We start from the raw sequence: 46829 nt of genomic DNA, 5'->3' as shown, positions 1-46829 counted from the left end.
CCCCCGCCACAGACTGGCCACCGGCTCGGCCATGATCATCGGCTCGGCGTCCGGCACCGCGGTGTTGATGAGGGCGACGCGGCCCTCGAAGGCGACCCACGCGACACCGTCCGGCAGGCGCCACCTCTGCTCGCCGTCGGGGACCGTCATGCCCCGCAGCATAGTGAGAGCCATATGCTCAGCGGCATGAGCGTCAGCAACGACCACACCACGGCCTCCGACCTCGCGACCCGAGCGGGGGAACTCCTCCTGCGCACGCGGGCCGAACACGCCGATCTGGATCCCAAGGAGCTGAAGGACCTGGGCGACAAGACCTCCCACGACTTCCTCATGGCCGAGCTGGCGAAGCTCTGCCCCGAGGACGCCGTCCTCTCCGAGGAGGGTGCTGACGACCGCGCGCGGCTGAGCGCCGAGCGGGTGTGGATCGTGGACCCGCTGGACGGGACCCGCGAGTTCAGCGAGATCGGCCGGGACGACTGGGCCGTGCACGTGGCCCTCTGGGAGCACGGCGAGCTGACCGCAGGAGCCGTGGCCCGCCCGGCGAAGGGGGTCACCTACACCAGCGCGGAGTCCGCCCCCGCCCACGGGCAGGCCGGGTCCCCCCTTCGCCTGGCCGTTAGCCGCAGCCGGCCGCCCGCCTTCGTCACGTCCCTGGCCGATCACCTCGGCGCCGACCTGGCCGAGATGGGCTCAGCCGGGGTGAAGGCGATGTCCGTCCTCGACGGGGTCGCCGACGCCTACGTGCACGCCGGCGGCCAGTACGAGTGGGACTCCGCCGCACCGGTCGCCGTCGCCCGCGCCCACGGCCTGCACACCAGCCGCATCGACGGCTCCCCGCTCGTCTACAACAACGAGAACCCCTACCTGCCCGACCTGCTCGTCTGCCGCCCCGAGGTCGCCGAGACGGTGCTGCAGGCCATCAGCGAGGTGGGGAAGGACTGACGTCCGGCGCCCCGGGGGAGCTGCTGTCGCATGCTCACCCGGGGCGCTCTGGACCGCTGTGCCGCGGAGGGCGCGCCCTCCGCCGCCGATTGACCTCGGCCACCACCGGGTAGTCGGTGCGTAGCTGTCGACGAAGTTCCAGTCAGGAGTCACACATGAAGTACGACGAGTTCCTCACCGCTGTTGCGGACAACGGCGGGCCCACCGACCGCGAGCACGCCGACGAAGCCACCCGCACGGTCCTGGCGGACCTCGGCAAGCGGTTGGCCAGCAACGAGCCGCACGACCTGGCCAGCCAGCTCCCCCCAGAGCTGCAGCAGGCCCTGCTGGAGCACGACGGGGAGCAGGAGACGGACGATGACCTGGACGCGTTCCTGCGCCGAGTCGCCGAGCACGAGGGTCGAGGCTGCGACCCGGAGGAGGCCCTGGAGCACGCACGTGCAGTGCTGTCCACGATCGCCGGCTTCATCTCGGAAGGAGAGGTCACCGACCTGCGTTCGCAGCTGCCGGCCGGATTCGCGCCGCTGTTCGTGTGAGCCGTGTCCGACGTGCCATGGAACGACCCTGGTCCCGTCTGGTGGACGCGCTGCGCTCGCCGGAGGCCGTGACCGACGGCATCCAGATCACCAAGACCGTGGTCGCCGCGACCGCCGCGTGGTACGTGTCGACGGCCGTGCTGGGCTCACCGATGCCCTTCCTGGCGCCGTGGACCGCGCTCCTGACGGTCCACGCCACGGCGTACCGATCCCTCTCCCGGGGGGCTCAGACGACCGTGGCCTCCACGGCCGGGGTGGCCCTGTCGTTCGTCATCGGCTACTTCCTCGGCGTCGACGTCTGGACGTTCGCACTGGCGATACTCGTCGGTCTGGTCGTCTCGCGGATCAGCTGGCTGCGGGACGAGGGCGTCGCGATCGCGACGACCGCCATCTTCATCCTTGCTGGTGGGTTCGAGGAGCAGGCGCCATTCCTCGACGACCGGCTGCTGGAGGTGGGCCTCGGCGTGGCGTTCGGGATCATCGTGAACCTCGCCTTCCTGCCGCCGCTGCGTGACCGTCAGGCAGCCCGGTACGTCGACAGCATGAACCGCCGCATGGGCGAGGTCATGATCAGCATGGCCGACGAGCTGGGCCGTTCGTGGGACACGGACAGTGCCGACACGTGGGTGGACGAGACCGTTGCGATGGATGACGAGCTCGACTCGGCGTGGCAGACGGTGCGTTTCGCCCGCGAGAGCCGACGGCTGAACCCGCGTCACCACGTACCGGTCCCGGGGCACCCTCGTCACTGGAGGAACCAGTACGACGGGGCGGGCAAGCAGGCCGGCTACGAGGACATCCTCACGCGCCTCGGCGAAGGCGTCTCCCACTTGCGGCACCTGGCGCGGACGCTGCGCGAATCCTCCTACTCGGACAGCGCGTGGGACGAGGAGTTCCGCAGCCAGTGGGTCGCGCTCGTGCACGATGCCGGGAGCTCGATCAAGGACCCTGACGCCGAGGTCGAGTCGATCTACGACCGCCTGGACGGCCTCTCGCGGCAATTCTCGGACGGGACCCTCGCCGCGGGTGCGCTCTGGCCCGTGTACGGATCGCTGATCACCAGCGTGCGGCACATCACCATCATCGTCGACGACGTGTCCTCGGCCCGGGAGGCGCGAGAAGCCGACAAGAGCAACCCCGTCGTCTAGGACTCAGCGAGCCAGGCGCAGCAGCGCCGCCCCCAGCAGGTCCGCGCCCCGCGCCAGGTCGCCGAAGTCGGTGTCCTCGTGCGGCGAATGACTCACTCCCCCAGCGCGACTCGGCACGAAGAGCATCCCCACCGGGCACACCTGCTTGATCATCTGGGTGTCATGGCTGGCACCGCTCGGCAGGACCAGCGGCTCGGTGCCCACCTCGCGAGCGACGTCGATCAGGGTGCGGCGCACCGACGGCGTCAGCTCCTCGGGGCTCGCCTCGGCCAGGTGGCGACTCGTCAGGGTGACCCCGCGCCGCTCGGCGATGGCCGCCGCGCGCTCCAGCACGTCCTCGGCGGTCGCGCACTGTCGCTCCAGGTCGATGTCACGGATGTCGACCGTGAGGACGCACCGACCCGGGATGGTCGTGATCGACCCCGGTAGCGCCTCCAGCCGGCCCACCGTGATCCGCCGCCCGTCGTCCGCGGTGCCTGCGAGCGCCTCGAGCTCGAGGACCACCTCCGCGGCCGCGGTGAGGGCGTCCCGGCGCAGGTGCATCGGCATGCCGCCGGAGTGCGCCGCGACACCGTCCACGGTCAGCTCCAGGCGGGTGCTGCCCGAGATCACGTCGACGACTCCGACCGCGGCGCCGGCGTCGGCGAGCACCGACCCCTGCTCGATGTGCAGCTCGACGAAGCCGGCCCACTCCCGCGGGGACCACCGGGCGTCGGCCACGGCATCCGGGTCGAGACCGACGCCGGCCATCGCCTCGGCGAGGCCCACCCCCTTCGCGTCCTGCAGCTGGTGCAGGTCGGCGGTGGTGGTGAGCCCGGCGACGATCCGGCTCCCGATGCAGGCCCGGCCGAAGCGGGCCCCCTCCTCACCCGCGAAGGCGACAAAGCGAAGGGGGCGTCGGTGCCCCACACCATCGGTCACGACCCGCTCGGCGAGGAGCATCGCGGCGACCACCCCGGCGATCCCGTCGAACCTCCCGGCGGACGGCACGGAGTCCAGGTGCGACCCGGTGCCGACCGCGGCGGTCTCCTCGGTGCCGGGCTTCTCGGCGATGGTGTTGCCGGCTGCGTCGGTCCACACCGTCAGGCCGAGGCCGGCCATGAAGTCGGTGAAGACCTCGTGGGCACGGCGCTCCAGCGCGGTGTGCGCGAGGCGGGTGACGCCCGGCCCGGAGTCCGGCTCGCTGATCGCCGCGAAGCGCTCGATCCACTCCGCGACCCGCTCCGGCGCGACCGGCGTGGGCCGCTCACCGGCGAGTGGCATCCCTCAGACCGCGTGGGCGGCGACCGCGGCCGCGACCGCCTCGGCGACGCCGTCCTGGAAGACGGGCGGCACGATCTGCTCGGCCGTCGGCTCCGCGACCATGTCGGCGATGGCCCGCGCGGCGGCGAGCTTCATCTCATCGCTGATCTGCACGCCGCCGGCGTCGAGCGCGCCGCGGAAGATCCCCGGGAAGGCGAGCACGTTGTTGATCTGGTTCGGGTAGTCGCTGCGCCCCGTGGCGACCACGGAGGCGTACTTGTGCGCCAGGTCCGGGTGCACCTCGGGGGTCGGGTTGGCGAGGGCGAAGATCATCGGGCCCTCGGCCATGGCCGCGACCTGCTCCTCCGGCACGCTGCCCCCGGAGACGCCGATGTAGACGTCCGCGTCGACGAGCGCATCGCCCAGGCCACCGGTCCGGCCGCTGGCGTTGGTCGTCGCGGCGAGCATCTCCTTGTGCGCGACGAGGTCGTTGCGGTGGGAGCCGATGATCCCGCGGGAGTCGCACACGAGGACGTCGGTCGCGCCGGCCAGCTGGAGCAGCTGGGTCACGGCCACACCGGCGGCGCCGGCGCCGCCGACGACGATCTTCAGCGAGGAGATCTGCCGGTCGGTCACCCGGCAGGCATTGATCAGGCCGGCGAGTACGACGATGGCGGTGCCGTGCTGGTCGTCGTGGAAGACCGGGATGTCCAGCCGTTCGCGCAGCCGACGCTCCAGGTCGAAGCAGCGCGGGGCGGAGATGTCCTCGAGGTTGATCCCCCCGAAGCTCGGCGCGATGCGCACGATCGAGTCCACGAGCTCGTCGACGGACCCGGACTCGAGGCACATCGGGATCGCGTCGACGCCGGCGAAGGTCTTGAAGAGGACCGCCTTGCCCTCCATCACCGGCATCGCCGCAGCCGGCCCGATGTCGCCCAGACCGAGCACCGCGGTGCCGTCGGTGACGATCGCGACGGTGTTGTTGCGGGCGGTGAAGCGCCGGGAGAGGTCCGGGTCCTCCTGGATCGCCAGGCACACGTCGGCGACGCCGGGCGTGTAGAGGAGGGAGAGATCGTGCTGATCGCGCAGTGCCTTGGTGGCTCGTACCTCGAGCTTGCCACCCTCGTGCGCGACGAACTGCGGGGCAGTCAGGTCGTGGGTGGTGGTGGGCTCGGTAACGGACACGTCAATCCTCATCTGGCAGCAGTGGTTCGGTGAACGCCCTGGTGCGATCGGGTCGGGTCGCGGCGGGCGGCGGGGTGAGCCACAAGCATTCTTCCACAACCCCCGGGGTGCGACGATGAGCCCATGCCTCATCCCGGCCTGGCCCGTGTCGTCGGGCGATCGATGGAGCCGACGCTCCGCGACGGTGCCCTGCTGCTCGTGCTGTGGGGAGCTCGTCCGAGGCTCGGCTCCCTCGCCGTGGTCCGCCTCCCCCGCGACCAGCACGGCGCCGAGCGACCGATCGCCGTCAAGCGGCTCTCGGGAAGGGATCCGATGGACTCCTCCCGGTGGTGGATCGAGCGGGACAACCCCCGGGTCGGGGTCGACTCCTGGCTCGTCGGATCGATCGCCCCGGAGGACGTCCTGGCACGCGTGATAATGCGACTACCTTGCAAGAGAAGGGGTTTGCGTGACGGGGCCGACCCCGCGGGGTAGGTTTGGCAGTGAAGCCGCCGGGTACTTCGACGGCTGAAACGCCACCTACGAGAGGAAGGCACACATGCGACTTCGCGACATCTTCCGCCCCACCGAGGTCAGCGCCCACTGCGACCTGCCCTGCGGCGTCTACGACCCCGCCCAGGCCCGCATCGAGGCCGAGTCGGTCAAGATGATCATCAAGAAGGCCAACGACAGCGACGACCCGGACTTCCGCACCCGCGCCGTGGTCATCAAGGAGCAGCGCTCCCAGCTGGTCAAGGAGCACCTGTGGGTGCTGTGGACGGACTACTTCAAGCCGCCGCACTTCGAGAAGTACCCGCAGCTGCACACCCTCGTCAACGAGGCCACCAAGCTGGCCGGCGCCTCCGGCACGAAGGGTGAGTTCGACGAGGCCAAGGCCGACGAGCTGCTCGAGAAGATCGCCGAGATCGACAAGATCTTCTGGGAGACCAAGCAGGGCTGACCTGCTCGTCCCCATGACGAAGGGGGGCCCCGCCGCGTGATCTGCCGCGGCGGGGCCCCCTTCGTCGTGCTCACCCCAGCGTCCGCTCGAGGGCGGTCACGACCTCCGGGTCGTAGTCGTACCCGAGCCCCAGGTGCAGCCGCTCGAGCGCGACCTGGTGGGCACGCTGGGTCCGCGTGCCCTCCGTGATGTCGTCCCAGGCATTGGCCACGCGCACGATCCGCGCCGCGACGGGGATGAACTCACCGAACTCCCGCGACATACGGAAGGGCGTGCGGACCTGGTCCAGCATCGCCGCGATGGGGCGCAGCTGAGGGCTCGAGGAGACGATGCGGGTGCCCGCCTCCGCGGCGCGGTCCTGGACCTGCGTCGAGGCGTTGATCGTCGCGCCGCCGGGGATCGGCTCCTCGATCCCCATGAGGCCGACGTCGTGCAGCAGCGCGGTGCGCTCCACCTTGCGCAGCTCGTGTGCGTCCAGACCCATGGCCCGGCCGATCCGCACGGACAGGTCCGCGACCCGGGCGCCGTGCCCCTCGTGGCTCCGGCCGGCGGCCTCGGTGAGGCGGGAGAGGGCATGGACGGATTCGTCCAGGGTGAGGCGGATCGCCACCGCCCGCTGGACGGCCAGGTGGGTGAGGAGCACCGGCAGCAGCAGGAGCGGGTAGGCGACCCAGTCCAGGACCGGCTGGGCCACGGCGATGAGGGACCCGGCGGAGGCGGTGACCCCGACGATGCCGTAGAGGGAGCTCGGCTCGCGCGCGGCAAAGGACCCGATGGTGATCCCCTCGCGCAGCCACACGACGAGTGCCTCGAGGAGGCGTTCGACGAGACCTCCGACCAGGGCCGCACCGAAGAGGGCGAGCACGGCCAGGGCCCGCCGCGTCCCGTCGGCGAAGGCCCACTGCACGAGCGTGCTGTCACCGAGGCCGCGGACGAGCAGTGCCGTCGTGGCGATGCCGAGGAAGCGCGCCCCCAGCGCACTCTCGAAGAGGGGCCTGCCGCGCACGCGGGCGATGAGGACACCCGCGAGCATCGCCAGCCAGATGACGCCCACCGCGGCAGGTCGGGCCAGGCCCTCCCCCGGGGGCGCCATGACCAGTCCGGTCGCGGCGGCGGTGGTCACGGGCGCGATGACGCGCCCCGCCATCGCGGTGGGCATCTGCTCACCGATGATGATCGCGATGACAGCGGTGATCACGCACGGCGTCACGCCGTCTGCGGTGATCTCGCCGGCGATGGTGGTCCAGCCCCCCACGAGCAGCGCCACGAGGAAGAGGACCAGTCCGGCGTGGCTCCCGCGCACCGCCGTCATGACGGCCTCCTCGTGCCTCCGGCCGCCGGCAGCCGGTCGCGCTCGTGGGCGCGGCGAAGGGCGGCCACGCACCGCCCGTCCAGACCGGTGCCCACGAGGGTCTCGCAACGGACCACCGCCGCCTCGGCGTCGTCGGTCTCGAGGAGGCGGTCGGCCCAGGTCTCGGCCACGGCGAGGATCCGGGAGCCCAGCGGGATGGAGCCGCCCGCACGACCCTCCGGCCAGCCCTGGCCGTCGACCCGTTCGTGGTGGCTGACCACGATGTCCAGCGGAGGGGCCAGGAAGGAGATGTCGGACAGGACCCGTCGGGTCGCCCCTGCGTGGTCCCGGCGCTGGATGGCCTCGGGCTCCTGGTCCAGCGCGAGCTTGCCGACGTCGCGGATCTGGGCAGCGATCGCCACATGGTCGACGTCACCGGGCTTGATCCCGAGGGTGTTGGCGATCGCCGTGGCGGCACCTGCGACGAGCTCGCTCTCCCGCTGCGCGCCCGGGTACCGCTCGTCGAGCGCCACGACGAAGGGGTTGAGGATCTCGTGCCGAGCCGACCAGACCGCTGCGTGCTGCGCCAACGCCCACTGGATGACGTACAGCGACGGGAAGAAGAAGACCGCGGACACCCAGCCCAGACCGGCGGGCGCCCAGAGGACGGCGAGGGCGTATCCGGCAACCCAGTACATGGCGTACGCCGGGATTGCCTGCTTGACGAGGTCGACGGCGAAAGCGCGGAAGGACCCTGCAGAACTAACGGTCAGGACCCCGGCCACAAGCGCTGCGTTCGCCAGCGCCGCCACCAGAGTCGCAAGGCCAAGGCGCCACGCGAGATCGAGTACATCACTCTGGGCGGCTTGCCCGTAACCGAGTGGACCGCCTCCCAACATCCGATACGCGACCCCTCCCGCAAGGACAAGGAGAACGCGCTGGGCCGCGTTGAAAATGCGCTTGATGGGCTCACGGGGAGCAGCTAGCTCAGGGACGGCTCCAACAATCGCGGCCCCCATGGGCCCGACCAGTGGAATGGCCGTCAACTGGACGATGCCCGAGGCAGAGATGCTGATCGACCCGATCGCCTGCGGGCGCCCCAAAGCCCCCATGACGCTGAGTGCCAGCAGCGCCAAGAACCAACTCAGCCGCTGTGTGAAGCCCTCCCAGACACCGACGACGACGATGGCCGCCAGTGCGCACGCAACAACCGCGACCACATAGGGCAAGGTCGAGGAGTGCGACTCCCTTGCCCGTTGCGCAGTGGAGACCAGTCGTTATGCCCAGTCGATGTTGTCAGTCGTGAGCGCCCAGTCGATGTTCTGGGTCGTGAGCGCCCAGTCGATGTTGTCAGTGACCTGGGCCCAGTCGATGTTGTCAGTGACCTGGGCCCAGTCGATGTTGTCAGTCGTCATGGCCCAATCGATGTTGGCCTGGCTACCGATCGAGAAGACCGAGAACAGGGAGAGTGTGGCGGCGGCGATGAGGGGAGCAATCGTCTTCTTCATGGTTCCATGATGCCAGCCAGACCCCTCGCATAACGAGGGTCGCCGACTCTCTGACCAAACCGTGACCTTGCCCGTGTGTTTGAATTGGGGCATCTGGATCCCCGCTCACCGGGGGGAAGTCCACAGTGAGGAGACACCAATGAGCAAGCGTTCCCGGAAGCGTCGCGCACGCAAGAAGAATGCCGCCAACCACGGCAAGAAGCCGAACAGCTGACGCCCTCCGCCCGTGAGGGCGGACAAGAGGGGCCCGTGTCCGAGTCGGACACGGGCCCTTTTTCTGCCCACTCCCCCTTCGCCGGCCACCGCGCGGGGTGGGAATGCGCGGGGGTCCCCCTTCGTTGCACGGGGGTGAACGCAGACCTCGCACGGACAGGAGCCAGGCTTGCTCGTACTGCATGCCGGTGAGCGCGAAGCCACCCCGCTAGGGTGGAGCGCGATGACTGATCCCACGACCGACCAACGCGACGCCCAGGCAGAAGCGGACGCGGCCGTCGACGTGAAGCAGGAGAGCACCGAGGAGCGCCGCGCCCGGTTCGAGCGCGAGGCGATGCCGCTGCTCGACCAGCTCTACTCGGCAGCGCTGCGGACCACCCGGAACCCCACGGATGCCGAGGACCTCGTCCAGGAGACGTACGCGAAGGCCTTCGCCGCCTTCCACCAGTACCGTCCCGGGACCAACCTCAAGGCCTGGATGTACCGCATCCTGACCAACACCTACATCAACAGCTACCGCAAGAAGCAGCGCGAGCCGAAGCAGTCCGACTCCCCCGAGGTCGCGGACTACCAGCTGCACAAGGCCGAGCAGCACACCTCCAAGGGGCTGCGCTCCGCCGAGGTCGAGGCGCTGGACCGGATGCCCGACACCCAGGTCAAGCGGGCGCTGCAGGATCTGCCGGAGGACTTCCGGATGGCGGTCTACCTCGCCGACGTCGAGGGCTTCGCCTACAAGGAGATCGCCCAGATCATGGACACCCCGATCGGCACGGTGATGTCACGGCTGCACCGGGGACGACGGCAGCTGCGCGAGAAGCTCACCGACTACGCCGTCGATCGTGGCCTCCCCGCGGCGAAGGGGAGTGCCAAGTGAACGACGACAAAGGGCACATCGACTGCTCCGAGGCGATCTACCGGATGATGGAGTACCTCGACGGTGAGATGACCGCGGCCGACGCCGACCACCTGCGCGAGCACCTCCTCACCTGCGGCCCGTGCCTCGAGGAGCACGACGTCGACCGGGTGCTGAAGGAACTCGTCCAGCGCTCCTGCCCGTGCGAGGAGGCACCGCCGACCCTGCGCACGACGATCATGCAGCGGATCACGACGATCTGCGACGACGGGGCCTGGACCTCGGTGACACAGGTGCGCCACATCTCCGAGGGCTGAGCACAAGAGGTAGTACTTCGGCCCGATATCCGGGGTCGAACGACGCGAGATGCACCAGTACTACTGGTTGTGCACGCCGCGCGTTTAGGGTGGCCCCATGCGCGTCCTCGTCACCGGCGGAGCCGGGTACATCGGGTCCCACACCGTCGTCCGACTCGTCGAGGACGGGCACGAGCCCGTTGTCCTCGACAGCTTCGTCAACTCCCGGCCGAGCGTGATCGCCCGCCTCGAGGAGCTGACCGGACGCACGATCGAGACCCACTCCTTCGATCTGCGCGACGTCGACAAGACGAACGCGCTCCTGGACGACGGACGATTTGACGCGGTCATCCACTTCGCCGGTCTGAAGGCCGTCGGTGAGTCCTCCCAGATCCCCCTCGAGTACTACGACAACAACGTCGGCTCAACCCTGGTTCTGGCTCGGGCGATGGATCGCGCCGGCGTGCCGGTCCTCGTCTTCTCATCCTCGGCCACCGTCTACGGCGAGCTCGCACCTGTTCCCTACGTCGAGACGCACGAGCCACTGGCCTCCAACAACCCCTACGGCCGCACCAAGCTCGTGCAGGAGATGCTCCTGAGCGACGTCGCCACGGCCGGCGGCCCGCGGGTGGCGTTGCTGCGCTACTTCAATCCCGTGGGGGCCCACCCCTCGGGTCGCATCGGGGAGGACCCGCACGGCGTCCCCAACAACCTCATGCCCTTCATCGCCCAGGTCGCGGTCGGGCGCCGTGAGCAGCTCCAGGTCTTCGGTAACGACTATCCGACGCCCGACGGCACACCTCAGCGCGACTACCTGCACGTCGTCGACCTCGCGGAGGGTCACGTCGCAGCCCTGGAGTACCTGAGCGACCACCCGGACGTCGTCGAGCGGGCGTGGAACCTCGGCGGTGGGCACGGCACGTCGGTGCTTGAGATGATCGCGGCCTTCGAGTCCGCGAGCGGACGACCGATCCCCCACGAGGTGGCACCGCGCCGGACCGGCGACCTGGCGGCGTTCTGGGCCGACGCGTCCCGCGCCGAGACCGAGCTCGGCTGGCGCGCGGAGCGCTCCATCGAGCAGATGTGCGCCGACACCTGGCGCTGGCAGTCGGGGAACCCGCAGGGTTACCCCGGCTGAGGGGACGGACCTCCGGCCCTTCGAGGCTCGCTTGCTGCGCAAGCTCACACCTCAGGGGCCGGGGTCAGCGCGCGTAGACGTTGCGCGTGGCGCGGGCGCGGGCCTTCAGGCCCTTCACGCCCTTCGTGCGCAGGATCTTGATCGTCTGCCACAACGAGGTGTCGTTCGGCAGGGACAGCCGCACGATCTCGCTCCACGCCGACGCGACCTGCTTGGGCAGCGGGCCGGTGACGTAGTCGAGGCCGTACTTGTCGAAGAGGGCCTCGATCTTCGGGGCGATCTCCTGGTAGCGGCGGCTGGGCATGTCCGGGAAGAGGTGGTGCTCGATCTGGTAGCTGAGGTTGCCGGTCGCGACGTGCATCGCCTTCGACCCGGAGATGTTCGCCGAGCCGAGCATCTGGCGCAGGTACCACTCACCGCGGGTCTCCCCGTCGATCGAGTTCTTCGTGAAGGTCTTCACGCCGGCCGGGAAGTGACCGCACATGATCACCGAGTGCGTCCAGTAGTTGCGCACGAGGTTGGCGACCCCGTTCGCGGCGAGGGTCGAGAGGAAGTTCGGTCCCGACAGCAGCGGGAAGAGCAGGTAGTCCTTGCCAGCCTGCTTCTTGATCTTGTTCACGACCTGCTTCGCCTCGGCCATCCACTCCGGGTTGTCGTGGCGGGTCGCCCAGTTCTTGCCGAGCTCGAGGTCGTACGCGGCGATGCCGTACTGGAAGAAGGTGGCGTTGATGAACTGCGTCACCGGCTGGACGAGGTAGCCGGGGTACCACTTCTGGGCGTCGTCGACACGCATGATGCCGTAGCCGAGGTCGTTGTCGTGGCCGACGACGTTGGTGTACGTGTGGTGGACCTTGTTGTGGCTGTTCTTCCAGTGCGCCGCCGGGGTGACGTTGTCCCACTCCCACGTCGAGGAGTGGATCTTCGGGTCACGCATCCAGTCCCACTGGCCGTGGATGATGTTGTGCCCGATCTCCATGTTGTCGAGGATCTTCGCGACGCTCAGCCCCGCGGTGCCCGCGACCCAGGCGATCGGGTTGCCGGAGAAGAGCAGCACCGCACGCGACCCCATCTCGAGGTAGCGCTGCACCGTGATCACGCGGCGGATGTAGCGGGCGTCGTCCTCCCCCAAGGAGTCCATGACGTCGGTGCGGATCTCGTCGAGCTCGCGGCCGAGGTCCTCGATCTGCTGCGGGCTCAGGTGCGCGATGGGACTGGGGTCCATCGTCACCGTCGTGTGGACGACGTCCGACTTCCCGCCGGTGATCCGGGCGTCGGTCGTGGGTCGGGTCAGGGTGGCGGTCATCAGCTCTCCTGGGTCTGGATCGTGCAGTTGCCGGCGACGGCCGAGATGCAGGTCTGCACCTTCACCGGCGGGTCGTCGAGGGTCGTGGTCGTCAAGTCGCCGTTGCGCAGGTCGCGCACGGCTCCGTCGCTCATGGGCAGGACACAGCCGAAGCAGATGCCCATCCGGCACCCGCTCGGCATGAGCAGGCCCGCGTCCTCCGCGGCATCGAGGATCGTGGTGCCGCCGTCGAGCTCCAGCTCCGTGGTCTCGCGACCGACGCGAAGGGAGGCGGTGCCCCCTTCGCCCGCCTCCACCACGGTGGGGCGGAAGCGCTCCACGTGGAGCATCTCGGTGCGGCCACCCGCCTCGTAGAGCTCCTCGAAGGCGTCCAGCATCGGCGTCGGCCCGCAGATCCACGTCTCGCGCTCGCGCCAGTCGGGCACGACCTGCTCGAGCTGGTCCGGTGTGAGCATGCCCTCCTCGTCGGTGTGGCGCACGATGGCGCGCACCCCGGGGGGAGCATCGGCCAGCTCACGGGCGAAGATCACGTCCTCGGCCCGGGGCGCGGAGTGGACGTGGACGACGTCGAGGCCGTCGAAGTCGTGGTTGCGCATCATCCCCATGACCGGGGTGATGCCGGAGCCGCCGGTGAGGAAGAGCACCTTCGGCGGGACCGACTGCGGCAGCATGAAGTCGCCGGTCGCCTGGTCCAGCTGGATGATCGTGCCGGGCCGGGCGTGGTGGACGAGGTGCTGGGAGACGTGGCCGTCGGGCATGGCCTTGACGGTGATCGAGATCAGGCCGTCGCGGGCGCTCGTGTCCGAGGTCAGCGAGTAGGCGCGCCAGTTGCGCACGCCGTCGACGTCCACCCCGATGCGGATGTACTGCCCCGGCGAGTGCCCCTGCCAGTCCCGGCCGGGCCGGATCGTGATCGTCGCCGCGTCCTCGGTCTCCGGCGTGATCGCGACGATCCGCCCCCGCAGGTCCGCCCCGGAGCGAAGGGGGGCGAAGAGGTCGAGGTACTCCTCCGGGACGACCGGGGTGGCCAGGCCGCGCGCGAAGCGGGCCACGGTGTCCTTGGCGCGGGCAATGGGTGGACTCGAGGTCATGGCTCCATCATTTCGCAACAACACTGCCCAAACGCTGTCCTCGGCGGGTAGCGTTCGGTGCAGTTATTTGTGCGCGGGAGACAAAAGGGCGTGGTCGGTGTGGGCGCTACAGGTGCCGACGGTGCGGGTGGTGCCGCTGGGGCGAAGGGGGCGCAGTCCGCGCTGCCGCCCGGGGCCGTGGCGGCGCTGCGCGGTGAGCTGCCCCGCGTGGCCTCGATCGTCGTCAGCGAGATCATGCGCGAGGTGCCCGCCTACAACGTGCCCTTCAAGGGGCGGATGGGGCGGATCATCGAGCGGGCGGTGGTGGTCTCGCTCGAGGGTTTCGTGCGGGTCGCAGGGGGCGCCCGGGCGAGCGGACCGGACGGGATCGGCGTCGGGATCACCGCGGCGCGGGAGCTGGGGCAGGCCGAGGCACGCCGCGGTCGCCCGGTCGAGGCGCTGCTCGCCGCCTACCGCGTCGGGGCGCGGGTCTCCTGGCGGGAGATGTCCGGCGTGGCCGTGGACAACGGGGTCGACGCGCGGACGCTGTCGGGCTTCGCCGGGTTGGTCTTCGACTACATCGACGAGCTGTCGGCCGCCTCGGTCGCCGGGCACAGCAACGAGGTCGCCAGCGTCGAGCGCGCCCGCCTCGTGCAGCTGGACCGACTCACCCGGGCGCTGCTCACCGGCGCCGCCGAGGGGGAGCTCGAGCGCGGGGCGGCGGCCGCCGGCTGGAGCCCGCCACGGACCCTGACGGCGGTACTCGTCCCGCACCACCGGCTGACCAACACCGCGGCGGTCCTCGACCCGCGCACCCTCACCCTCGAGGAGGACCTGCCACCGCACGGCGAGGTGCCGGGGCCCACCGGCCAGGCGGTGCTGCTCGTCCCCGACGCCGGGGGCCGCTCGCGCCGGCACCTGCTCGAGCTGCTCGACCGGCATGCCGCCGTCGTCGGGCCGGTGCGGCCCTGGCAGCGAGCGGTGGAGTCCTACCGGCGAGCCCTGCGAGCGGTGGAGCTCGCCGGTTCGGGCGGGCCGCTGGACACCGATCTCGTGCTGCCGGAACTCGTGCTGCGCGCGGACCCCGAGGCGCTCGCCGACCTGCGGGAGGGGGCGCTGGCCCCCTTCGCTCAGGTGTCGGAGTCGACGGCCCAGCGGCTGGCGGACACGCTGCGTGCCTGGCTGCTGCTGCAGGGGCGCCGCGAGCTCGTGGCCGAGGAGCTGCACGTGCACCCGCAGACGGTGCGCTACCGGATGAACCAGGTGCGCGACCTGCTCGGCGAGGACCTCACCGACCCCGACCGGGTGCTCGCGCTCGTCCTGGCGCTCGGTCGGCGGACCCCGGCGGACTGACGGGCCTCCGCAAGGGGGGTGCGGCGCCTACGTCCCTGGACAGGGGTGTCAGCCGGCCTCCACGAGCCGCGCCCGGACCGCGGCCACGACCTCACCGATCCCGGCCTTCGTGAAGGAGTGCGTTCCCGGCGCCTCGTCGACGGTGACCCCGTCCGCGCCGGCTCCCGCGAGCGCCTCGCGCACCGCATCCGGCCGACCGAAGGGGTCCTTCTCCCCCTGCACGACGTGCACCGGCAGGCCGTGCTCGACGGGGGTGACGAGCTCGCCGATGCGGGACTTCTCCGGCCCCTTGCCCGGCGGTACGAGCGGAAAGGACAGGCACAGCACCGCATCCGCGCCCAGCTCCCCCGCGAGACGGCAGGCCACCCGCGCGCCGGCACTGCGCCCGCCCATGACGAGCCGCCCCGGCAGCACACCCGCCGACCGGAGGGCCGGGACGATCTCCCGCCAGGACTGGTCCAACCGCGCGGGCGGGGGCGCGACCTTCTTGCCCGCGACCCGCCACGGCATCTCCACGAGCACCACCTGCCAGCCGAGGGCGGGCAGCTGCGCCGCGACCGTGGCGAGATCGAGGGCCTCGATCCCGCCGCCGGCGCCGTGGGTGAGCAGCAGGGAGCCCGCGGGCTCCCCCTTCGCCCCGGGAGTCGAGGCACTTGCCTCGTGGACGTGCGCCCGCGCGGGGCCCCGTGCGGTCGGGACCTCCCGTTCCTCAGCCACCGCCCACCACCTCGCCGGTCTCGGGGTCGACGACCCCGACCAGCTCCTCACGGGGCAGCGGGTCCAGCAGTCCCGGGCCGTTGTTGCGGGTCGCCCCGACGGCCGTGGAGATCGGGTACGCCTCGAAGCGCCCCGACTGCGCGAAAGCGAGCATCTCCCCCACCTCACCGGTGTCGGTCAGGTCCGGGTCCAACCAGCGGGCCCAGTCGCCGCGCTCGAGGACCAGCGGCTGCCGGTCGTGGACCCGGTCCATCCCGGGGTCCGCCGCCGTCGTGATGATCGTGAAGGTCGTCAACCACGCGCGGGTGTCCTCCGGATCGGCCACCTCGGGATCCCGCCAGAACTCGTACAGCCCCGCGAACCCGATGACGTCCCCGTCACCGCGGTGGATGAAGAAGGGCTGCTTGCGCGGCTTGCCCTTCGCGTCCTTCGCCACCGGCGAGGCCTGCCACTCGTACCACCCGGTCGCCGGCACCAGGCACCGCCGCGCGGCCGCGGCACGGGCGAAGGAGTTCTTCTCCAGCACCGTCTCCGCGCGGGCATTGGTCATCCGCAGCCCCACCCCGGGGTCCTTGGCCCAGGACGGCACCAGCCCCCAGGTCAGCAGCCGCAGCTGCCGAAGGGGGTCGGCGCCCTCCTCCCCCTTCGGCACCCGGCTGAGCACGATGGGCGCCTGCTTCGTCGGCGCCATGTTGTGGTCCGGGGTGCCCGGGGGCGGGTCCTGCGGGGACTTCAGGACGGTGCGCGAGGGCTCGGCGGTGCGATCGGCGTCGACCTCGAACTCCTCGACGAGCTCCCCGGGGTTGGCGGTTGCGGCATAGCGTCCACACACGGGACCCACCCTAGTGAGCCGCCCCCTCGGGGATCAGCCGGTACCGCCGCTCGCCTCCTCCGGCTGCGGCTCCTGACCGGTGCCGTTGCCCGGGTTCGTGTCGGGGGCGACCAGGAAGGGCGCGCTCGAGGGCACGACCGTCCGCTGGGAGCGGACCGGCCCGACACGACGCTGACGCAAGGGGTCCTTGCGCAGGTCGATGTACAGCGAGAGGCACAAGCCGATGAGCACGAACACGAAGGGCGTGGCCGTGAGGATCGTGAAGGTCTGCAGCGCGGTCAGCCCGCCGACGAGGAGCAGCATCGCCGCGACCACACCGGTCATGACCGCCCACACGATGACCAGCGGCTCCCACGGCTCGGTGCGTCCCCTCGAGGAGAGCGTGCTCAGCACGAGCGCCCCCGCGTCCGCGCCCGAGACGAAGAAGATCGAGGTCAGGAAGACGACGCACCCGGCCGTCACCGAGACCAGCGGGTACTCCTGCAGCAGCATGAAGAACCCGGCCGCCTCGTTGCCGGCACCGGCGATGTCGACCCCGCCGAGCTGCAGGTGCAGTCCCGCACCGCCGAAGACGACGAACCAGACGGCACTGATCAGCGTCGGGACGAGCAGCACGCCGAGCACGTACTCACGGATCGTGCGGCCCTTGGAGATGCGGCCGATGAAGGTGCCGACGAAGGGCGTCCAGGAGATCCACCAGGCCCAGTAGAAGATCGTCCACGAGGCCAGCCAGTCCGACCCCCCGAAGGCCGCCGTGGTGAAGCTCATCGGCACCAGCTGGGTCAGGTAGGCGCCGATGGACGCCGGAAGCATGTTGAGGATGAAGACCGTCGGCCCGAGGACGAAGACGAAGACGACGAGCAGGAAGGCGACGACCATGTTGGTGTTGGACAGCCACTTGATGCCCTTGGAGACCCCGCTCGCGGCGGAGAGGACGATGCCGACCGTCAGGACCATGATGACGATGATCGCCAGGGAGGTGCTGCCCTTGTCCGGGAACTCACCCGTGCGCAGCAGCGCCACACCCGCGGCGACCTGGAGCGCGCCGAAGCCGAGCGAGGTCGCCGAGCCGAACTTCGTGCAGATGATGGCGAGGATGTCGATGGGCTTGCCCCAGCCCTTCTCCTTGATCGCCTTCTCGCCGAAGAGGGCCTCGAAGGGGGCGCTGAGCAGGTTGCCGCGCCCCATCCGGAAGGTCGAGTAGGCCAGCGCGAGCCCCACGACCGAGTACATGGCCCACGGGTGCAGACCCCAGTGGAAGAAGGTGTAGGCCATCGCCTCCTGGGCGGCCTCCTGGCTGCCCGCCTGCACGTCGGCGAAGGGGGGCGGCGAGGCCAGGTGGGTGACCGGCTCGTAGACGCCGAAGAACATCAGGCCGATCCCCATGCCGGCGCTGAACATCATCGCGATCCAGGAGATCGTGGAGAACTCCGGCTCCTCGCCGTTCTGCGACAACGGGATGCGTCCGTAACGACCGAATGCCAGGACGAGGGAGAAGACGACGAAGCCGGTCGCCGAGAGGATGAAGAACCAGCCGAGGGAGTCGGTGACCCACGTCAGTGCCGACCCGGTGACGTCGTTGACCTTGTCGGGGAAGGCCATGCCGACCACGGTGACCACGGCGATGACGCCGAAGGCCCAGCCGAACACGGTCCAGTCCATGCTGGCCAAGCCGGCACGCACGTCGCGGTTGGGGATCTTGTCCGGCACCTCCGTCGGTGCCTGTTCTGACTCTGAACGCATCGCAACCTTCCCGGACAACCGGACTGATCCGCGTGGTGCCAAGCGCCCAGCAGCCCAATGACACGCGTTAGCGTAGACTTCATGACAGCCACACAGGACGGTTCGGCCACACCGACTCTTGGGCGCACCCGGTTCGGTGACGTGGGTGAGGTGACCAAGCACGACATCCGGCTGACCGCCTTCGGCGCGTGCGAGGAGGCCAACGGTGCCGTCGGCACCGCGCTGGCCTTCGGCGATCTCGACAACGAGGTGGCGGCCACGCTCACGAGCGTGCAGAACGACCTCTTCGACGCGATGGCCGACCTGAGCGCGCCCATGGACGAGGTGGCTGCCGACTCCACCCCCGTGCGGATCACCGAGGAGCACATCGCCTGGGTGGACCGCGCCGTGGAGCACTACTCCGCCGGCCTGGAGCCGATCGAGGGCTACGTCATCCCCGGTGGGACCATCCCCGCGACCCTGCTCTTCACCGCCAGGACCTCGGTCCGGCGGGCCGAGCGGGCCAACCTCGCCGCGGTGGCCGAGCACCCGAGGTCGATGAGCCCGCTCGTCCCGAGGTACCTCAACAGCGTCTCCTCGCTGCTCTTCGTCCTCGCCCGGCTGCACAACACCGAGCTCGGCGACACGGTCTGGCAGCCGCTGGCCTCGATCGCCACGTCGCGCTCCGAGTGAACGAACTACGGTGGGGGTACCTACGACGGTGACCCCGGCCCCGCCGGGCGCTCCGCACACCTGAGGACAGGAGTAACGCACATGATCGTTCGTCGCATCGCCCGCCCGCTGCTCGCGGGGATCTTCGTCTGGGGTGGCTACAACGCGCTGCGTCACCCGGCCGCGCACGCCCCCGCCGCGGAGCCGGTGACCAAGCCGGTCGCCCAGACCACCGGTCTGCCCGACGACACCGAGCTGCTCGTGCGCGCCAACGCCGCCGCCATGGTCGGCGGTGGCCTGCTGCTCGCGACCGGCAAGTTCCCGCGTCTCGCCTCGATGGTGCTCATGGGCACCCTCGCCCCGACCGCGGCGACCCACAACTTCTGGGACGAGAGCGACCCGCAGGCCAAGGCCGGCAAGCTGACCCAGTTCATCAAGGACCTCAGCCTCTTCGGTGGCCTCATGCTCGCTGCCGCCGACACCGAGGGCCGCCCCGGTCTCGCCTACCGAGCCAGGATGGCAGGCGACAACGTCGAGCGCGCCGCGCACAACGCACGCCAGGAGGCCAAGATCGCCGCTCTGCAGGCGCGGAACTCGGTGTCCTGACCACCGATGCCCTCACCTGATTGGCATGGCCCGGCAGCGTCCGGTCGCCTCGACGGCACCGTGACGCTGCCGGGCAGCAAGTCCCTCACCAACCGCTTCCTCGTCATCGCGGCGCTGGCCTCCGGCACCTCGCGGTTGCGCCGCCCCCTTCGCTCCCGGGACACCGAGCTCATGGCCCAGGCGCTGCGCCAGCTCGGCACCGGCATCGAGGACGCCACCTCGACACCCGGGTCCGACACCGACTGGCTCGTCACCCCGGCTGCCCTCCGCGGCGGCCGGCCCGTCGACTGCGGTCTCGCGGGGACGGTCATGCGCTTCCTGCCGCCGATGGCCGCCCTCTGCAGCGAACCGGTCGCCTTCGACGGCGATCCGCAGGCCCGGGTACGCCCCATGTCCGCCTCGCTCGACGCCCTCCGGGGCCTCGACGTCCGCGTCGAGGACGAAGGGCGCGGCACGCTCCCCTTCGTCGTCCACGGGAGGGGGTCGGTGACCGGCGGGCGCGTCGTGCTCGACGCCTCCGCCACCTCGCAGTACGTCTCGGCCCTGCTGCTGGCCGGGTCCCGCTTCGAGGAGGGCATCACGATCGTCCACGAGGGCGACTCGGTCCCCTCCACCCCGCACATCGAGATGACCGTCGAGGCGCTGCGCGACGCCGGCGCCGAGGTCGACGACTCCGTCCCGGACACCTGGCGCGTCGAGCCCGGTGAGCTGCTGCCGCTGGACGTGACGGTGGAGCCGGACCTGTCCAACGCCGCCCCCTTCCTCGCCGCCGCGCTCGTGGCCGGGGGCACCGTCCGGGTGCCCGACTGGCCCCGGCACACCACCCAGGCCGGCGACCGGATGCGGGAGGTCCTCGCGCTCATGGGCGGAGAGGTCGAGCTCGGCCCCGACGCGCTGACCGTCACCGGCAACGGCCACCCCGTGGGCCTGGACATCGACCTGCACGACGCCGCCGAGCTCACCCCGGTCGTCGCGGCCCTCTGCGCGTGCGCCACCAGCCCCTCCATCATCCGGGGGGTCGGCCACATCCGCGGGCACGAGACCGACCGGATCGCCGCGCTGAGCACCGAGCTGACCGCCGCGGGCGCCCACGTCGAGGAGCTCGAGGACGGGCTGCGCATCACGCCCGGCACGCCACGGGCCGCGACCATCCACACCTACGCCGACCACCGGATGGTCATGGCGGCGGCCGTCCTCGCGCTCGCCGCGCCCGGCACCGTCATCGAGGACCCGGGCACGGTCGCGAAGACCGTCCCCGACTTCGTCGGCCTGTGGGAGGGCATGCTCTCCCCGGTGGCGGCCGCGGAGGGCTGATGGGGCGTTCGGCGCGCGACTGGGACGAGTCGGACGTGCGTGTGCGCCCCGGCCGGCGCGGTTCCCGCCCGCGGACGAAGACCCGGCCCAAGCACGAGGACGCGGTGTTCGGGATGGTCACCGCCGTCGACCGGGGCCGCTGGACCGTCCTGGTCCCCGCCGGTGGGGACGAGCCAGAACGGGTCGTGACCGCGATGCGGGCCCGCGAGCTCGGCCGCACCTCGATCGTCGTCGGCGACCGGGTCGGCATGGTCGGGGACACCTCCGGCCGCCGCGACACCCTCGCCCGGATCGTGCGCGTGCAGGACCGGGCGACCGTGCTGCGCCGCACCGCCGACGACACCGATCCCGTCGAACGCGTCATCGTCGCCGGCGCCGACCAGCTCGTCGTCGTCAGCGCCCTCGCCGACCCCGAACCCCGCCCCCGGCTCATCGACCGCTGCCTCGTGGCCGCCTACGACGCCGGCATGGACCCGCTGCTCGTGCTCACCAAGGCCGACCTGGCCCCGGCCGAGGACTTCCTCGCCACCTACGCACCGCTCGACGTGCCGTACCTGGCGACCTCCGTCCTCGACGAAGGGGACGACGGCCTGACCGAGCTGCGCCGCCGGCTCGCCGGCCGGATCTCGGTGCTCGTCGGGCACTCGGGGGTGGGCAAGTCCACGCTCGTCAACGCGCTCGTGCCCGAGGCGGACCGGGCGACCGGTGACGTCAACGACGTCACCGGTCGCGGCCGCCACACCTCGACCAGTGTCCTGGCGCTGCGCCTGCCCCCGCTCGACGGGGACGCCGAGGGCGGCTGGATCATCGACACGCCGGGCATCCGCTCCTTCGGGCTGGCGCACGTCGAACCGGACCAGATCGTCGGGTACTTCGCCGAGCTGGCCGATGGCGTCGCCGACTGTCCCCGCGGCTGCAGCCACGACGAGCCGGACTGCGCCCTCGACGCCTGGGTCGCGCAGGGGAAGGCCGGGCCGCGTGGTGAGGGGCGGCTGGACTCCCTTCGCCGGCTGCTGCGGGCCCGCTCCGGCGAGGACGGCTGACCTCGGTCGACGAGGTGCGGGCGCGGGCCTCGAAGCGACGCACACCTGCCTCGGGTACGTTGACGAAATGTCCGAGAGCTCTCCCTATGCCGATGACCTGCGCCTCGCCCACGTACTGGCCGACCAGGTCGAGCGGATCACCCTCTCCCGCTTCCAGGCCGATGACCTCGTCGTGGAGACGAAGCCGGACCTGACCCCGGTCAGCGACGCCGACCGCGCCTGCGAGGAGGTGATCCGCTCCCAGCTGGGCCGCTCCCGCGGCCGGGATGCCATCGTCGGCGAGGAGTACGGCACCACGGGGTCCTCGACCCGCCGCTGGATCATCGACCCGATCGACGGGACCAAGAACTACGTGCGCGGGGTCCCCGTGTGGGCCACCCTCATCGGCCTCGTCGACGGCGAGGACTGCGTCGTCGGCCTCGTCGCCGCCCCCGCGCTGGGCCGCCGCTGGTGGGCCGCGAAGGGCGCCGGCGCCTGGACCGGCCGCTCACTCGCCCAGGCGAGGCAGATCTCGGTCTCGGGGGTCTCCCGGCTCTCGGACGCATCGCTGTCCTACAGCTCGCTGGACGGCTGGCGCGAGACCGGCCGGGGCATGTCCTTCCTCAACCTCACCTCGGACCTGTGGCGCACGCGGGCCTACGGGGACTTCTGGTCCTACATGCTCGTCGCCGAGGGCGCGGTCGACCTCGCCGCCGAGCCGGAGCTGGAGCTCTACGACATGGCCGCGCTCGTCGCCGTGGTGCAGGAGGCCGGGGGCCGCTTCACCTCCCTCGACGGACAGCCCGGGCCGTGGGGCGGCAACGCCGTGGCCAGCAACGGGCTGCTGCACGACGACGTGCTTCGGCGCCTCGCCCCCGACGCCTGAGGGCGTGTGCACGAAGGGTCGTCCTGGTGCATCTCATGCCGTTCGACCCGCGATTTCGGGCCGAATCACTACCTCCTGTGCTCGCGCCTCACCCGGCGGGTGCGGCGCCACTGCTCCGGAGGCACGAGGTGCTCCCCCGTGGCCAGCATCCGGGTCAACCACTCTGTCGTCTCGTCCCACTCGGCGAAGCACATCTCATAGGTGAGCCGGCTCGACCGGTACCCAAGCGCGTCGGAGTTGAAGTCGCGCCTGCGATCCTTGCCGTAGGCCTCCTCGCCCCTGTGGTACTCCTTGCTGTCGCACTCGAGGATCCAGCGCTCGCCCACGAGCAGGTCGACCTGGCCGACCCCGTCGATCATGGCCTGGGCACGGACGGGCACCCGCCGCAGCGCGAGGTGGAGGCGCACCTTGGACTCGGTCCCGGACTCGGCCAGCTTCGAGGCGTGGGCGAGGACCCGCTGCACCCGCCGCGGGGAGGCTCGGCGGATCGCCTCGACATCGGCCTCGTGGAGCAGCTCCAGGTGCAGAGCCGAGTCGGCGAGGATCCCCACATCGATGGGGTCGAGGCACCGAGCAGCGTGCTCGATCAACAACGCGGGTGAAGCCACGGGGTCGGCCTCGGGCCACGCATGGTGGTACCCGTGCCCGATCCATCCCGGAGGAACCCGCTTCCCCCGTCTGCCGTACACATGCCGGCCGGGCCCCGGGGGCGTCCAGAGCCCGTGGTGGCGGGCCGCCGTCAGGCAGGTGCTGCGCAGCCCCTTGCGCAGGGCCGCAACGATCGCGTCATCGGTGTCGGGGGTCACCAGGTACGGGCCCGCCCGCCCCAACGTCCCCTCGGACACGAAGCGGTCGATCTCCCGGCGGGTGTACTGCTCCTGTAGCTGGCCATATGTGTGGATCATCCGGCCACTTCACCGTGACGAGTCGCTGACCTCCAGAGCCCGGACTGAGCTGGGGACAACCGGCCCATCGACCCTCACTCTGTGCACGAAGGGTCGTCCTGGTGCATCTCATGCCGTTCGCCCGGCGGTTTCCCGCGCAAGCACTACCGTCCGTGCACGCGCCTCGCGACTCGGGGGCCCGGCTCAGTTCGGAACGACGGTGACCGGGCCCAGGCCGAGCTGCTCGACCCCGTCCCGGTAGAGACCGGCATCCCCGACGACGACGATCGTCCACTCGGGGGTGACCTCGCGCCAGGCGGTGTCCAGGTCCGCCGGGGTCAGCCGCCGCGTCGCCGCGAGCGTGTCCCCGGTGAAGGTCAGCGGCAGCTCGTCGCCTGCGAGACTCACCGTCTCGTCGGCGATCGCGTCCGCGGTGTCGAAGCGACCCGGCGCGGTGAGCGTCGTGAAGTCGATTCCGGCCCGGGTCTCCTCCTCGCTGATGCCCTCCGGGACCCGATCGAGGATGTCGACGAGCAGGCGCAGCGAGTCCACGGTCGAGTCCGCCCGCACGGATCCCGCGACGACGAAGTTGCCGCCGACCTGCCGGGTGCGGAAGCCGGAGCGGATGCCGTAGGTGTAGCCCTTCTCCTCGCGCAGCACCTGGTCGATCCGCGCATTCGGCGCGCCGCCGATGATCCAGGCGAGCACGGGGAAGGCAGGCCAGTGCTCGTTGCGCCGGTCCGGCCCCGGGGCGCCGATGACGATCTCGGACTGCACCGACCCGGGGCGGTCGACGAGCACGACGCGGGCGGCGTCCTGCGCGCGGGGGGCCGGCTCGCGGGTGACCTCCTGGGCCCGTCCGTCGGTCGTCCAGGCGCCGATGGTGCGGGTCAGCAGCCCGTCGACGTCGACCCCGGTCAGGTCGCCGGCGACGACGACCGTGGCACCCTGCGGGTGCACGTGCTCCCGGTGGCAGGCCACGACGTCCTCGCGGGTGATCGCGGAGACGGTCTCGGGCGAGCCGGCGGCCGGACGGCTGGCCCGGCCCCGCGGGTCGTGGTAGGTCGCGGCGAACTCCAGGAAGGCCCGGCGACCCGCCGAGGCCCGCTCCTGCTCGATCTCCGCCAGCCGGGTGCGGGCCACCCGCGCCACCTCACCCGCCTCGAAGGAGGGCTCACGGACGCACTCGGTGAGCAGCTCCAGCGCCTCACCGAGGAAGCGCTGCGGGACGTCGAGGTCCACCCCGAGGGCCGCCTCGCTCATCCCGGCGTCGATGGCGATGCCGCGGCGCTCGAGCAGCTCGGAGAGCTCCCGCTGCCCGTGGCTGGCGGTCCCCTCGTCGAGCAGCCGGGCCATGATCCAGGCGACGCCCTCCCGGTCCCGCGGCTCCTGCCGCAGCGCGAAGGGCACCGAGAGCCGCACCGAGACGACGTACTGCCCGGGCACGTGGTGCACGAGCCCGGTGATGCCGTTGGGCAGCTGCAGCGATCGTGGCTCGGGTAGGGTCCACGCCCCAGGCGGGGCGACCTCGGGACGGGGCGGGACGGTGCTCACGCGACCTCCTCCTGGGTCTCGGCGCTGCGGTAGACGACGCTGGCCCGGCATTGCGGCCGCAGCCACGTGTCGGCGGCCGCGGCGACCTCCTCGGGCGTGATCCGCGCCAGGCGGTCCAGGAAGGTGTTGATGTACCCGGGGTCGTCGTGCAGCAGCGTGTAGTGGGCGATGACGTCCGCGCGCTCGTCCTGCGCGGCGAGCGCGGAGAGCCACCCCCGCTCGGCCTGCGCACGCACCGCCTCCATCTGCTCGGGCGTCGGGCCCTCGTCGGCGAACCGCGTCAGCTCCGCGCAGATCGCCCCCTCGAGGTCGTCGGTGTCCACGCCGTCGGCGACGTCGGCGACGACCAAGCCGAGCGAGACCCCGTCGATGAAGCCCATCGCGCCCACCTCGACGCTGTTGGCACTCTGCTCCTCACGGACGAACCGCTGCTCCAGCGGCGAGAAGCTCAGCCCCCCGAGGCAGTCCAGGGCCATCGACGCGGCGAGGAACTCCGCGGAGTCCCCCGTCGACTCCGCCGGCAGGCGGAAACCGAGGTGGATGCGGTCGTTGGGCACCTCCTCGACCAGCTCCCGGCGGGCCGGCTCCGCCAGCGGACGAAGGGGGTCCACCGGCCCCCTTCGTGGCTCGGCGTGGTGCTCCAGGTGGCCGAAGTAGCGCTCCGCGAGCTCGATCCCGCGTTCGGCGGTGACGTCCCCGACGATCGCCAGGACGGTGTTGTCGGGGGCGTAGTGGCGCCGGAAGAAGTCGTGCACGTCCTCGACGGAGGCGGCGTCGAGGTCGGCCATCGACCCGATCGTCGGGTGGTGGTACGGGTGCCCCTCGGGGAAGAGCGTCTCGTAGACGGTGGTCAGCGCCTGGCCGTAGGGCTGGTTGTCGTAGCGCTGGCGCTTCTCCTCCTTGACCACGTCGCGCTGGTTGTCCAGGTTCTCCTGGTTCACCGCCGCGAGCAGGTGGGCGTGCCGGTCGGCCTCGAGCCAGAGCGCCAGCTCGAGTGCGCCGGAGGGCACCGTCTCGAAGTAGGTCGTGCGGTCGAACCACGTCGTCGCGTTGAGCCGGCCACCGACGCCCATCAGGGCCTGGAAGTGCTCCCCGTTGGCGACGTGCTCGCTCCCCTGGAACATCAGGTGCTCGAAGAGGTGCGCGAAGCCGGTGCGGCCCGCCTCCTCGTGGCGCGAGCCGACACCGACCCACAGGTTGACGGTGACCGTCGGCGTCGTGTCGTCGGGCTGGACGATCACCCGCAGGCCGTTGGCCAGGGTGTGGTCCTCGTAGGCGAAGTCGAGCGGCATGCCCTCGAGCCTACGACGCGGCCTTCCCTTCGTCCTCGTCCCCGTCGCGTGCCGGGTCACTGAGGTTCGGGAAGGCCGACGGGCCGAGGTCCTCCATCGCCGTGCGGGCGAAGACCTGCTGGAAGGTCGAGACCCGCTCGTTGCGGTTGTCACCGACGAAGGTGATGACCCAGTTCAGCAGCGTGGAGACGCGGTTCTTGAAGCCGACCATCGCCATGAGGTGCACGGCCAGCCAGGCCACCCAGGCGAAGAACCCGGTGAAGTTGATCTTGCCGATGCTGGCCACGGCCGAGTACTTCGAGATCGTGGCCATGCTGCCCTTGTCCCGGTACTTGAAGGCACCCTGCGGCGTGGTGCCCGCGAGCCGGGCCTTGATCTGCCGGGCGGCGTAGCGACCGGACTGGATCGCCAGCTGGGCCACGCCGGGGTAGCCCTTGAGGTTGATCATGTCGCCCACGAAGAAGATCTCCGGGTGGCCGGAGACGGTCAGGTCATCCTCGACGTGCACCCGGCCGGCGCGGTCGACCTCGGTACCGGTCTGCTCCGCGACCATCCGTCCCAGCGGCGAGGCGGCCACACCGGCGGCCCAGACCTTGGTCATGGTCTCGATGCTCCGGTGGCTGCCGTCGCTGTCCTTGACGTCGATCTTGTACTGGTCGAGGTCGGTGACCATCGCGTTCAGCTGGACCTCGACACCCTGGTCCTGCAGGCTCTTGCGGGCCCGGTCGCTGAGCCGGTCACCGAAGCTCGGCAGCACCTTCGGGGCCGCGTCGAGCAGGATGACCCGGGCCTCGCTGGGGTCGATCTGGCGGAACTCGTCGGCGAGGGTGCGCTGGGCCAGCTCGGCGATCTGACCGGCCATCTCCACGCCGGTGGGGCCGGCGCCGACGACGACGAAGGTGAGCAGCCGGCGGCGCTGTTCCGGGTCGAGGGAGGTCTCGGCCAGCTCGAAGGAGCCGAAGATGCGACCGCGCAGCTCGAGGGCGTCGTCGATGCTCTTCATGCCGGGGGCGTAGCGCGCGAAGTGGTTGTTCCCGAAGTAGGACTGCCCCGCGCCGGCGGCGACGATCAGGCTGTCGTAGTGGGTGATCGTGTGCTGGTTCAGCGACTCCGAGCGCACCGTCTTCGCCTCGACGTCGACCTCCTGGACGTCCCCGAGGATCACCCGCACGTTCGACTGGTTGCCGAGGATGTCGCGGGTCGTCGGGGCGATGTCGCCCTCGGAGAGGATCCCCGTGGCCACCTGGTACAGCAGCGGCTGGAAGAGGTGGTGGCTCGTCTTGGAGATCAGGGTGATCTCCACGTCCTCGTCGGCGAGCTCCTTGGCGGCGAAGAGTCCGCCGAAGCCGGATCCGATGATGACGACCTGGTGCTTGTTCGAGTTGGCGCTCACGTCTTGCCATTCTGCCCCGCAGGACCGTTGAAGGGCTAATCAGGCCGACGTGATATCGGCGACCGGCGGTGAGCGGCCCCTAGCCTGTGGCCATGGGGAGATGGCTGACCGCGGACCTTGCCGACCTGACGGACCGAAGGGGGCTGCCCGCAGCCCTGATCCTCGTCGTCGTCCACCTGGCGGCACCGCTGCTGGCGCTCCTCCCGTGGGCCCTTGGCCTGCTGCCCGTCTTCGACGGCCTGCGCTGGATCCCGGTGACGCTGGAGACCCTCGTCGTGATCGCGCTGCTGCTGGGCGTCTTCGTGCGGTTCGGTGCCTGGGCGACGGCGCGGACCCAGGGCCTCAGCTTCGGTGAGGACTACACCGAGACCTTCTCCCCCGGGACGGGCTTCGCGCTCGGATGGCTGCGGTGGCTCATGCAGCTGGTCATGGCGGGCCTGATCATCTTCCCGCTGTTCATGGCCTGGTCGAACACCCGGGTGTGGCACATCACCGGGACCGAGGCGCTGGACGCACTGCCCGCGCAGGCCAGGGAGATCCCGGTGCCCGATGACTGGCAGCTCGAACGGACCACGGCCTCCGAGACCGGGATCCCCGAGTTCGTCACCTCCACCGAGTTCGGGGAGAGCGAGCCACGGGGCTACGTCGAGCAGCTCTTCACCGCCCCGAGGGAGTACACGGCGAAGGACCTGGAGCAGTGGCTGGAGGGCTCGACGTGGCAGGGCTTCCCCGAAGGCGATCCGTACGGCGAGCTGCGGATCGAGACCTGCGATGCGGAGCAGGCCCGGTGCACCGCACAGTTCACGCCGCCCTCGGGGGGCGAAGCCGAGCACTTCCTCACGGTCGTGGCCGATGAGCACGGGCCCGGCGAGACCCGGGTCCAGGTCCGGCTGACCTACCGGGCCTACTCACCCCCGGACTGGGGCGTCTCGCAGGAGACGATCGAGCAGGCACGCTCGATCCCCATCCCCTCCGACTGGTTCCGGATCGACGCCTACGGCAAGAACACGCGGGACGGGGAGGGCGTGACCCAGTGGTACCGCGTGCCTGACTCCTTCGACCGCAAGGACCTCGAGGCCTGGCTCGACGGGGATGCGTGGACCGACGCCGAGTCGGGCACCCCCTTCGGGAAGATCCGTGTGAAGGACTGCAGCGAGGCCGGGGTCGACAAGGACTACCTCTGCTCGGCCGTCGTGCCCGGCACCGAGAACACGCTCGAGAACTCCGACTACAGCGGACCCGTCGTCTCCCTGGGCGTGTCCCTGCAGGAGGACCACACGGTGCGGGTCAGCTTGACGCGCAACGGCTGAGGCCACGCCGGCACCGGTGTCCACGACCGGCGCGGGAGCACATGAGGACTCATTCATCCTCGTCTCATCGTCACATCACATTGGCGACGCACACTCGCTGGGAACACAGCACAGGAGAGGGAGAACAATCATGACTGTCGCACTGCCACTCGTGGTGGACCTGCTCGCCCTGGCCGTCGTGGTGTCGGCCTACTTCCGCCGCCACCAGCGCCGGGATCTGGTGCTCGCCTACGTCGCACTCAACGTCGGGGTTCTCGCCGTGACGATGATGCTCTCCTCCGGTTCGGTGGGCGCCGGCCTCGGCCTGGGCCTCTTCGGCGTGCTCTCGATCATCCGGCTGCGCTCGGACCAGATCACCCAGGAGGAGATCGCGTACTACTTCGTCGCGCTGGCACTCGGTCTGCTGGCCGGGCTGCACCCCGGGCCGGTCTGGGTCGCCCCTGCCCTGTCGGCACTCATCGTGATCGCGATGCTCGTCGTCGACCACCCGATGGTGCTCCCCCGGGCCCGCCGCCAGATGCTGACCATGGACCGCGCCGTGCCGGTCGAGTCCGAGCTGCAGGCACTGATCGAGGAGCGCCTCGAGGTCGACGTCAAGCACCTCATCGTCCAGGAGATCGACTTCGTCCGGGACATGACGGTCGTCGACGTCCGCTTCCGTACCCGCCCGGCGCCGCAGGTCGAGGCGGCGCCGGCCCCGGCGGCACACTCCGCGCTGGACGAGGCCGGACTGGTGGTGCAGCGATGAACCCGCTCACCGCGCGGCAGGCGGTGGACCGCGCCGTCGACGTGATGCCGCCCCTGGGCCTGGATGAGGTCCAGGCCGCCGCCGACCTGCAGACCCGCACCGACCGGAAGTACCTCGTGCCCGCCGCCGACTTCCTCGCCATGACGCGCGAGCTGGACGGTGCTCTCGCGGTGCTGGAGATCGACGGGCTGCGGCGCTTCGACTACGAGTCGGTGTACTTCGACACCCCGGAGCTGGAGGCGCACCACGCCCACGCCCATGACCGGCGGCGCCGGTGGAAGGTGCGCACCCGCACCTACCTCGACTCCGGTCTGTGCACGCTGGAGATCAAGAGCGAAGGGGGCCGGGGCGAGACGATCAAGGACCGCCACCCGTGGGCGCTCCAGGACCGGTACACCCTGGACACCGGCGCCCGGGAGCTCATCGACTCGACGCTGGGGAGCCCGTCCCCGGCCGAGAAGTTGGAGCTCTCCTTGGTCACGCGGTACGACCGCACGACCGTGGTCGACCTGCAGACCCGCAGCCGGATGACCTGCGACGTGGACCTGTCCTTCGACCGCCACGGAATCCGCCGCCACGGGCCCCGGGACCTCGTCCTCGTCGAGTCAAAGACCGTCGGCGCGGCCGGACAGGTGGATGCCGTCCTCTGGCGCCGCGGCCACCGACCACTCTCGCTGAGCAAGTACTGCGCCGGGCTCGCGCTGCTCGACCCCTCGCTCCCGGCCAACCGCTGGAACCGGACGCTGCGCCGTCACTTCGACTGGGAGCCCGCCGCCGCCTGAGCCACTCCCTGGTTCGAGGGGATGAGCTGCCGCACGACATGCGCCCCGGGCACCGGGGCCTGGCGACCAAAAAAGTCTGGGCCGCGACACCGAGTGAACGATGTCGCGGCCCAGGACGCTGGTAGCGGGGGCAGGATTTGAACCTGCGACCTCCGGGTTATGAGCCCGGCGAGCTACCGAACTGCTCCACCCCGCGGCGTTGTGGTGACAACTCTACGTGACCGCCGGGGACACACCAAATCAGTTGCCCCCGAGGTCGGCCGACCCACCACCGGGCTGCAGCCGCGCCGCCTCCTCGAGGTGCTCGCGCAGCTCCTTCTGTGCCTCGTCGTAGGCGGCGAAGTCGCCCTTCTTCAGTGCCTTCTGGCCCTCCGCGTAGGCCTCCTCCATGCCCTCGATCTCGGTGCGCAGGTCCTGCTGGCGCTGCGAGAGGCCCTCGGTGCTCCCTTCGTCCTCGGAGTCACCCTTGTCGCCGCCCGCGCCACCGCCGGAGTCCTCCGCGCTCACCCCGGCGTCGCCGCCGAAGAGCTGGTCGAGGGCGGCGTCGAGGTTCTGCGCCCAGGCGACCTTGCCACCGAAGGTGACGATGACGATCCGCAGCTGCGGGTAGGAGGTGCCCGAGGAGGAGGAGAGGTAGATCGGCTCGACGTGCAGGAAGCCCTCCCCCACCGGCAGCGCCATCTGGTTGCCGAAGTGCACCCGGGAACCGCCGCGGTTGGCGTTGTTCAGGTAGTCCTGCAGCGTCTGGCTGCTGTCACCGGAGGTGGCATTGGATGAGACGATGTCGTTCTGCACCTGGCCGACACCGGGCACGGTCGTGTCACGGGGCACCTGCAGCAGGCGCAGCTGGCCGTAGTCCGAGGCCGGTTTGCCCTCGACGGTGCCGGCATTGGAGTCGACCGCGAGGTAGCCCGCCATGACGTTACGGCTGCCGCGCGGGATGTAGGTCGAGGTCAGCGACCACTGCGGTTCCTTCTGGTCCGGCATCGCCAGGGAGAGGTAGTAGGGCGGCTGGGCCACGCCGTCGTCGCCGCGCGTGGGGTCGTCCGGCACCCGCCACCGGTCCTGGCCGGTGCGGAAGTCGCTGGCGGAGGTCACGTGGTAGTCCGCGAGGACCGCCCGCTGCATCCGGAACATGTCGTCCGGGTAGCGCAGGTGGGACATCAGCTCACCGTCGATGGCGTCCTTGGACTTCAGCAGCCCGGGGAAGGCCTTGTCCCAGGCGTTGACGATCGGGTCCGAGTCGTCCCACTTGTAGAGGGTCACGGTGCCGTCGTAGGCGTCGACGGTCGCCTTGACCGAGTTGCGCATGTAGTTGACCCGGTCCCCGACGAGGGAGCTGGCCTGCTGGGTCTGGACCGAGGAGACCTGCCCGGACTGCACACCGGACATCGAGAAGGCAGTGCTGTAGGGGTACTTGTCGGAGGTCGTGTAGCCGTCGACCACCCACTTGATCCGTCCGTCGACGATCGCCGGGTAGACGTCCTCGTCGATGTCCAGCCACGGCGCGACGCGCTGCACCCGCTCGGTCGGGGTCCGGTGCTCCAGGAGCCGCGAGGACTTGGCCACCGCGTCGGAGAGGATGAACTTCAGGTCGCGATGGGTCGTGGCATAGGCCAACTGGCGAAGGGGGGACCCCAGGGAGACACCCCCCTTGCCCTGGTACTTGTACCGGGACTCCTCGCCACCGGCGGGGGTGTCCACCTCACGCGCCGCGCCCTCGCCGCCGACGATCGAGAAGTGGTCCATCTCCTCGCCGAAGTAGATCCGCGGCTCGTAGTCGCCGAGCTTCTTCTGCGGGATCCACTGCGGGTTGCCGGCCCGCACCTGGGTGCCCCGGGCCATGACCAGCCCGTAGCCGTGGGTGTAGACAGTGTGGTCGTTGACCCAGTCGCGCCGGTCGTCCGGCACCTTGGACAGGTCGAGCTCACGCGCGCCGACGACGACGTCGGTCGTCTTGCCGTCCAACTTGTACCGGTCGACGTCCAGGGTGTTGGGGAAGGTGTAGTACGGCTGCTGCGCCTGCAGCTCCTGGAAGGTCGGCGAGACCACCGAGGGGTCGAGCAGCCGGATGCCCGGGATCGAGGAGGCGTCCTGGCGCAGCTGGCCGGAGGAGGCGTCCGAGACCGCGTCGTAGGTGGAGGTCTTCACCCCGCCCACGCCGTAGGCCGACCTCGTCGCGTCGATGTTGCGCTGCAGGTAGGGCTCTTCGAGGGAGTTGCGCGAGGGCGAGACCTTGTAGCTCTCCACGAGGGCGGGGTAGATCGAGCCGACGACGACGGAGAGGACGACGAGGGTCCCCACGGCGATCGTCGGCAGCCGCCAGGTGCGCAGCCGCACCGACACGAGCAGCAGCGCGGCGCAGAGCACGGCGGCGACCGCGAGGATGTACTTCGCCGGCACGATCGCGTGCACCCCGGTGTACCCGACACCGGTGAGGACCTCGCCCTCGCGGGTGGTGAGGGCGTGCGTGTCGAGGATGTACCCCCACGCGCGCAGCAGGAGCAGCACCGTGGCGATCACGGCCAGGTGCAGGAAGGCGGCCCGGGTCGAGCGCCCGCGCGAGGGCGGCACGATCCCGCCGTAGACGTAGTGCGCGAAGGCCGCGGCGAGCAGGGCCGCCACCAGCGAGACGGTGAGGAAGCCGACGAGGAAGTTCCACCACGGCATCGCGAAGAGGTAGTAGCTGACGTCCCGGCCGAACTCCGGGTCGGTCACTCCCGTGGGTTCGCCGTTGCGCCACAGCAGCCAGGTCTGCCACTGACCCGCCGCGGCGAGGCCACCGAGGATGCCGAGCACGCCCGGCACCGCCCACGCGGTGATCTTGCGGAAGGGCTCGACCGCCCTGCGGTACTGGGCCAGCGCCTGCTCCCCCGGGCTCATCGGCACCGTGAGCGGCCGGGCCCGGAAGGCGATGTAGAGGCTGACGCCGATCGGCAGCGCCGTCGCGAGGCCGCCGAGGACGAAGAGCAGGATCTGGGTCCGCATCCGGGACCACCACATGTCCGAGTACCCGAGCGCGGAGAACCACAGCGACTCGGTCCACAAACTCGCCGCGAGGCTGAGCAGCACGACCACCACCGCGAGGCCGGCCACCCACTTGGCCAGGCGTGGGGGCCGGTGGGCAGGGGGCGGTCCCTGGGGCGGTTCGCCCCCTTCGTCATGTGGCCGGCTCGCGCTCGTCATGGTGGGGACACCGTATCCGTCCCGCCTGCCCGTGGGGCAGCATGGTGCCCGTGTCCGACTCCACGCCTGATGCCACGACCACGACCGAACCGCTGACCGTCGCCGCGCTGGAGACCGAGCGCCACGTCGCCGGGAGCGGCTGGGACCAGAACCCGCGGGTCTTCGCGCTCGTGCACACCGCCGCGCTGCTCGAGGCCGAGCCCCAGCTCGCGGCCGACCTCGGGGCCGCCGACCAGGCCCCCGGAGCGCTCACCGCCATCGAGCAGGAGGACCTGCCGAAGACCGCCTCGCTCGAGGAGCTGCTCGGTCAGATGGCCTGGCCGGAGACCGTCGACGGCGCCGCCCTCGCGGTGGAGCGGATCGTGCTGCCGCCCGAGGCCGAGCAGGAGCTCCCCGAGGACCCCGACGCCGCCATGAGCGCTCTCGCCGAGCACCCGCGGCGGCAGGACGTGCGCCTGCTGGTCGCCGTGCACCGCGACGGGCGCTCGGTGTGCCTGCTGCGCCAGCGCGCCCACGACCGCGACGACCGCGTCGCCACCGGTGAGGACATCGCCCCCGGGCTCGTGCACGCGCTGCGGACGACGCTGGAGGACTGAGCCGGGCGTGCACGGTAGGTAGTGGAAACCGGGGTTACCCGCCAGTCAACGCCACCAGATGCACCAGGACGACCCCTTGTGCACACGTCTGGCGCGGACCGGTGGGTGCGCCCGACTCACGGAGCGTCGCAGGTGGGGAGGCCCTTCGCGTGGCCGTCGGCGATGGCATCCACGGCGTCGGTGGCGTCACCGAAGTCCGACACGGAGACGACCTTCAGGCCGTCGGGGACGTGGCCGGCCACCTCGTCGCAGTTGGACTCGGGGGCGAGGAACCACCTCGCACCCCCGTCATGGGCGCCGATCATCTTCTGCTGGATGCCACCGATCGGGCCGACCGAGCCGTCGTCGTCGATCGTCCCGGTCCCGGCGATCGACTTGCCGCCGGTCATCGGCCCCGGGGTGAGCGTGTCCCGGACACCGAGGGCGAACATCATGCCCGCGCTCGGGCCACCGACGTCACCGGCGTCGATCCTCACCTTGAAGGGGTAGTCGTACTTCGGCTGCAGCGCGATGCCGACACCGGCCCGGCCCTGGCCGATGTCGGTCGTCTTCAGCCGCACCTGACTCCGCTCGCCGTCACGGACGTACCCGATGCGCACCGGGTCACCCGGCTCCCGGTCGGCGACCGCCGTCGCGACCGACTCGGCGTCGTCGACGTCCTCGCCGTCCACGGAGACGATCTCGTCACCGGCCTCGAGCTCGCCGTCGGCCGGCTCGCCCTTCGCGACCTGGGCGGCGATGGTCACCGAGGGCACCGTCAGCCCGGTGCTGCGCATCCCCACCGCGACCGCGGTGTGCTGCGACCCCTGCATCATCGCCTCGTTGGCCTGCTCGACCTCCTTGCTCGTGCGGTCCCCGAAGACCTCGTCCTCGGGAAGCAACCGCACGTCGGGGTCGGCCTTCGCGAAGAGCCACTCCCAGGCCGAGATGTGCCTGTCCGGCCCGCCCCGGACACGCACGGTCGTGAAGGACAGCTCCCCCTTCGTCGGGTAGGTCTTGGCTCCCTTGACGGTGATGAGCGCCGGATCGCCCTTCCCGCCGATGGTGTTCGTGACCGGCCCGGGCTCCTCGATGACGTACCGCACCTTGATGAACGTCCCGGCGAGCGCGACGATGGTGAGGAGGATCGCGGCGATCAGGACCCGGCGGGCGATCACCTCGCCTCGGGGGCGCCTCGTACGTGGTTGCGTCACAAGTCCTCCTGCCCCAGCGGGAACCATCCGGAGCCGATCGTGGTTGTCTTCATCGGAAACATCTTCTCAGGAGAGGGAGAGCGGCCAGCGTGAGCAACGACCCCAACACCCCGGGTGCCGCCGACGACGACGGCCTGCCGGAGGAGCTCGCCCGGATCTTCCGGGACCTCAACGGCGGACGCGACCTGCCACCGCAGGTCGTCCAGCAGCTCAAGGCGATGGGCATCGCCGATGCCGACCCTGCCCAGGTCGCGAGCATGACCTCCCAGATCAAGGCCATGTTCACCCCCGGCGCCCAGACGAAGGGGGTCGACGTCGCCGCGGCCACCACCGCCGCCCGCGAGCGGCTCACCGAGGAGCTGACGGCCACCACCGGCGAGCGCGGCGCCGTCCTGGCCGAGCAGGCCGTGCAGGTCGCCTCGCTCTGGCTGGACCAGGTCACCGAGCTCGAGGCACCGGGCCTCACCGGCGAGGCGATGAGCCGGGCCGAGTGGATCGAGGCGACGATGCCGGTCTGGGCGAGCCTCGTCGACCCGGTGGTCGAGGGCCTCTCGGGCGCGATCCGGGACTCCTTCTCCTCCCGGATGCAGGGGCCGGATGCCCCGGACCTGCAGATGCTCGGGTTGCCGCCGGGGATGGACCTCTCGCAGTTGACGCAGGCGATGGCCCCCTTCGTCGACGCGATGGCCTCGCACCTGATGACGAGCCAGATCGCGGAGGCCGTGGGCGCCCTCGCCGAGGACACCCTCACCGCGACCGAGGCCGGCGTGCCGCTCCTCACCGGCCGGGTGGGCCTGCTGCCGGGCAACATCTCCGGCTTCGGGGAGGGCCTGGACGTCGAGCTGGACGAGGTGTGGCTGCACCTGGCCGCCCGCGAGGCCGCGCGGATGCGGCTCTTCACCGCGGTGCCGTGGCTCGGCCCGCAGATCCTCGCGGCCGTGCAGTCCTACGCCCGCGGGATCGCCATCGACACCGACGCCATCGACGAGGCGGTCCGTGACATCGACCCCTCCGACCCGCAGGCCCTGCAGGAGGCCCTCACCGGCGGCTTCCTGAACCCGTCGCCGACGCCGGCGCAGCAGCAGGCGCTGACCCAGCTGGAGACCTGGCTGGCGCTCATCGAGGGCTGGGTCGAGCACGTCGCCTCCCGCGCGACCGAGCGGCAGCTGCCCCACACCGCGGCGATGACCGAGACGATCCGTCGCCGCCGGGCCACCGGTGGGCCGGCGGAACGGACCTTCGCCGGGCTCGTCGGGCTGGAGCTGCGACCGCGCCGGCTGCGCGATGCCGCGAGCCTCTTCGCCGCCCTCGAGGAGAAGGCCGGGGTCTCCGGCCGCGACGGCGTGTGGGCCCACCCGGACGTCGCCCCGACCGGCGCCGACCTGGACGACGTCCTCGGTTTCGTCGAGCGCCGGGCCTCCGGCGGCGGCGACGAGAGCGACCTCGACGCCGCGTTGGAGTCGATCCTGCGGGAGGCCGACGAAGGGGGCTCCGCCGGCGGCGGGGAGGAGCCCCCCGCGACGTGACCTCCCGCGCCCACCTCGAGGTGGACCTGCGCGCCCTGCTGCAGGGGTGGTCCGCCCCGGATGCCGCGCAGGAGCGGCTGCGCACCGAGTATCTCGCGCACGCGGCCACCCACGAGGACGCGAGCGCCAGGACGGGCCCACCCGCGCACTTCACCGCCTCCTGCCTCGTGGTCGACGAGCCGCGGGAGCGGGTGCTGCTCACACTGCACCGCAAGGTCGGGCGGTGGCTGCAGTTCGGCGGGCACATCGAGGCCACCGACGCCTCCGTCGCCGACGCCGCGCTGCGGGAGGCGAGCGAGGAGTCGGGCCTGCCCGACGGCTCGCTCACCCTGCTGCCGGGCCCGGTCCAGCTCGACCGGCACGCCCTCGGGTCCGGCTTCACCCGGTGCACCGAGCACCTGGACCTGCGGTGGATCGCGGTGGCCGCCCCCTTCGCCGATCCGGTCGTCTCCGCGGAGTCGCTCGACGTCGCCTGGTGGCCGGTGACCGCGCTGCCGCCGGACACCGAGGACTCGATCAGGGAGCTCGTCGCCCTCGCCTGTGGATGACCGCCGGAGTGCTCGGCGAAGTTGCGCCATGGTGGTCCCACCACCCCGCAGTCACCGAGTGAGCGACCATGTCCCCTTCATCCCCACCCCCACGCGGGGCGCGGCTGCGTCCCCTTCGTCGGCCCGACGGGAGCGTGCAGCTCGGCACGGGCCCACGGTCGGTGCGGCTCCTCGGGCTCTCCGACGCGGAGGTGCGGTGGCTGGCCGCGCTGGACCCCGCTCGCGCGGCCACCGATGCCCTGGCGGCCGCCGCGCTCGAGGGGATCGAGCCGGCGCGGGCCGGCGAGGTGCTCGACCGGCTCATCGGCTGCGCGCTCCTCTCCCCCGACGCCGCTGACCGGTGCCCGCGGGTCTCGGTCGTCGGCTCCGGGGCCCTCCCGGCGCTGCTCACCGACGTCCTGCGCCAGGGCGAGCAGATCGAGGCCGCCCGGGTGCGTCCCGGCGGGGAGGGCGAGGCGACGGACCTCGCCGTCGTCGTCGGCCCGGCCCCGGCGGACTCGGCGACCGTCCAGCCCTGGCTCGGCGCGGGGACACCGGTCGTCCCGCTGTGGTGCCAGCCCGAGCACGCGAGCATCGGTCCGATCCTCACCCCGGCCGGGCGACCCTGCCTGCACTGCATCGAGCTCACCCGGGTCGACGTCGATCCCGACTGGCCCCACCTGCGCGCCCAGCTCAGCCGCCCCCGCGTGGCCGGGGCCGAACCCGTCGACGGGCTGCCCGCGGTGCGGCTCCTCGCGGCGGGCCTGACGACCGCGCTCGTGCTGGACCACTTCTCGGGTCGGGTCGAGGCACCGGGGTGGTCCCTCGAGGTCGCGACCCCGGGGCCGAGCCTCGAGCGGCACCGGTGGCCCGCGCACCCGCGCTGCCCGGTGTGCGGGCCGGCCGCACCGGCCGCGGCCGCGCCGGTCGGGCCGGCGCGGAGGCCACGACACCGCGGCCACCCCGGGTCCACGGCGGACTCAGGCTCGGGCGACACAATGGCGGTGTGACACAGATCCCCGGAGGCCCTGCCAGGCGTGCCGCCCGGCTCGCCTCGCTCCCGCTCGGGTACGCCGGGCGCAGCGCCCGCGGGCTCGGGCGGCGGCTCGGCGGCGCGTCCACCGAGTCGGTGGACGCCGACATCCAGCGGCAGACCGCCGAGCAGCTCTTCGAGGTGCTCGGCTCGCTCAAGGGTGGGGCGATGAAGGTCGGCCAGGCGCTCTCCGTCCTCGAGGCGGCGATGCCCGAGGACATGGTCGAGCCCTACCGGGAGATGCTCGTGCGCCTCCAGGAGGCCGCGCCGCCGATGTCGACGGCGGAGGTCCACGAGGTCCTCACCGGTGATCTCGGCCGGCGCTGGCGCGAGGAGCTGCCCGCGCTCGAGGACGAGCCGGTCGCGGCCGCCTCCATCGGTCAGGTCCACCGCGGGCGCACCGCCGACGGGAGACTCGTCGCGGTCAAGGTGCAGTACCCGGGGGCGGACCGCGCGCTGCGCAGCGACCTGCGCCAGATCGCCCGGCTGGCGCGGGTGGCCACGGCGTGGATGCCCGCGCTGGACATCAAGCCGGTCACCGAGGAGCTGCTCGCCGCGGCCGACGAGGAGCTGGACTACGGGCTCGAGGCGCAGAGCCAGCGCCGTTTCGCCGAGGCCTTCCGCGACGACCCCGACGTGGCCGTGCCCGACGTCGTGCTGCAGACACCGCACGTGCTCGTCGGCGAGTGGCTCGGTGGGGCGCCGCTCAGCCAGGTCATCCGGGAGGGCGAGCAGGACGTGCGCGACCGGGTGGGGCAGCTCTACCTGGACTTCGTGCTCTCGGGGCCGGGGCGGCTGGGGCTGATGCACGCCGACCCGCACCCGGGCAACTTCCGGCTGACTCGCGACGGGCGGCTCGGCGTGCTCGACTACGGCGCGGTGGCGCACCTGCCCGAGGGCATCCCCCCGGTCGTCGGACGGGTGGCCCGCACCGTGCTCGACGGCGACGGCGAGGCGGCCCTGGAGGGACTGGCGCAGGCGGGCTTCGTCCTGCCCGGCATCGAGGTCGAGCCGGCGGACGTGATCGCGTATCTCGCCCCCTTCGCCGAGCCGCTGCGCGCCCCGACCCACCACTTCAGCCGGGAGTGGATGCGGGAGGCGACGCAGGGCTTCACCGACGTGCGGACCCCGGAGTTCGCCACCGGGATGCGGATGAACATGCCGCGCGAGTACGCCCTCGTCCACCGCGTCATCCTCGGCACGACCGGGGTCCTCTGCCAGCTCGGTGCCACGGTCGCGCCCCGGGCATCGATGGAGCGTCACCTGCCCGGCTTCGCCGAGCCCCGCTCATAGTCCGCGAAGGGGGCGCCCGTTCACGTGCCCTTCGCGGCCTTCTCGGCCTTCGCCCTGGCCTTGGCGGCCTTCTTGTACTCGCGGACCTCGAGCAGCGAGGTCTCGTCGACGACGTCGGCGACCGAGCGGTGGGACCCCTCCTCGGCGTAGGGTCCGATGGCCTCGCGCCAGCCGTCGGGGCGCACGCCGAGCTGCTTGCCGAGCAGGGCGGCGAAGATGCGTGCCTTCTGGTCACCGAAGCCGGGCAGCGCCTTCAGGCGGGCCAGCAGCTGGGTGGTGTCGGCGGCGGTGGTCCAGATCCGCTCGGCCCGACCGTCGTACTCGTCGCGCACGATGGTCGCCAGGGACTGGATGCGGCCGGCCATCGACCGGCCGTACCGGTGCACGGCCGGCGGGGTCGCGCAGAGGTCGGCGAACTCCTCGGGGTCGGCGGCCGCGATGGCCGCCGGGTCGAGACCGCCGAAGCGCTCCTTGATCTTCGCGGGGCCGGCGAAGGCCCGCTCCATGGGGAACTGCTGGTCGAGCAGCATCCCGGTCAGGAGCGCGAAGGGGTCGGTGGCGAGGAGCGCGTCGGCGGTCTCGTCCTGGGCGATCTGCAGCTGCGGGGAGGCCATGGCCCCCAGCCTGCCACTCATCGCACGAACAGGTGTGCGCTGTGGGGCACGTGGCGCTCGCGCTGCGCGAGGGCCTCCGCCAGGTGCTCGTCCACCTCGGGCGAGTACTCCAGCGGACGGACGGCCCGTCGCAGGACGGAGCGGTCGAAGAACTTCATGTCGGTCACCTCCTTCTCGTCTCGGCTCAGGCGGACAGCGGGTACTTGCGGGGGCGGCCGCGGGGCCGCTTGCGGGGACGGACCACTCCCTGCTCGAAGAGCTCGCCGCCCCAGACACCCCACGGCTCACGGCGCTCGAGGGCGCCTTCGAGGCAGGCGGTCCTGAAGGGGCAGTCCAGGCAGAGCGCCTTGGCGTACTCGACGCCGGACGGGGTCTGGGAGAACCAGATCTCCGGCTCCTCGCGCTGGCAGGGCGTCACTGCCCGTATGGGTGGGTGGCTGGTCATCGTCGTCACGTCGGGGTCTCCTGTGGTGATCTCGAGAAAATGTGTGGTGTCGGGACGGGGTGGGACACGACAAAGGCCGCGGTTCCCGTGTTCGGGAAGCCGCGGCCTGACAAGAAGTGAGGACCAGTGGTCTCGTCTAGAGAGGAGGTCCTGCGGGGCGCGGGTCCACGAACGTGGCAGACGTCGGGTCGATGACCGCAAACCGGTCACGAGCGACGAAGCTGCCGACGGCATCGCCGACGACAGCGGCGAAGGGCACGAGGGCAGGGGTAGTCGCGGTGGCGATCATCGTGATGTTCTTCATCGGTCCTGCCCTCCTCTCGTTCGCGCTCTGCTCGGATCACGCAACTGCGCTCCGACGGACAAGAAACAACCTAGACCACGTCGGGGAGGGCGCGCCACCGAATTAATGTCCGAGTTTGGTCAACGTCGCCGAACGGCCTCAGGCCTCGGGGTCACCGCTCGCCGAACGCACGACCTCGTCGGGGTCCGCGCCGGCGACGACCGCGAGCACCTGGTCGGCGTAGAGGGAGAGCTTGCGGGGGCCGACGCCGCTTATAGCGGAGAGCTCGCGCTGACCGCCGGGCTCGGCCTCGGCGATGGCCTCGAGGGTGGCATCGGTGAAGACGACGAAGGCGGGCACGGAGGCCGCCCTCGAGACCGCCAGACGCCAGGCGCGCAGCCGCTCGAAGGTCGCCTCGTCATAGCCGGGCGGGCAGTTCGCGCAGCGCCCGGAGGCCCGCTCCGCGGCGGTGACGAGCTCGCTGCCGCAGCCCTTGCAGGACCGGGGGCGGGCGCCCTTGAGCCGGCCGCGGGAGCGGGAGCGGGAGCCCTTGGGCTGTGAGCGCGCGCCCTCACCGAGGATGCCGCTGGTCTGGTCGAGGAAGCGGCTGACCCGGCGGCTGGCGCGCGCGCCCGGGGTGCGGGCCCGCGACCAGGACAGGTGCAGCACGTCGCGGGCACGGGTGACGCCGACGTACATGAGGCGCCGCTCCTCCTCGATCTCCTCGGCGCCCTCGGCCATGACGATCGGCAGCAGCCCGTCGGAGCAGCCCGCGAGGAAGACGACGTCCCACTCCAGCCCCTTGGCGGCGTGCAACGAGGCGAGCGTGACGCCCTCGACGTCCGGCGCGTGCTGGGCGGCGGCCCGCTCGTCCAGCTCCCCCACCAGCTCCGGCAACCGGGCCTGCGGGTGGTTGGCGGCGAGCCGGCCGGCGAGGTCGACGAGCGCCTTGAGGGACTCCCAGCGGGCCCGCACGGCGCCGCTGCCGGCGGGCGCCTCCGGCTGCCAGCCCATGCCGCCGAGGACGTCCTCGACGAGGGCGGGCAGCGGCTTGCTCCCGTCGTCGGTGCGGGCGGCGCCGCGCAGCAGCAGCACCGCCTCGCGCACCTCCTTGCGGGAGAAGAAGCGCTCGCCGCCGCGCACGAGGTAGGGGATGCCGGCGTCGGTGAGCGCGGACTCGAAGCCCTCCGACTGCCCGTTGGTCCGGAAGAGCACCGCGATTTCGCGCAGCGGCCTCCCCTGCTCGACGAGCTCACCGATCCGCTCGGCGACCCACGCCGCCTCGGCGGGGTCGTCGTCGAGGGCGGTGAGCCGCGGTCGGGAAGCCGAGCTGTCCCCTTCGCGCTGGGCCACGAGCTCCACGGACCCGTGCCGGCGCCCGCCGGAGGGGTCGGTGAGCAGCCGGTTGGCCAGCCCGAGCACCGCCGGGGTGGAGCGGTAGTTGCGCACGAGGCGCACGGTCTCGGCCCCGGGATGGGTCCGGCCGAAACGCAGCAGGTGCTCCGGGGTGGCCCCCGTGAAGGAGTAGATGGTCTGGGCGGGGTCGCCGACGACGCAGATGTCGCCCCGGCCCCCGAGCCACAGGTCCAGCAGCCGCTGCTGCAGCGCGTTGACGTCCTGGTACTCGTCGACGACGAAGTGGCGGTACTGGGAGCGCACGGTCGCCGCGATGTCCTCCCGCTCCTCGAGGATGCCGACGGTCAGCAGCAGCACGTCCTCGAAGTCGATGACGCCGCGCTCCCCCTTGACGTCCTCGTAGGTCGAGATCAGCCGCGCCATCGCGGTCGGGTCCATGCCCGGCGGCTCCCGGCGCGCCGCCCGCGCGGCCTCCGGGTAGGTCTCCGGGGTGAGCAGCGAGACCTTGGACCACTCGATCTCGGCGGCCACGTCCCGCAGCTCGCTGCGGTCCAGGCGCATCCCCACCCGGGCCGCGGCCTCACCGACCGCCGGGGCCTTGTGGCCGAGGATCTCCGGCGCCGCGCCGCCGATCGCCTGCGGCCAGAAGTAGTGCAGCTGACGCAGCGCCGCGGAGTGGAAGGTGCGCGCCTGCACGCCGGCGACGCCGAGATCACGCAGCCGGGTGCGCATCTCCCCGGCCGCCCGGGCGGTGAAGGTCACGGCGAGCACCCGCGGCGGCACGTAGGCACCGGAGTGCACCCCGTAGGCGATCCGGTGGGTGATCGCGCGCGTCTTGCCCGTGCCCGCACCGGCGAGCACGCACATGGGGCCGCTCGGGTTCGCGGCGACCTCGCGCTGCTCGGGATCGAGCGCGGCGAGGATCTGGTCCGCGGACTGCGGGAGGGCCGGGGTGCTCACCCGTGCACTGTCTCACCCGCGACCGACACCGACGAGGCCCGGGCCGGTCACCCCAGCCGGTCCAGTCGGCGCCCGAGCCAGCGCTCGATGAGGCGGGCTGCGATGGACATCCGCCCGGCCGTGAGGACCCGCCCGGCGGCGACGTCCGAGAGGAACTCCTCCCGCGTGAACCACCTGGCCTCGGCGATCTCCTCCGGCTGCGGGGTGATCTCACTCGTCGTGGCCCGTGCGGCGCAGCCGATCATCAGCGAGGCCGGGAAGGGCCAGGGCTGGTCGGCGACGAACTCCACGTCCGCGACCTGCACCCCGGTCTCCTCGGCGACCTCCCGCGCGACGGCGCCGGCGAAGGTCTCCCCCGGCTCGACGAATCCCGCGAGGACGGAGAAGCGTCCCTCCGGCCAGTTGACGTTGCGGGCCAGCAGCAGCCGGTCCTGCGCGTCGGTGACCGCCATGATGACGGCAGGGTCGGTGCGCGGGTAGTGCTCGGACCCGTCGTGGGGGCAGCGGCGCACCCAGCCGGCGGCGGCCACCTCGGTCGGGTTGCCGCAGCGGGGGCACCGCGGGTGCCGGTGGTGCCAGTTCGCCAGGCCGAGGGCGGTGGTGAAGAGCGCCACGTCCAGCTCCGAGAGCCCGCTCGCCGCGCGACGCAGCGAGGCGAAGGGGGCCTCCTCCAGCTGTTCCTCGCGGCTGGCCTCCGTGCCCTCCTCCTCCGGGCAGGGCCGGCACACCGCGACGTACTCGGTGCCGTCGTGGCTCCCGAGGTGCAGCGTCAGCTGCTCCAGGTCGCCGGGCCGCGGCGCCCGCAGGGCGAGGGCCTCCCCCTTCGTCCGGGCACGGTCCCCGGAGAGCTCGAGCACCCGGGTGTCGGGGTCACCGAGGAGCTCGGACAGACGGCCCGGCCGGTCCCGGGCAGGTCCCTCCCGATCCAGCGAGAAGGTCGCCATAGGCAGGTCGCGCATCGGGTCGTGGTCCACCCTCCCCACGGTACGGATGCCCGGCACCGGGCGTCGCTGCGGCCATCTGGCGCCGGTTCCTCGTACGGTGGGGGCCGTGACCTCCCGTGGACCACTCGCCCTCGCCGCGCTGGCCAGCGCCGCCGTGTCCGGCCTCGACCCCTCCTCCGTCGAGGGAGTCGTGCCGCAGGGGGCACTCGACCCCTACGAGGTGGCCTTCGTCCAGGACCACGACCACCATCGGTGGGTGATCCGCTCCCCTCGCACGGCCGCGGCGTCGGCGCAGCTGGAGCAGTCCGCGGCGCTGCTCTCGCTGCTCGCCCGTCGCCTGACGATGCCGGTGCCGGCGGTCAAGGGCTGGGTGGCGTTGCCCGAAGGGGGCCGGGCCGCCGTGCATCCCTACCTCACCGGGCGGATGGTCCTCCTCGAGGACGTCGCTGCCGGTTCCCGCCTCGCGGTCGGCATCGGCCGGACCCTGGCGCAGCTGCACAACCTCGAGCCGGGCGTCTACGAGGAGTCCGGTGTGCCCGTCTACGACACCGAGACCCACCGCACCCGCCGGCTGGCCGATCTGGACCGGGCTGCGGGCACCGGGAGGGTCCCCGCCCGGCTCCTCGACCGCTGGGAGTCCGATCTGCAGGACCGGCAGCTGTGGTCCTTCACCCCGACCCCGACCCACGGCGCGGTCGGCGAGCACAGCATCCTGGCCACCCCCGACGACGGGGAGGAGCCGGACGTCAAGGCGCTGCTCGGCTGGGAGGAGGCCCGGGTGGCCGACCCGGCGGACGACTTCGCGGAGCTGGTCGGCGCGCTCTCGCCGGAGGCCCTCGACACCGTCCTGGAGTCCTACGCGCACGCGCGGATCGAGCGGCCGGACGCCGGGCTGCTGACGCGGGCCCGGCTGGTCCACCAGATGCAGCTGGCCCGCACGCTCGTGGCGGTCATCGCCGCCGGTGACGAGACCGGCGCCGAGCGCCAGGCCTCCCGGCTGCGCGAGCTCGACGAGGAGCTGGCCCCGCAGGAGCAGCCGGCGGACGGGGACGAGGCCACCGGCTCCCCGGGGACCGCCGGGACGGCGGCAGCCGGGGCGACCGCGGCCGGCGCGGAGGCGAAGGGGGCCGCCTCCTCTCCCGAGGAGTCGCCGGAGCAGCCGCGGGACGGCACGGCCGCCGAGGACACGGGGGCCGAGGACGACGACCCGAGCGTCGAGGACCCGGCCGCGCAGGACCCGGCCGACGACCACTCGAGCGCCGAGGACCCGGCCGCGGAGGACACCGGCGCCGAGGACGGGGAGGACGACTCGGACGCCGTCGAGGTCGAGGGCATGCACCTGCCCACCCCGGTGGCCGTGACGGAGCCGGCCGAGGAGCCGGAACACCCCGAGGAGCCCGAGACGCCCGCCGCGGACGAGACGCCGGCAGCTGCCGAGGACTCCGGGACCCCGGGCGCGACGGGACGGATCACCCCGGCCGCGCCGGACCAGTCGGAGCCCGACGAACCGGAGCCCGACGAGCCGGAGTCCGGGCAGCCGGCGCGCGGGAATGACCACGACACCCAGGAGATCACCCCGCTCGTCGAGGACGACACGGACGACGTCATCGACCCGTCCCGCTGAGCCCCCGTTCCACGACGTCGAGCAACGCCTCCTCCTCGAGCATCCGCGGCCGGACCGTCTCTCCGGTCGAGGCGTGGAAGAACGCTCCCCGGACCAGCTCCGGGTCGATGCCGCGCCAGCGGGCGTAGGCGATCCGGTAGGCCGAGAGCTGCACCGCCCGCACCGCGGCCTCGTCCGGGTCGCGCGGCGGCGGCCCGGTCTTCCAGTCCACGACGGTGACTCCGCCGTCCTCGTCGGCGAAGACCGCGTCGACCCGGCCACGGACCGCGTGTCCGCCGACCACCGTCTCCAGGGACAGCTCGACGTCCAACGGCACCCGCTCCGCCCAGTCGCTGGCGAGGAAGCGCTGCTGCATCAGAGCCAGGTCGACGTCCCCGAGCTCCTCGTCGGCACTGCCGGGCAGCTCGAGCAGGTCGACCAGCCCCGCCCGCGCGTAGTGCTCCTCGACCCACGCGTGGAAGGCGGTGCCCCGCCGGCCGGCGACCTGCGGCGGCCCC

The 46829-nt window shown here is 71.7% G+C and carries 47 protein-coding genes and 1 tRNA gene; 24 read left to right on the top strand and 24 right to left on the bottom strand.

Annotation, left to right across the window (positions count from 1 at the left end):
- The first annotated feature begins 186 nt into the window (after positions 1-186).
- The 3 genes from JCO01S_RS09725 to JCO01S_RS09715 all read left to right on the top strand — a co-directional run bounded on the left by JCO01S_RS09725 (position 187) and on the right by JCO01S_RS09715 (position 2626).
- Positions 187-942, top strand: coding sequence for a 3'(2'),5'-bisphosphate nucleotidase CysQ (locus JCO01S_RS09725; RefSeq protein ID WP_068254555.1), 756 nt, complete (start codon positions 187-189; stop codon positions 940-942).
- Between the two features lie 155 nt (positions 943-1097).
- Positions 1098-1478, top strand: a complete 381-nt coding sequence (locus JCO01S_RS09720; protein WP_068254528.1) for a DUF2267 domain-containing protein — start codon at positions 1098-1100, stop codon at positions 1476-1478.
- Positions 1479-1495: 17 nt separating this feature from the next.
- Entirely contained in the window at positions 1496-2626 is a 1131-nt protein-coding gene (locus tag JCO01S_RS09715; protein WP_068254527.1) for an FUSC family protein, read from the top strand.
- A 3-nt stretch (positions 2627-2629) separates the two neighbouring features.
- Here the strand turns inward: JCO01S_RS09715 and JCO01S_RS09710 are convergent, their stop codons facing one another.
- Complete coding sequence (locus tag JCO01S_RS09710; RefSeq protein WP_068254524.1) at positions 2630-3889, bottom strand: Zn-dependent hydrolase; 1260 nt, start codon at positions 3887-3889, stop codon at positions 2630-2632.
- 3 nt (positions 3890-3892) lie between these two features.
- On the bottom strand, positions 3893-5053 hold the full coding sequence (locus JCO01S_RS09705) for an NAD(P)-dependent malic enzyme (RefSeq protein WP_245634393.1): 1161 nt from the start codon (positions 5051-5053) through the stop codon (positions 3893-3895).
- A 123-nt stretch (positions 5054-5176) separates the two neighbouring features.
- On the opposite strand from JCO01S_RS09705, the gene JCO01S_RS09700 reads away from it, so the two are divergent.
- Positions 5177-5527, top strand: coding sequence for a S24/S26 family peptidase (locus JCO01S_RS09700; RefSeq protein WP_068254519.1), 351 nt, complete (start codon positions 5177-5179; stop codon positions 5525-5527).
- Between the two features lie 64 nt (positions 5528-5591).
- Positions 5592-5993 carry a superoxide dismutase, Ni gene (gene sodN / locus JCO01S_RS09695; protein ID WP_068254516.1) on the top strand — a complete coding sequence of 134 codons (402 nt, stop codon included), beginning with the start codon at positions 5592-5594 and terminating at the stop codon, positions 5991-5993.
- Positions 5994-6063: 70 nt separating this feature from the next.
- Here the strand turns inward: sodN and JCO01S_RS09690 are convergent, their stop codons facing one another.
- The 3 genes from JCO01S_RS09690 to JCO01S_RS09680 all read right to left on the bottom strand — a co-directional run bounded on the left by JCO01S_RS09690 (position 6064) and on the right by JCO01S_RS09680 (position 8792).
- Positions 6064-7305 (bottom strand): HD-GYP domain-containing protein, encoded by a 1242-nt coding sequence (locus tag JCO01S_RS09690; RefSeq protein ID WP_068254513.1) that lies wholly within the window; start codon positions 7303-7305, stop codon positions 6064-6066.
- On the bottom strand, positions 7302-8069 hold the full coding sequence (locus tag JCO01S_RS15910) for an HD-GYP domain-containing protein (protein WP_169796929.1): 768 nt from the start codon (positions 8067-8069) through the stop codon (positions 7302-7304). The genes JCO01S_RS09690 and JCO01S_RS15910 overlap by 4 nt, the downstream gene beginning before the upstream one ends.
- 492 nt (positions 8070-8561) lie before the next feature.
- On the bottom strand, positions 8562-8792 hold the full coding sequence (locus JCO01S_RS09680) for a hypothetical protein (protein ID WP_068254507.1): 231 nt from the start codon (positions 8790-8792) through the stop codon (positions 8562-8564).
- Between the two features lie 139 nt (positions 8793-8931).
- Between JCO01S_RS09680 and JCO01S_RS16490 the strand changes: the two genes are divergently transcribed.
- The 4 genes from JCO01S_RS16490 (at position 8932) to galE (ending at position 11292) form a co-directional block, all read left to right on the top strand.
- Entirely contained in the window at positions 8932-9006 is a 75-nt protein-coding gene (locus JCO01S_RS16490; protein ID WP_439645697.1) for a 50S ribosomal protein bL37, read from the top strand.
- Positions 9007-9228: 222 nt separating this feature from the next.
- Positions 9229-9879, top strand: coding sequence for a sigma-70 family RNA polymerase sigma factor (locus tag JCO01S_RS09675; RefSeq protein ID WP_068254504.1), 651 nt, complete (start codon positions 9229-9231; stop codon positions 9877-9879).
- Positions 9876-10175: a mycothiol system anti-sigma-R factor gene (gene rsrA / locus JCO01S_RS09670; protein WP_245634392.1), complete on the top strand. Its 300-nt coding sequence runs from the start codon at positions 9876-9878 to the stop codon at positions 10173-10175. The genes JCO01S_RS09675 and rsrA overlap by 4 nt, the downstream gene beginning before the upstream one ends.
- Positions 10176-10272: 97 nt before the next feature.
- Positions 10273-11292, top strand: coding sequence for a UDP-glucose 4-epimerase GalE (gene galE, locus JCO01S_RS09665; RefSeq protein ID WP_068254501.1), 1020 nt, complete (start codon positions 10273-10275; stop codon positions 11290-11292).
- Between the two features lie 64 nt (positions 11293-11356).
- Here the strand turns inward: galE and JCO01S_RS09660 are convergent, their stop codons facing one another.
- On the bottom strand, positions 11357-12595 hold the full coding sequence (locus tag JCO01S_RS09660) for a fatty acid desaturase family protein (RefSeq protein ID WP_084342809.1): 1239 nt from the start codon (positions 12593-12595) through the stop codon (positions 11357-11359).
- On the bottom strand, positions 12595-13686 hold the full coding sequence (locus JCO01S_RS09655; protein WP_068254498.1) for a ferredoxin reductase: 1092 nt from the start codon (positions 13684-13686) through the stop codon (positions 12595-12597). The genes JCO01S_RS09660 and JCO01S_RS09655 overlap by 1 nt, the downstream gene beginning before the upstream one ends.
- A gap of 99 nt (positions 13687-13785) precedes the next feature.
- Here JCO01S_RS09655 and JCO01S_RS09650 point away from each other — a divergent pair, with 99 nt between their 5' ends.
- On the top strand, positions 13786-15018 hold the full coding sequence (locus JCO01S_RS09650) for a PucR family transcriptional regulator (protein WP_218002252.1): 1233 nt from the start codon (positions 13786-13788) through the stop codon (positions 15016-15018).
- A 48-nt stretch (positions 15019-15066) separates the two neighbouring features.
- Here the strand turns inward: JCO01S_RS09650 and JCO01S_RS09645 are convergent, their stop codons facing one another.
- Genes JCO01S_RS09645 through JCO01S_RS09635 form a run of 3 tightly spaced genes read right to left on the bottom strand, consistent with a single transcriptional unit; the run spans position 15067 to position 18310 of the window.
- The gene (locus tag JCO01S_RS09645) at positions 15067-15735 is read right to left on the bottom strand and encodes an alpha/beta hydrolase family protein (protein WP_068254494.1); all 669 of its coding nucleotides are present in this window, start codon (positions 15733-15735) and stop codon (positions 15067-15069) included.
- Positions 15728-16567, bottom strand: coding sequence for an SOS response-associated peptidase (locus JCO01S_RS09640; RefSeq protein WP_068254491.1), 840 nt, complete (start codon positions 16565-16567; stop codon positions 15728-15730). Before JCO01S_RS09640 ends, JCO01S_RS09645 begins: the two co-directional genes overlap by 8 nt.
- Before the next feature lie 33 nt (positions 16568-16600).
- The gene (locus JCO01S_RS09635) at positions 16601-18310 is read right to left on the bottom strand and encodes a BCCT family transporter (protein ID WP_084342808.1); all 1710 of its coding nucleotides are present in this window, start codon (positions 18308-18310) and stop codon (positions 16601-16603) included.
- 81 nt (positions 18311-18391) lie between these two features.
- On the opposite strand from JCO01S_RS09635, the gene JCO01S_RS09630 reads away from it, so the two are divergent.
- From JCO01S_RS09630 to hisN, 5 genes are all read left to right on the top strand, one after another.
- Entirely contained in the window at positions 18392-18982 is a 591-nt protein-coding gene (locus JCO01S_RS09630) for a cob(I)yrinic acid a,c-diamide adenosyltransferase (RefSeq protein ID WP_169796928.1), read from the top strand.
- Between the two features lie 81 nt (positions 18983-19063).
- Positions 19064-19567: a DoxX family protein gene (locus JCO01S_RS09625; protein ID WP_068254485.1), complete on the top strand. Its 504-nt coding sequence runs from the start codon at positions 19064-19066 to the stop codon at positions 19565-19567.
- Positions 19568-19573: 6 nt separating this feature from the next.
- Positions 19574-20881: a 3-phosphoshikimate 1-carboxyvinyltransferase gene (aroA, locus tag JCO01S_RS09620; protein WP_068254482.1), complete on the top strand. Its 1308-nt coding sequence runs from the start codon at positions 19574-19576 to the stop codon at positions 20879-20881.
- Positions 20881-21924: a ribosome small subunit-dependent GTPase A gene (gene rsgA / locus JCO01S_RS09615; RefSeq protein WP_068254479.1), complete on the top strand. Its 1044-nt coding sequence runs from the start codon at positions 20881-20883 to the stop codon at positions 21922-21924. The genes aroA and rsgA overlap by 1 nt, the downstream gene beginning before the upstream one ends.
- Positions 21925-21991: 67 nt before the next feature.
- Positions 21992-22789: a histidinol-phosphatase gene (gene hisN, locus JCO01S_RS09610; protein WP_068254476.1), complete on the top strand. Its 798-nt coding sequence runs from the start codon at positions 21992-21994 to the stop codon at positions 22787-22789.
- A gap of 68 nt (positions 22790-22857) precedes the next feature.
- Here hisN and JCO01S_RS09605 read toward each other — a convergent pair whose 3' ends face one another.
- The 4 genes from JCO01S_RS09605 to JCO01S_RS09590 all read right to left on the bottom strand — a co-directional run bounded on the left by JCO01S_RS09605 (position 22858) and on the right by JCO01S_RS09590 (position 27912).
- On the bottom strand, positions 22858-23694 hold the full coding sequence (locus JCO01S_RS09605; RefSeq protein ID WP_068254473.1) for a putative endonuclease domain-containing protein: 837 nt from the start codon (positions 23692-23694) through the stop codon (positions 22858-22860).
- 183 nt (positions 23695-23877) lie between these two features.
- The gene (locus JCO01S_RS09600; protein ID WP_245634391.1) at positions 23878-25227 is read right to left on the bottom strand and encodes a M16 family metallopeptidase; all 1350 of its coding nucleotides are present in this window, start codon (positions 25225-25227) and stop codon (positions 23878-23880) included.
- On the bottom strand, positions 25224-26519 hold the full coding sequence (locus tag JCO01S_RS09595) for a M16 family metallopeptidase (protein ID WP_068254466.1): 1296 nt from the start codon (positions 26517-26519) through the stop codon (positions 25224-25226). The genes JCO01S_RS09600 and JCO01S_RS09595 overlap by 4 nt, the downstream gene beginning before the upstream one ends.
- A gap of 10 nt (positions 26520-26529) precedes the next feature.
- On the bottom strand, positions 26530-27912 hold the full coding sequence (locus JCO01S_RS09590) for an NAD(P)/FAD-dependent oxidoreductase (protein ID WP_068254463.1): 1383 nt from the start codon (positions 27910-27912) through the stop codon (positions 26530-26532).
- A 92-nt stretch (positions 27913-28004) separates the two neighbouring features.
- Between JCO01S_RS09590 and JCO01S_RS09585 the strand changes: the two genes are divergently transcribed.
- From JCO01S_RS09585 to JCO01S_RS09575, 3 genes are all read left to right on the top strand, one after another.
- Positions 28005-29222, top strand: a complete 1218-nt coding sequence (locus JCO01S_RS09585; protein WP_068254459.1) for a hypothetical protein — start codon at positions 28005-28007, stop codon at positions 29220-29222.
- A gap of 130 nt (positions 29223-29352) precedes the next feature.
- Positions 29353-29970, top strand: a complete 618-nt coding sequence (locus JCO01S_RS09580; protein WP_068254456.1) for a DUF4956 domain-containing protein — start codon at positions 29353-29355, stop codon at positions 29968-29970.
- Positions 29967-30752: a VTC domain-containing protein gene (locus JCO01S_RS09575; protein ID WP_068254452.1), complete on the top strand. Its 786-nt coding sequence runs from the start codon at positions 29967-29969 to the stop codon at positions 30750-30752. Before JCO01S_RS09580 ends, JCO01S_RS09575 begins: the two co-directional genes overlap by 4 nt.
- A 119-nt stretch (positions 30753-30871) precedes the next feature.
- Here the strand turns inward: JCO01S_RS09575 and JCO01S_RS09570 are convergent.
- Together JCO01S_RS09570 and JCO01S_RS09565 are read right to left on the bottom strand one after the other, a co-directional pair.
- Positions 30872-30948: transfer RNA gene (locus JCO01S_RS09570), tRNA-Met, on the bottom strand.
- A gap of 44 nt (positions 30949-30992) precedes the next feature.
- Positions 30993-33938: a UPF0182 family membrane protein gene (locus JCO01S_RS09565; RefSeq protein WP_084342806.1), complete on the bottom strand. Its 2946-nt coding sequence runs from the start codon at positions 33936-33938 to the stop codon at positions 30993-30995.
- 41 nt (positions 33939-33979) lie between these two features.
- Between JCO01S_RS09565 and JCO01S_RS09560 the strand changes: the two genes are divergently transcribed.
- A complete protein-coding gene (locus JCO01S_RS09560) occupies positions 33980-34534 on the top strand; it encodes a PPA1309 family protein (RefSeq protein WP_068254450.1) in 555 nt (184 codons plus the stop codon).
- A 116-nt stretch (positions 34535-34650) separates the two neighbouring features.
- On the opposite strand, the gene JCO01S_RS09555 is transcribed toward JCO01S_RS09560, so the two are convergent.
- Positions 34651-35727 carry a YlbL family protein gene (locus tag JCO01S_RS09555; RefSeq protein WP_169796927.1) on the bottom strand — a complete coding sequence of 359 codons (1077 nt, stop codon included), beginning with the start codon at positions 35725-35727 and terminating at the stop codon, positions 34651-34653.
- A gap of 89 nt (positions 35728-35816) precedes the next feature.
- On the opposite strand from JCO01S_RS09555, the gene JCO01S_RS09550 reads away from it, so the two are divergent.
- The 4 genes from JCO01S_RS09550 (at position 35817) to JCO01S_RS09535 (ending at position 40106) form a co-directional block, all read left to right on the top strand.
- The gene (locus JCO01S_RS09550; protein ID WP_068254444.1) at positions 35817-37253 is read left to right on the top strand and encodes a zinc-dependent metalloprotease; all 1437 of its coding nucleotides are present in this window, start codon (positions 35817-35819) and stop codon (positions 37251-37253) included.
- Complete coding sequence (locus JCO01S_RS09545) at positions 37250-37801, top strand: NUDIX hydrolase (protein WP_068254441.1); 552 nt, start codon at positions 37250-37252, stop codon at positions 37799-37801. The genes JCO01S_RS09550 and JCO01S_RS09545 overlap by 4 nt, the downstream gene beginning before the upstream one ends.
- 68 nt (positions 37802-37869) lie before the next feature.
- The gene (locus JCO01S_RS09540; RefSeq protein WP_157074551.1) at positions 37870-38790 is read left to right on the top strand and encodes a TOMM precursor leader peptide-binding protein; all 921 of its coding nucleotides are present in this window, start codon (positions 37870-37872) and stop codon (positions 38788-38790) included.
- Positions 38787-40106, top strand: coding sequence for an ABC1 kinase family protein (locus JCO01S_RS09535; protein ID WP_068254537.1), 1320 nt, complete (start codon positions 38787-38789; stop codon positions 40104-40106). Before JCO01S_RS09540 ends, JCO01S_RS09535 begins: the two co-directional genes overlap by 4 nt.
- A gap of 20 nt (positions 40107-40126) precedes the next feature.
- On the opposite strand, the gene JCO01S_RS09530 is transcribed toward JCO01S_RS09535, so the two are convergent.
- From JCO01S_RS09530 to nudC, 6 genes are all read right to left on the bottom strand, one after another.
- Positions 40127-40720 carry an HhH-GPD-type base excision DNA repair protein gene (locus JCO01S_RS09530; RefSeq protein ID WP_068254435.1) on the bottom strand — a complete coding sequence of 198 codons (594 nt, stop codon included), beginning with the start codon at positions 40718-40720 and terminating at the stop codon, positions 40127-40129.
- A gap of 17 nt (positions 40721-40737) precedes the next feature.
- Positions 40738-40878: a hypothetical protein gene (locus JCO01S_RS15710; protein ID WP_157074550.1), complete on the bottom strand. Its 141-nt coding sequence runs from the start codon at positions 40876-40878 to the stop codon at positions 40738-40740.
- Positions 40879-40904: 26 nt separating this feature from the next.
- A complete protein-coding gene (locus JCO01S_RS09525; RefSeq protein ID WP_068254534.1) occupies positions 40905-41165 on the bottom strand; it encodes a WhiB family transcriptional regulator in 261 nt (86 codons plus the stop codon).
- Positions 41166-41301: 136 nt separating this feature from the next.
- Positions 41302-41469, bottom strand: coding sequence for a hypothetical protein (locus JCO01S_RS15705; RefSeq protein ID WP_157074549.1), 168 nt, complete (start codon positions 41467-41469; stop codon positions 41302-41304).
- A gap of 138 nt (positions 41470-41607) precedes the next feature.
- Entirely contained in the window at positions 41608-43764 is a 2157-nt protein-coding gene (locus JCO01S_RS09520) for an ATP-dependent helicase (protein ID WP_068254432.1), read from the bottom strand.
- A gap of 47 nt (positions 43765-43811) precedes the next feature.
- Positions 43812-44738 carry an NAD(+) diphosphatase gene (gene nudC, locus JCO01S_RS09515; protein ID WP_068254531.1) on the bottom strand — a complete coding sequence of 309 codons (927 nt, stop codon included), beginning with the start codon at positions 44736-44738 and terminating at the stop codon, positions 43812-43814.
- Positions 44739-44814: 76 nt separating this feature from the next.
- Here nudC and JCO01S_RS09510 point away from each other — a divergent pair, with 76 nt between their 5' ends.
- Positions 44815-46332, top strand: coding sequence for a phosphotransferase (locus tag JCO01S_RS09510; RefSeq protein WP_068254429.1), 1518 nt, complete (start codon positions 44815-44817; stop codon positions 46330-46332).
- Here the strand turns inward: JCO01S_RS09510 and JCO01S_RS09505 are convergent.
- A partial coding sequence (locus tag JCO01S_RS09505; RefSeq protein WP_174521069.1) for a PD-(D/E)XK nuclease family protein occupies positions 46313-46829 on the bottom strand: 517 nt, incomplete at its 5' end. The two genes, JCO01S_RS09510 and JCO01S_RS09505, sit on opposite strands and share 20 nt — an antisense overlap.

Source organism: Janibacter corallicola NBRC 107790 (assembly GCF_001570965.1).
Taxonomy (GTDB): Bacteria; Actinomycetota; Actinomycetes; order Actinomycetales; family Dermatophilaceae; genus Janibacter; species Janibacter corallicola.
The sequence above is the reverse complement of the archived record's forward strand: the minus strand, read 5'-3'. Positions and strand labels throughout refer to the sequence as shown.

Bases quoted from the DNA above. Each gene is read 5' to 3' on its own strand.
- JCO01S_RS09725 (WP_068254555.1), top strand. From the start codon at position 187: ATGAGCGTCAGCAACGACCACACCACGGCCTCCGACCTCGCGACCCGA.
- JCO01S_RS09720 (WP_068254528.1), top strand. From the start codon at position 1,098: ATGAAGTACGACGAGTTCCTCACCGCTGTTGCGGACAACGGCGGGCCC.
- JCO01S_RS09715 (WP_068254527.1), top strand. From the start codon at position 1,496: ATGGAACGACCCTGGTCCCGTCTGGTGGACGCGCTGCGCTCGCCGGAG.
- JCO01S_RS09710 (WP_068254524.1), bottom strand. From the start codon at position 3,889: ATGCCACTCGCCGGTGAGCGGCCCACGCCGGTCGCGCCGGAGCGGGTC.
- JCO01S_RS09700 (WP_068254519.1), top strand. From the start codon at position 5,177: ATGCCTCATCCCGGCCTGGCCCGTGTCGTCGGGCGATCGATGGAGCCG.
- sodN (WP_068254516.1), top strand. From the start codon at position 5,592: ATGCGACTTCGCGACATCTTCCGCCCCACCGAGGTCAGCGCCCACTGC.
- JCO01S_RS09690 (WP_068254513.1), bottom strand. From the start codon at position 7,305: ATGACGGCGGTGCGCGGGAGCCACGCCGGACTGGTCCTCTTCCTCGTG.
- JCO01S_RS09680 (WP_068254507.1), bottom strand. From the start codon at position 8,792: ATGAAGAAGACGATTGCTCCCCTCATCGCCGCCGCCACACTCTCCCTG.
- JCO01S_RS09675 (WP_068254504.1), top strand. From the start codon at position 9,229: ATGACTGATCCCACGACCGACCAACGCGACGCCCAGGCAGAAGCGGAC.
- galE (WP_068254501.1), top strand. From the start codon at position 10,273: ATGCGCGTCCTCGTCACCGGCGGAGCCGGGTACATCGGGTCCCACACC.
- JCO01S_RS09660 (WP_084342809.1), bottom strand. From the start codon at position 12,595: ATGACCGCCACCCTGACCCGACCCACGACCGACGCCCGGATCACCGGC.
- JCO01S_RS09655 (WP_068254498.1), bottom strand. From the start codon at position 13,686: ATGACCTCGAGTCCACCCATTGCCCGCGCCAAGGACACCGTGGCCCGC.
- JCO01S_RS09635 (WP_084342808.1), bottom strand. From the start codon at position 18,310: ATGCGTTCAGAGTCAGAACAGGCACCGACGGAGGTGCCGGACAAGATC.
- JCO01S_RS09630 (WP_169796928.1), top strand. From the start codon at position 18,392: ATGACAGCCACACAGGACGGTTCGGCCACACCGACTCTTGGGCGCACC.
- JCO01S_RS09625 (WP_068254485.1), top strand. From the start codon at position 19,064: ATGATCGTTCGTCGCATCGCCCGCCCGCTGCTCGCGGGGATCTTCGTC.
- aroA (WP_068254482.1), top strand. From the start codon at position 19,574: ATGCCCTCACCTGATTGGCATGGCCCGGCAGCGTCCGGTCGCCTCGAC.
- rsgA (WP_068254479.1), top strand. From the start codon at position 20,881: ATGGGGCGTTCGGCGCGCGACTGGGACGAGTCGGACGTGCGTGTGCGC.
- hisN (WP_068254476.1), top strand. From the start codon at position 21,992: ATGTCCGAGAGCTCTCCCTATGCCGATGACCTGCGCCTCGCCCACGTA.
- JCO01S_RS09605 (WP_068254473.1), bottom strand. From the start codon at position 23,694: ATGATCCACACATATGGCCAGCTACAGGAGCAGTACACCCGCCGGGAG.
- JCO01S_RS09595 (WP_068254466.1), bottom strand. From the start codon at position 26,519: ATGCCGCTCGACTTCGCCTACGAGGACCACACCCTGGCCAACGGCCTG.
- JCO01S_RS09585 (WP_068254459.1), top strand. From the start codon at position 28,005: ATGGGGAGATGGCTGACCGCGGACCTTGCCGACCTGACGGACCGAAGG.
- JCO01S_RS09580 (WP_068254456.1), top strand. From the start codon at position 29,353: ATGACTGTCGCACTGCCACTCGTGGTGGACCTGCTCGCCCTGGCCGTC.
- JCO01S_RS09575 (WP_068254452.1), top strand. From the start codon at position 29,967: ATGAACCCGCTCACCGCGCGGCAGGCGGTGGACCGCGCCGTCGACGTG.
- JCO01S_RS09565 (WP_084342806.1), bottom strand. From the start codon at position 33,938: ATGACGAGCGCGAGCCGGCCACATGACGAAGGGGGCGAACCGCCCCAG.
- JCO01S_RS09560 (WP_068254450.1), top strand. From the start codon at position 33,980: ATGGTGCCCGTGTCCGACTCCACGCCTGATGCCACGACCACGACCGAA.
- JCO01S_RS09540 (WP_157074551.1), top strand. From the start codon at position 37,870: ATGTCCCCTTCATCCCCACCCCCACGCGGGGCGCGGCTGCGTCCCCTT.
- JCO01S_RS09530 (WP_068254435.1), bottom strand. From the start codon at position 40,720: ATGGCCTCCCCGCAGCTGCAGATCGCCCAGGACGAGACCGCCGACGCG.
- JCO01S_RS15710 (WP_157074550.1), bottom strand. From the start codon at position 40,878: ATGAAGTTCTTCGACCGCTCCGTCCTGCGACGGGCCGTCCGTCCGCTG.
- JCO01S_RS09525 (WP_068254534.1), bottom strand. From the start codon at position 41,165: ATGACCAGCCACCCACCCATACGGGCAGTGACGCCCTGCCAGCGCGAG.
- JCO01S_RS15705 (WP_157074549.1), bottom strand. From the start codon at position 41,469: ATGAAGAACATCACGATGATCGCCACCGCGACTACCCCTGCCCTCGTG.